This is a genomic window from Streptomyces sp. NPDC025833 (genome assembly GCF_055558055.1).
In genome coordinates, this window is sequence record NZ_JBVHNF010000009.1 from 1 (window position 1) to 55,908 (window position 55,908).

At 71.1% G+C, this 55,908-nt stretch carries 52 protein-coding genes (1 of these 52 only partly in view); 30 read left to right on the top strand and 22 right to left on the bottom strand.

The features are described 5' to 3' along the window. Positions 1-324: helix-turn-helix domain-containing protein (locus tag ACZ4K2_RS17040; protein WP_467473495.1), on the bottom strand; the 324-nt coding region annotated here is incomplete at its 3' end. 904 nt (positions 325-1,228) lie between these two features. On the opposite strand from ACZ4K2_RS17040, the gene ACZ4K2_RS17045 reads away from it, so the two are divergent. From ACZ4K2_RS17045 to ACZ4K2_RS17060, 4 genes are all read left to right on the top strand, one after another. Further along, positions 1,229-2,680: an McrB family protein gene (locus tag ACZ4K2_RS17045; RefSeq protein ID WP_467473497.1), complete on the top strand. Its 1,452-nt coding sequence runs from the start codon at positions 1,229-1,231 to the stop codon at positions 2,678-2,680. Between the two features lie 194 nt (positions 2,681-2,874). Further along, positions 2,875-3,870: a 5-methylcytosine restriction system specificity protein McrC gene (locus ACZ4K2_RS17050; RefSeq protein ID WP_467474051.1), complete on the top strand. Its 996-nt coding sequence runs from the start codon at positions 2,875-2,877 to the stop codon at positions 3,868-3,870. Positions 3,871-4,023: 153 nt separating this feature from the next. Further along, positions 4,024-5,190 (top strand): DNA cytosine methyltransferase, encoded by a 1,167-nt coding sequence (locus tag ACZ4K2_RS17055; RefSeq protein WP_467473500.1) that lies wholly within the window; start codon positions 4,024-4,026, stop codon positions 5,188-5,190. Continuing rightward, positions 5,187-6,275 (top strand): DNA cytosine methyltransferase, encoded by a 1,089-nt coding sequence (locus tag ACZ4K2_RS17060; RefSeq protein ID WP_467473502.1) that lies wholly within the window; start codon positions 5,187-5,189, stop codon positions 6,273-6,275. The genes ACZ4K2_RS17055 and ACZ4K2_RS17060 overlap by 4 nt, the downstream gene beginning before the upstream one ends. A gap of 110 nt (positions 6,276-6,385) precedes the next feature. On the opposite strand, the gene ACZ4K2_RS17065 is transcribed toward ACZ4K2_RS17060, so the two are convergent. From ACZ4K2_RS17065 to ku, 3 genes are all read right to left on the bottom strand, one after another. Further along, positions 6,386-6,793 (bottom strand): hypothetical protein, encoded by a 408-nt coding sequence (locus tag ACZ4K2_RS17065; protein WP_467473503.1) that lies wholly within the window; start codon positions 6,791-6,793, stop codon positions 6,386-6,388. A gap of 264 nt (positions 6,794-7,057) precedes the next feature. Then, the gene (locus ACZ4K2_RS17070; protein ID WP_467473505.1) at positions 7,058-8,314 is read right to left on the bottom strand and encodes a nitrate/nitrite transporter; all 1,257 of its coding nucleotides are present in this window, start codon (positions 8,312-8,314) and stop codon (positions 7,058-7,060) included. A 297-nt stretch (positions 8,315-8,611) separates the two neighbouring features. Further along, positions 8,612-9,763, bottom strand: coding sequence for a non-homologous end joining protein Ku (gene ku, locus ACZ4K2_RS17075; RefSeq protein ID WP_467473507.1), 1,152 nt, complete (start codon positions 9,761-9,763; stop codon positions 8,612-8,614). A gap of 61 nt (positions 9,764-9,824) precedes the next feature. On the opposite strand from ku, the gene ligD reads away from it, so the two are divergent. Beyond that, a complete protein-coding gene (gene ligD, locus ACZ4K2_RS17080) occupies positions 9,825-10,712 on the top strand; it encodes a non-homologous end-joining DNA ligase (RefSeq protein ID WP_467473509.1) in 888 nt (295 codons plus the stop codon). Positions 10,713-10,769: 57 nt separating this feature from the next. On the opposite strand, the gene ACZ4K2_RS17085 is transcribed toward ligD, so the two are convergent. Beyond that, complete coding sequence (locus tag ACZ4K2_RS17085) at positions 10,770-11,573, bottom strand: nuclease-related domain-containing protein (protein WP_467473511.1); 804 nt, start codon at positions 11,571-11,573, stop codon at positions 10,770-10,772. Between the two features lie 99 nt (positions 11,574-11,672). Here ACZ4K2_RS17085 and ACZ4K2_RS17090 point away from each other — a divergent pair, with 99 nt between their 5' ends. The 5 genes from ACZ4K2_RS17090 to ACZ4K2_RS17110 all read left to right on the top strand — a co-directional run bounded on the left by ACZ4K2_RS17090 (position 11,673) and on the right by ACZ4K2_RS17110 (position 17,429). After that, positions 11,673-12,179, top strand: a complete 507-nt coding sequence (locus ACZ4K2_RS17090) for a protein-tyrosine phosphatase family protein (protein ID WP_467474052.1) — start codon at positions 11,673-11,675, stop codon at positions 12,177-12,179. A gap of 156 nt (positions 12,180-12,335) precedes the next feature. Beyond that, complete coding sequence (locus tag ACZ4K2_RS17095; RefSeq protein WP_467473512.1) at positions 12,336-13,127, top strand: hypothetical protein; 792 nt, start codon at positions 12,336-12,338, stop codon at positions 13,125-13,127. Further along, complete coding sequence (locus ACZ4K2_RS17100; RefSeq protein ID WP_467473514.1) at positions 13,124-14,368, top strand: ATP-binding protein; 1,245 nt, start codon at positions 13,124-13,126, stop codon at positions 14,366-14,368. The genes ACZ4K2_RS17095 and ACZ4K2_RS17100 overlap by 4 nt, the downstream gene beginning before the upstream one ends. A 206-nt stretch (positions 14,369-14,574) precedes the next feature. After that, the gene (locus ACZ4K2_RS17105) at positions 14,575-15,936 is read left to right on the top strand and encodes an FtsW/RodA/SpoVE family cell cycle protein (protein ID WP_467473515.1); all 1,362 of its coding nucleotides are present in this window, start codon (positions 14,575-14,577) and stop codon (positions 15,934-15,936) included. Beyond that, positions 15,933-17,429: a penicillin-binding transpeptidase domain-containing protein gene (locus tag ACZ4K2_RS17110; RefSeq protein ID WP_467473517.1), complete on the top strand. Its 1,497-nt coding sequence runs from the start codon at positions 15,933-15,935 to the stop codon at positions 17,427-17,429. Before ACZ4K2_RS17105 ends, ACZ4K2_RS17110 begins: the two co-directional genes overlap by 4 nt. 24 nt (positions 17,430-17,453) lie before the next feature. Here ACZ4K2_RS17110 and ACZ4K2_RS17115 read toward each other — a convergent pair whose 3' ends face one another. Both ACZ4K2_RS17115 and ACZ4K2_RS17120 read right to left on the bottom strand, forming a co-directional pair. Continuing rightward, positions 17,454-18,305: a hypothetical protein gene (locus tag ACZ4K2_RS17115; protein WP_467474054.1), complete on the bottom strand. Its 852-nt coding sequence runs from the start codon at positions 18,303-18,305 to the stop codon at positions 17,454-17,456. Between the two features lie 56 nt (positions 18,306-18,361). After that, the gene (locus ACZ4K2_RS17120) at positions 18,362-19,486 is read right to left on the bottom strand and encodes a ferritin-like domain-containing protein (RefSeq protein ID WP_467473518.1); all 1,125 of its coding nucleotides are present in this window, start codon (positions 19,484-19,486) and stop codon (positions 18,362-18,364) included. 123 nt (positions 19,487-19,609) lie between these two features. On the opposite strand from ACZ4K2_RS17120, the gene ACZ4K2_RS17125 reads away from it, so the two are divergent. From ACZ4K2_RS17125 to ACZ4K2_RS17140, 4 genes are all read left to right on the top strand, one after another. Next, positions 19,610-20,548, top strand: coding sequence for an AurF N-oxygenase family protein (locus ACZ4K2_RS17125; protein WP_467473520.1), 939 nt, complete (start codon positions 19,610-19,612; stop codon positions 20,546-20,548). Between the two features lie 74 nt (positions 20,549-20,622). Beyond that, positions 20,623-21,276, top strand: a complete 654-nt coding sequence (locus tag ACZ4K2_RS17130; protein WP_467473522.1) for a TetR/AcrR family transcriptional regulator — start codon at positions 20,623-20,625, stop codon at positions 21,274-21,276. Beyond that, positions 21,263-21,583 (top strand): hypothetical protein, encoded by a 321-nt coding sequence (locus ACZ4K2_RS17135; RefSeq protein WP_467473524.1) that lies wholly within the window; start codon positions 21,263-21,265, stop codon positions 21,581-21,583. The genes ACZ4K2_RS17130 and ACZ4K2_RS17135 overlap by 14 nt, the downstream gene beginning before the upstream one ends. A gap of 112 nt (positions 21,584-21,695) precedes the next feature. Then, positions 21,696-22,793 carry a C40 family peptidase gene (locus ACZ4K2_RS17140; RefSeq protein WP_467473525.1) on the top strand — a complete coding sequence of 366 codons (1,098 nt, stop codon included), beginning with the start codon at positions 21,696-21,698 and terminating at the stop codon, positions 22,791-22,793. Here the strand turns inward: ACZ4K2_RS17140 and ACZ4K2_RS17145 are convergent. From ACZ4K2_RS17145 to ACZ4K2_RS17165, 5 genes are read right to left on the bottom strand one after another with little or no spacing between them, the layout of a single operon-like run. Beyond that, positions 22,766-24,019, bottom strand: coding sequence for a styrene monooxygenase/indole monooxygenase family protein (locus ACZ4K2_RS17145; RefSeq protein WP_467473527.1), 1,254 nt, complete (start codon positions 24,017-24,019; stop codon positions 22,766-22,768). The two genes, ACZ4K2_RS17140 and ACZ4K2_RS17145, sit on opposite strands and share 28 nt — an antisense overlap. Before the next feature lie 43 nt (positions 24,020-24,062). Continuing rightward, positions 24,063-24,710, bottom strand: coding sequence for a GTP-binding protein (locus ACZ4K2_RS17150; RefSeq protein WP_467473529.1), 648 nt, complete (start codon positions 24,708-24,710; stop codon positions 24,063-24,065). After that, positions 24,691-25,107, bottom strand: a complete 417-nt coding sequence (locus ACZ4K2_RS17155) for a DUF742 domain-containing protein (RefSeq protein WP_467473530.1) — start codon at positions 25,105-25,107, stop codon at positions 24,691-24,693. The genes ACZ4K2_RS17150 and ACZ4K2_RS17155 overlap by 20 nt, the downstream gene beginning before the upstream one ends. Continuing rightward, positions 25,104-25,601 carry a roadblock/LC7 domain-containing protein gene (locus ACZ4K2_RS17160; protein WP_467473533.1) on the bottom strand — a complete coding sequence of 166 codons (498 nt, stop codon included), beginning with the start codon at positions 25,599-25,601 and terminating at the stop codon, positions 25,104-25,106. Before ACZ4K2_RS17160 ends, ACZ4K2_RS17155 begins: the two co-directional genes overlap by 4 nt. After that, positions 25,598-28,516 (bottom strand): sensor histidine kinase, encoded by a 2,919-nt coding sequence (locus ACZ4K2_RS17165; protein WP_467473535.1) that lies wholly within the window; start codon positions 28,514-28,516, stop codon positions 25,598-25,600. Before ACZ4K2_RS17165 ends, ACZ4K2_RS17160 begins: the two co-directional genes overlap by 4 nt. Positions 28,517-28,916: 400 nt before the next feature. Here ACZ4K2_RS17165 and ACZ4K2_RS17170 point away from each other — a divergent pair, with 400 nt between their 5' ends. Next, positions 28,917-29,705, top strand: coding sequence for a protein phosphatase 2C domain-containing protein (locus tag ACZ4K2_RS17170; protein ID WP_467473537.1), 789 nt, complete (start codon positions 28,917-28,919; stop codon positions 29,703-29,705). 27 nt (positions 29,706-29,732) lie between these two features. Here the strand turns inward: ACZ4K2_RS17170 and ACZ4K2_RS17175 are convergent, their stop codons facing one another. Next, entirely contained in the window at positions 29,733-30,224 is a 492-nt protein-coding gene (locus ACZ4K2_RS17175) for a MarR family winged helix-turn-helix transcriptional regulator (protein WP_467473538.1), read from the bottom strand. A gap of 257 nt (positions 30,225-30,481) precedes the next feature. On the opposite strand from ACZ4K2_RS17175, the gene ACZ4K2_RS17180 reads away from it, so the two are divergent. Next, positions 30,482-31,315, top strand: a complete 834-nt coding sequence (locus tag ACZ4K2_RS17180) for a lysozyme (protein ID WP_467473540.1) — start codon at positions 30,482-30,484, stop codon at positions 31,313-31,315. 131 nt (positions 31,316-31,446) lie between these two features. Here ACZ4K2_RS17180 and lon read toward each other — a convergent pair whose 3' ends face one another. Both lon and ACZ4K2_RS17190 read right to left on the bottom strand, forming a co-directional pair. Then, positions 31,447-33,867, bottom strand: a complete 2,421-nt coding sequence (gene lon / locus ACZ4K2_RS17185) for an endopeptidase La (protein WP_467473542.1) — start codon at positions 33,865-33,867, stop codon at positions 31,447-31,449. Between the two features lie 256 nt (positions 33,868-34,123). Then, entirely contained in the window at positions 34,124-34,960 is an 837-nt protein-coding gene (locus tag ACZ4K2_RS17190; RefSeq protein ID WP_467473544.1) for a rhomboid-like protein, read from the bottom strand. Positions 34,961-35,151: 191 nt separating this feature from the next. Here ACZ4K2_RS17190 and ACZ4K2_RS17195 point away from each other — a divergent pair, with 191 nt between their 5' ends. From ACZ4K2_RS17195 to ACZ4K2_RS17210, 4 genes are all read left to right on the top strand, one after another. Continuing rightward, on the top strand, positions 35,152-35,829 hold the full coding sequence (locus tag ACZ4K2_RS17195) for a spermine/spermidine synthase domain-containing protein (RefSeq protein ID WP_467473546.1): 678 nt from the start codon (positions 35,152-35,154) through the stop codon (positions 35,827-35,829). 112 nt (positions 35,830-35,941) lie between these two features. Further along, positions 35,942-36,679, top strand: a complete 738-nt coding sequence (locus ACZ4K2_RS17200; RefSeq protein ID WP_467473547.1) for a response regulator transcription factor — start codon at positions 35,942-35,944, stop codon at positions 36,677-36,679. After that, positions 36,676-37,800 (top strand): HAMP domain-containing sensor histidine kinase, encoded by a 1,125-nt coding sequence (locus tag ACZ4K2_RS17205; RefSeq protein WP_467473549.1) that lies wholly within the window; start codon positions 36,676-36,678, stop codon positions 37,798-37,800. Before ACZ4K2_RS17200 ends, ACZ4K2_RS17205 begins: the two co-directional genes overlap by 4 nt. Positions 37,801-38,101: 301 nt before the next feature. Then, positions 38,102-41,932 carry a multifunctional oxoglutarate decarboxylase/oxoglutarate dehydrogenase thiamine pyrophosphate-binding subunit/dihydrolipoyllysine-residue succinyltransferase subunit gene (locus ACZ4K2_RS17210; RefSeq protein WP_467473550.1) on the top strand — a complete coding sequence of 1,277 codons (3,831 nt, stop codon included), beginning with the start codon at positions 38,102-38,104 and terminating at the stop codon, positions 41,930-41,932. A 91-nt stretch (positions 41,933-42,023) separates the two neighbouring features. Here the strand turns inward: ACZ4K2_RS17210 and ACZ4K2_RS17215 are convergent, their stop codons facing one another. Then, positions 42,024-42,203: a DUF6104 family protein gene (locus ACZ4K2_RS17215; RefSeq protein ID WP_003992906.1), complete on the bottom strand. Its 180-nt coding sequence runs from the start codon at positions 42,201-42,203 to the stop codon at positions 42,024-42,026. Between the two features lie 201 nt (positions 42,204-42,404). Here ACZ4K2_RS17215 and ACZ4K2_RS17220 point away from each other — a divergent pair, with 201 nt between their 5' ends. Together ACZ4K2_RS17220 and ACZ4K2_RS17225 are read left to right on the top strand one after the other, a co-directional pair. Beyond that, positions 42,405-43,388 (top strand): DUF4097 family beta strand repeat-containing protein, encoded by a 984-nt coding sequence (locus ACZ4K2_RS17220; RefSeq protein WP_467473551.1) that lies wholly within the window; start codon positions 42,405-42,407, stop codon positions 43,386-43,388. Position 43,389: 1 nt separating this feature from the next. Then, entirely contained in the window at positions 43,390-44,442 is a 1,053-nt protein-coding gene (locus tag ACZ4K2_RS17225) for a PadR family transcriptional regulator (RefSeq protein ID WP_467473553.1), read from the top strand. A 106-nt stretch (positions 44,443-44,548) separates the two neighbouring features. On the opposite strand, the gene ACZ4K2_RS17230 is transcribed toward ACZ4K2_RS17225, so the two are convergent. After that, positions 44,549-45,514, bottom strand: a complete 966-nt coding sequence (locus tag ACZ4K2_RS17230; protein ID WP_467473555.1) for a zinc-binding dehydrogenase — start codon at positions 45,512-45,514, stop codon at positions 44,549-44,551. A gap of 193 nt (positions 45,515-45,707) precedes the next feature. Continuing rightward, on the bottom strand, positions 45,708-46,928 hold the full coding sequence (locus ACZ4K2_RS17235) for an NAD(P)-dependent malic enzyme (protein ID WP_467473557.1): 1,221 nt from the start codon (positions 46,926-46,928) through the stop codon (positions 45,708-45,710). A 546-nt stretch (positions 46,929-47,474) separates the two neighbouring features. Here ACZ4K2_RS17235 and ACZ4K2_RS17240 point away from each other — a divergent pair. The 3 genes from ACZ4K2_RS17240 to ACZ4K2_RS17250 are packed head-to-tail and all read left to right on the top strand — an operon-like array spanning position 47,475 to position 50,209. Further along, positions 47,475-48,431, top strand: coding sequence for an ABC transporter substrate-binding protein (locus ACZ4K2_RS17240; RefSeq protein ID WP_467473560.1), 957 nt, complete (start codon positions 47,475-47,477; stop codon positions 48,429-48,431). Between the two features lie 39 nt (positions 48,432-48,470). Further along, on the top strand, positions 48,471-49,406 hold the full coding sequence (locus ACZ4K2_RS17245; RefSeq protein WP_467473562.1) for an amino acid ABC transporter permease: 936 nt from the start codon (positions 48,471-48,473) through the stop codon (positions 49,404-49,406). Continuing rightward, positions 49,403-50,209, top strand: coding sequence for an amino acid ABC transporter ATP-binding protein (locus ACZ4K2_RS17250; RefSeq protein WP_467473563.1), 807 nt, complete (start codon positions 49,403-49,405; stop codon positions 50,207-50,209). The genes ACZ4K2_RS17245 and ACZ4K2_RS17250 overlap by 4 nt, the downstream gene beginning before the upstream one ends. 95 nt (positions 50,210-50,304) lie before the next feature. Here ACZ4K2_RS17250 and ACZ4K2_RS17255 read toward each other — a convergent pair whose 3' ends face one another. After that, a complete protein-coding gene (locus ACZ4K2_RS17255) occupies positions 50,305-51,063 on the bottom strand; it encodes a class I SAM-dependent methyltransferase (protein ID WP_467473565.1) in 759 nt (252 codons plus the stop codon). 100 nt (positions 51,064-51,163) lie between these two features. Here ACZ4K2_RS17255 and ACZ4K2_RS17260 point away from each other — a divergent pair, with 100 nt between their 5' ends. After that, positions 51,164-51,793 (top strand): CGNR zinc finger domain-containing protein, encoded by a 630-nt coding sequence (locus ACZ4K2_RS17260; protein ID WP_467473567.1) that lies wholly within the window; start codon positions 51,164-51,166, stop codon positions 51,791-51,793. Here the strand turns inward: ACZ4K2_RS17260 and sodX are convergent. Beyond that, on the bottom strand, positions 51,697-52,131 hold the full coding sequence (gene sodX, locus ACZ4K2_RS17265; protein WP_467473569.1) for a nickel-type superoxide dismutase maturation protease: 435 nt from the start codon (positions 52,129-52,131) through the stop codon (positions 51,697-51,699). The two genes, ACZ4K2_RS17260 and sodX, sit on opposite strands and share 97 nt — an antisense overlap. A 144-nt stretch (positions 52,132-52,275) precedes the next feature. On the opposite strand from sodX, the gene sodN reads away from it, so the two are divergent. After that, a complete protein-coding gene (sodN, locus tag ACZ4K2_RS17270; protein ID WP_004983535.1) occupies positions 52,276-52,671 on the top strand; it encodes a superoxide dismutase, Ni in 396 nt (131 codons plus the stop codon). Positions 52,672-52,867: 196 nt separating this feature from the next. On the opposite strand, the gene ACZ4K2_RS17275 is transcribed toward sodN, so the two are convergent. Both ACZ4K2_RS17275 and ACZ4K2_RS17280 read right to left on the bottom strand, forming a co-directional pair. Continuing rightward, positions 52,868-53,092 (bottom strand): hypothetical protein, encoded by a 225-nt coding sequence (locus tag ACZ4K2_RS17275; RefSeq protein ID WP_467473572.1) that lies wholly within the window; start codon positions 53,090-53,092, stop codon positions 52,868-52,870. Between the two features lie 13 nt (positions 53,093-53,105). Then, positions 53,106-54,260, bottom strand: a complete 1,155-nt coding sequence (locus tag ACZ4K2_RS17280; protein WP_467473574.1) for an inorganic phosphate transporter — start codon at positions 54,258-54,260, stop codon at positions 53,106-53,108. 103 nt (positions 54,261-54,363) lie between these two features. Between ACZ4K2_RS17280 and ACZ4K2_RS17285 the strand changes: the two genes are divergently transcribed. The 3 genes from ACZ4K2_RS17285 to ACZ4K2_RS17295 all read left to right on the top strand — a co-directional run. Next, positions 54,364-54,765: a helix-turn-helix transcriptional regulator gene (locus ACZ4K2_RS17285; RefSeq protein WP_467473576.1), complete on the top strand. Its 402-nt coding sequence runs from the start codon at positions 54,364-54,366 to the stop codon at positions 54,763-54,765. Positions 54,766-54,799: 34 nt separating this feature from the next. Beyond that, complete coding sequence (locus ACZ4K2_RS17290; RefSeq protein WP_467473579.1) at positions 54,800-55,213, top strand: VOC family protein; 414 nt, start codon at positions 54,800-54,802, stop codon at positions 55,211-55,213. Between the two features lie 69 nt (positions 55,214-55,282). After that, positions 55,283-55,908, top strand: the 5' portion of a protein-coding gene (locus tag ACZ4K2_RS17295; protein WP_467473580.1) for a VOC family protein. Its footprint extends 145 nt past the window's final position; only the first 626 of its 771 coding nucleotides appear in the window; its start codon is at positions 55,283-55,285; the stop codon falls past the right edge of the window.

Genomic DNA, 55,908 nt, shown 5'->3' on the forward strand with positions numbered 1-55,908 from the left:
GTCCACGATGAGCACGGTGTCCTTGCGGAACCGTCGTCGGGGCTGGAGGGCGAGAGCCGGTCCGAGGTGGTCGACGATCCGGTCGGCCGCCGACTCGGAGACGCCGAACAGCGGGGCGAGTTGGCGCAGGGTGAGGTTGGTGCGCCAGTACGCGGCCACCAGCAGCACCCGGTCCTCCAACGGCAGCGACCACGGCCGGCCCTTGCGGACCGGATCGGCTCCCTCGCGCCGCAGCGCGGTGATCAGCTTGTTGAACTGCCGCGGGCTCAGCCCGGTGAACGGGCCTATCCAGGAGGGCTCCAACGCCGTGATCACACCAGCCACGGCAAGATCATCTCACCTCTGACCGGCAGTTACGGGACAACCTCTAGACCCGTCGAGCTCTGCTGCGATCCGAGCCGTGCACAGTGTCAGTGACCCACGCCAGCACGCGAATCACGTGGACAATCCGCCCCGTGCTCTTCCTGCCACTCATGCACCGACAAGGCGCCGAACTCCCAGCCTGCGCACAGACCTTCAAGCCCCACCCGGCAGGATGAGTTACAACCTTCTCTACAGGTTCAAGCACCCGTCGTCGCTTCACTCCTCCGGGCGGGCGCGGGCGGCCGGCGGCGCCCGCGCTCATGTCTCCGCCCCGCTCGGCACCGCCGGCCGCCCGTGCCCGCTCAAGAGGCAGGCACACAGTGCATGAGGTCAGAACACGTCGTGGCTGGGGCGGTCGGCTCCGCGACTTTAGCCAGCCACTTTGGCGCGAGCCTCGAAGATCATGGCCCCAACGTCGTGCTTTACCGGGCAGGTCCACAGACTGCCCGACGCGCCGGAAGCTTACGGGGCCATGATCACTCGCGCCAAAGCAGCTCCCGGCCAAAGTCGCTCCGCCGGCCGCGTTGTTGACGTACGGAACCCAACTACACGACAACCAACCACACGAAGATCCTTGGCGTGGCAACCTACCTCCATGCAAGAACACTGGGATCTTTCAGGACGTGACGTTGTACCGGAGCTGCGGGCCGCGGCACGGCCTGCCGACGTAGGTGCAGCTGCCCTTCACGCGATGCTCAGCTCTACTGGAACGCAGTGGGCGCCACCATACGAAGGAGTACGCAGAGCTCTACAAATCCGGAGCAAGCAGGTCGCACCTGAACTTCAGGACCAAGCTGATCAGCGCTTCAGGACATACATGGCACTGTTTCGCGGAATCGGTTTGCTGTACGAGGAAAATGGCCGCTTGCAGTCCACCGAACTCGGCGAGAGCCTGCTACTGCTGCTGAACGAGCAGTATCAGCGCATCGATGACTTCGGCCAACAGGTCTATCTCACCTATCGCACTCAACTCGCCCGGATGGTGGCTCCCGCGCTGGCCCGATATCAGCTCGCCAACCCCCTCACCCGAGACGCATACCCACCTGGAACTGACGTCAGGCCACTACTGGCAATTTGGCGCATTATGAGAAAGCTGGATAATAAACTCCACTGGGAGGAGCTGGGACGATGCGTAACGACATGCCTGAGGGAGTCCGAAATTGAACCAGCCATAGAAAAGATCGCTCAAGCACGCACACAGGCCGGTTACAACCCAAATAACCCGGATGTTATGGAGCAGATTCTCGGCCCGCGTCGCCCCGACAAAGGAAGTAATCAATCGGACAGGCTAGACACGTGGTTCTCCCGAGCCGCCTTTAAGAACCTATTCCTAGAGTATCGAGATCGACAGGACGGCTATCGCTACCTCGAATCGGAGTTTATTCCACTACTTGACGAGATAATCGAGACCTCCCCGACGCCCGAGCATTTCACGGATCGCGGGGAGTACGTACGCTGGCTCGGCGAAACACCGGAGAAACCATCACCCATTCAGGCAAACTCGGACGACCAGCTTAGAAACCTCATAGTCGCCAAATGCCGCCGTTATGGAGGGCGTCAAATCGTTGCGCTTGTCGGCCCGGCAGGAACCGGTAAGACAAGGGTAGCTCAGAACGTCGCCATGACCCTTGCAGAAGGGGACGCCACACGGATTCTAACAGTTCAATTCCATGCAGCATTCACGTATGAAGAGTTCGTCGGCGGGCTTGCCCCCAGGAACGGAGGCTTCGAGCCTTCACCCGGAGCACTTGTACAGATAAACGATGCGGCACTTGCGTCTCCCGACAAGACGCACGTACTAATCGTCGACGAGCTCAGCAGAGCTGACGTAGCCAATGTACTCGGCGAGCTCCTCACCTATATCGAGTACAGAAACCGGCCTTTCCTCGTTCCGGGGCTGGACAAACGGGTCTCCATTGCACCCAACTTGATCATCATCGCCACGATGAACCCCACTGACCGAAGCGTTGTCAATATGGATGATGCCTTGGTTAGAAGGTTGCGCCAAATCGAGATTCCTCGCAGTCGGGACGCCCTCGATGTGATACTGAGTGAGGCTGGTATGATAAACGATCTCAGGAGGCACGTCGTCCAGTGGTTCGACAGCCTGCCAGAAAACGCCCCCTTCGGGCACGGTCTATTCGTTGGCATGCGCGACGAACGCGACTTGCATGATCTCTGGCATGAATCACTTAGATACTTCTTGCGTCGAGGCGGTATCACCACCTACCCCAACCCAGAGAAGATCGAGAATGGATACATCTGGAGACACGCGAAGTATGCCTCGGCCCTCCCAGCCACCGAGGAAGAGGAGTGAGAACGACAACGTATGGACGCCTTCAGCTCACTCACCAGGAAGTTGGGTTTTCGCTGGAAGAGCTGTCGAATCTCTCCTGGGTCCAGTCGAGGGTGGCTTCCGTTCGTCCAAGTCGCTTCGGATTCGACCTTGAAGTCGGGCCATACGCCGGCACCCTCGTCGTACATAAGAATCTCGTCATCACAATCGATGAAATGGTTTCGGGAACTGTCGAAGCGTGCCTCAACCTCTCATCCAGCGGGCGACGGCAATCCGTCCAGGCAGCCGAACCCGGCACTACCCTACCGCCACTCGCAGCGATTGCTCGAACATTCTCCACGATGATCGAAAGAGAATTGGCGTCAGGGCCACAGAAGGAATATATAGCTACCTCTGCGCACAGTAGCCGTGTCAGAGGAAAGATCCATATCGGTGAAACAGTACGGACCCTTTGGAGTCGCGGTCGGCATGACCTCTTGGCGATCCGGTACCGCAATCTATCCGAAGACACAGAGGTCAATAGGTACCTACTGGCCGCTTGTAATCGCGCTGAACACCTCCTGCACGATCACCATGAAGCGAAAGTGCTAGTACAGCGATGCATGCAAATGCTTTCCGGGGCGCAAATGCTGCAGCAGCCGACCTTCCCATCGCTTCCTCCCGGTTCTCGGGCGGATCTCAGTGGTCTTCTCCGCATGGCAGAAGCCATCATTCGTGGCGTGCCGTTCAACTTTCGAAGTGCAGGCAAATCGCCATTCAGCGCTTGGGTCAATATCGATCGAATATTCGAAGAGGCCGTGCGTACCCTGTGCCGAGATACGGCTCCATCGAATTTCGCAGTGACGGAGGGGAGATCTCAGAAGGTTCCGCTATTTCACGCACTTGAAGGGGAAGCAGAGCCGATGACTAAAAGAGCAGACCCAGATATCGTGATTCATGGAAACGGTAGAATCGGCCTACTTGACGCTAAATACAGGAAGTCGGGTGAAAAGGTTACCGAAGACGAGATATACCAGTTGATCGCTCATGCAGGGGCTTTCTCTGCCGATGCCGCTGCGCTTGTGACACCGGCTCTGCACGGCCCACCCGGCATCCGGCGCCTGGGCCGAGTCAGCACAGGGTGCCCCGTAGACGTCATCGCAGTCGACCCCACGCAAGCGGACGGCATGAGTGACCTGATCGGGCACTGGACGGCGAGACTGGCGCAGTGATTTGACTCACACAGGGATGATCGGTGAGGCATGCTGTGTTCACAACACATCGTCATGTCCCCATGGCTGTAACGGCGCACGACCGCAAGGCTGATCGTCTTGGATGGTGCACTGAAGACCACGCTGTCAGTCCGAGCTTCTAGGATCTATCGCATGGACAAGGGTGAGCCCGGTTGGGCGTACGCTGATCTCTTCAGCGGTTGTGGCGGCATGTCGGCCGGCCTGGCAGCCACAGGTCAGTACGAGGCGGTCTACGCCGCCGACAACGACGTGTGGGCCAACGCCACTTACGCTGCCAACCTCGGGCACGCACCGGATGAGTTGGACCTGCTGACACTGCAAGACGCAGCCGCTCGGCAATCCTGGGCTTCCCGAATCCGTGAAGCGGTCGGGACACGTCAGTTCCTTCTTACAGGGGGACCGCCGTGCCAGGGCTTCTCTTCGCACGTCAAGACCCGCGGTGACCGCAAAGGCCGTAACCAGCTCTTCAGCGTATTCGGTGATCTGGCGGTCACACTCAAGCCAGATGTCGTTATGGTCGAGAACGTCGGAGACCTGGTGTCGGCTCGCTCGTGGGACTTGTTCGACGAGTTTCGCTCCAAGTTGCAGGACTCTGGCTACAACGTTCGCGCCCGGATCATGAATATGGCGCAGCTGGGCGTGCCACAAGAGCGCTTCCGTACCGTGGTTCTGGCGTCCTTGCATCAGATGCCCACGTTCCCCGCCGTACGCAATACGCCAGAGACTTTTGCCACCGTCAAAGAGTGGATCGGCCAACTTCCACCTATTGCCAGCGGCGAATCGAACACAGACGATCCAATGCACGTAACGTCGCGTCATCGACCTTCGACGATCGAAATCTTGAAGCAAGTGCCCCATGACGGTGGCTCGCGTCCGCCTGGGGTTGGCCCGGAGTGCTTGGACCGCACGCGTGGTTCGCACGGCGGCTATACAGATGTGTATGGGCGGCTGCCGTGGTCCGGTCCAGCCCCGACCATCACTGCTCGCTGCCGGACGCCTAGCTGCGGACGCTTTGCGCATCCTGAGCAAGACCGTGGTTTGACCGCGAGGGAAGCCGGACTTTTGCAGACTTTCCCTGCAACATGGCAGTTCAAGGGGCCATTCGATGACCGTTACAAGCAGATCGGTAATGCAGTGCCTCCGCTAGCCGCTCAAGCTTTCGGTGAGCACATTGCAGCTGGCATGCCCCCCGTGGAATCCGAAGTCGGACTCTTCGAGGTAGCTGACAAGCCTGTTGGAAGCAGCTTTTCGGTGCTGATTCCTGGAATCCGCAGGCGCGGAGGGTTGCTGGTCCCGTGACGCTCACTGCAATTGACGCGTTCGCAGGCGCCGGCGGACTGAGCCTGGGTCTCGCCCGGGCTGGGTACTCTGTCAAACTGGCCTTCGACAACAGCCAAGTTGCCGTAGATACGCATCGGAAGAATCTCTCGTGCCGTGCAGAGGTGCTTGATGCTGCCACCACGAGTGGGGACCAGCTCCTAAATCTTGCTGGGCTCAAGCGTGGCGAGGTCGACTTGCTCGCCGGCGGCCCCCCATGCCAAGGGTTTTCACTTCAGCGAAGAGGGGCACGAGAAGACTCAAGGAATCTCCTTGTTCTTCGGTATCTTGATTGGCTCGAAGAGATGCGACCTCGCGCATTCCTTATGGAAAACGTGGCCGCCATTCAAAGTGTGCGCGGGAAGCATCTTCTACGAGCCGTGGAGGAGGCAGCTCAAGATCTAGGTTTCCAGGTTCACGCAGCTATTCTTGATGCGGCCAACTATGGTGTCCCGCAAAGGCGTCGACGAGCATTCCTCGTGGGGCTTCCTGCTGGCACACATTTTTCCTGGCCATCGGCAACTGTTGAGCGCCAACGGACGGTGGGAGACGCTATTCGTGATTTGCCGTCGCCACCCGAGGATGGGTCTATCCATCCGTCTCTCGCGAACCATTACAGGGAAGCTAGATTGAGCAAGCTCAACATTGAGCGAATCAAGCATGTCCCTCAAGGGGGTGGCCGTGAATACCTTCCTAAGCACCTCCAGCTCGCATGCCATCAGGGAAACCATCGTCATCTAGACACGTATGGCCGACTCTCGTGGGATGAGCCAGCTGTGACTATTACGGCAAGGTTTGATAGTTTCACCCGAGGCAAGTTCGGCCATCCGGAGGAACATCGAACCATCACCCTTCGGGAGGGCGCACGCCTTCAGTCATTCCCGGATGATTTTGTTTTTCTCGGGAATCGGGAAGAAGGTGCCAGGCTAATCGGAAACGCGGTTCCTCCCCTGCTCGCGCAAGCGATTGGGCAAAGTATCAAGTCCGCACTCTCTGGAGCAGGCGCAACAGACAGCTCCGAACCGGTACAGATGTCTCTATGGGGAGCTGGCACTGCCGCTGTCTGAATGGGCTCGCACTCGATAGTGCCACGGCAGCCCGTCCAAACTGCAGACGACCGACGCTGGCGCCGAGGCACAGTGACCGATGCAGCGAGGTCGGTGTACCGAGGCAGGGATCACGTCACGGCAACGTCCTCAATAGCACTGTCCGCGTCTTGCTTTGCCAATAGCGCGGCATAATTCCTCAGTGTCAGCTGGGCTGCTTCCGGCAGGCCATCGAAGGGGCCTTCCCCTCGGGCAGCGGCGATGACTACGCCGATGTTGGTGCTCAGGGCGTATATGGTCACGTACTCCGTTTCTCGTGACGGCAACTGAGCCGGCTGGTGGAGGAGGCCCTGCGATCTGAACCAGGCAGCAATGGCGTCCGCTCGGGGGCGACTGAGCTTGTCCCAGCTGGGGTTGTACCGATTGCGCACCCAGGCCATGGTGACTCGGGCGAGCCCATGTTCGGCCTTGAGGTGGTCAAGGATCTCCGTCCGGCGTTCAGTTGTCACTGCTTCCCCTCCCCGGTAGGCGTTCAGCATCGCAGGAAGAGGGCGATAGGTGGAACGTGTCGTCGCGATCTACCTGAGTGGGCTGCGGACCATCTGTGGACGGCGCATCGCCCGAAGATGCCAATTGGGCCTGTGACCTGCGATGATTGTGAGCAAACAAAAGCCCTCCGGAGCCGTGTGCGCCGGTTCTGCTGAGGTGTATCGCATGCCGCTGCGGCAGGTTGAGAGGGGCTAGGCCGTCCTCATCCTGCCGCCCAGGCGGCAGCAGATCTCAGGTTCAGCCCCTCCCGTAGGTCACAGGTGCTCCTCCGGGGTCGTGCGGCCCGGCGTTTTCATAGAGATGCGGTCGACTTGGGATGAGGGCTGGGCCGGGGACGGGCCCGTTGTGCGCATGCGGGCGTAGGCGTAGACGCAGCCTGCCAGGGCCAGGTCGGACAGGAGCATGAAGCCGATGGAGTAGGAGGACTTGGCGCTGTAGACCGCGCCCATCACCAGGGGTGGGACGAAGCCGCCGAGGCCGCCCATCGCGCCGACGATGCCCGTGACGCTGCCGACCTGGGCCTGCGGGGTGACCCGGGAGACCAGGGCGAAGACCGAGCCGCTGGCCGTGCCGAGGCCCGCCGCCATCAGCAGGAGGCAGACCGTGGCCGTCGGGGCGAGGGACGGGTCGAAGGACTGGATGATCGCCAGCAGGGCGACCTCGCCCAGGGCCCACGCCGTGACGGTGGCCGGGTGGATGCGGTCGGCGAGCCAGCCGCCGACCGGGCGGAGGAGCACCGTGACCAGGGCGAAGCCGGCGGCCCTCGTGCCGGCGTCGGTCGGTGTGAGGCCGTACCAGGCCCGCAGGTAGGTGGGGAGGTAGACGCCGAAGGCGACGATGCCGCCGAAGCCGATCGCGTAGAGCGCGGACAGTTCCCACGTCACGCGCAGGCGTGCGGCCTGGGTGAGGCGGGAGGCGAGGGGCGTCTCGGGGACGGCCCGGCCGGGGCGGTCGTTGATCAGGAACGCGGCCAGGACGGCGTAGGCCGCGAGGGCGATCGCGATGACCACGAAGGGCAGGTTCTCGCCCCGGTGGTACATGCGCGGGGTGAAGAAGCCGGACAGGGCCACGCCGCCCATGCCCATGCCGAAGATGCCGAGGGCGGCGCCGCGGTGGGCCGGCGGGAACCAGGAGTTGACCAGGGGCACGCCGATCGCGAACGTCGTGCCGCCCAGGCCCAGGAAGAAGCCGACCACGAGCAGGAACGGGTACGACGCCTTCGCGGGAATCAGGAGCAGGACCGGGATGATCGTCAGGGCGCTGGTCAGCGGGAACATCAGGCGGGCGCCGTAGCGGTCGGTGAGCGCGCCGACCGGCACCCGGCCGAGCGAGCCGACCAGCACCGGTACGGCCACCAGGAGCGACTGGGCCGAGGCGCCCATGTGCAGCCGGTCGTCGAAGTCGGCCGCGAGTGGGGCGATCAGGTTCCACGCCCAGAAGGTCAGGCCGAAGCCGACGGTGGCCAGCAGCAGGTTGCGCCAAGCCGCCGCGGACGGCCTTTCACCGGTCATCGCATACTCCCAGGAGAGTCCGTCCCCACCCCCCTCGCAACGACTCCCATGATCGGGGATCGGTCAGCCCTCCGCATCCGGGGAGGTTCCCGCAGCTCTTCGGCAGCCCGCCCTCCGGTGTCCCTCCCGCGTTCCTCCGGTTTCCCTCCCGCATCCCTCCGCGAAGGCCCCGGGGAGATTCCGGGGCGCTCGGGGGCGGGGAGGGTTCCGGGGCGCTTAGGAGTCAGTCGCCGTCCGGTGAGATCGAGGCCGCAGCAGGAGCGCCGTTTCGCGCCTGCGGCCCGGTACCGGTACCCCTCAAGCCGTCCGCTTGCGTGCCGTCGGCTTCTTCGGCGTCGCCTTCTTTCCCTCGGCCGATTTTCCTGCGGTCGACTTGCCCGCAGCCGACTTCCCCGCCGTGGCTTTCGTCTCGGCCGGCTTTGCCGTCGTCGCCTTGGCCGCCTTCGTCTTTCCGCCGGTCGACGAGTCGGCGCGCTTCGTCGTCGCCGGCTTCCTGGTGGCCTCCTCTGCCTTGGTGTTCTCCCCCGCCTTGCTGGTCGACTTGTGTGCGGCGGTCTTCTTCTCCGCGGGCGGCTTCCTCGTCGACGCCGACGTGGACTTCTTGCCGCCCGTCTCCTTCGGCGTGCTCCGTCCCCGGCGCAACTGTCTGACCTCGGCCTCCTCGCCGGGGGCCGTGCGGGACTCGCGGGCCGCGCGCACGCTGTTCTCCAGGGCGGCCATCAGGTCGAGCACCTTGCCGCCGGTCTCCGGGGCCGGGGCCTCGGGCAGGGCCTCGCCGGACGCCTTCGCCGCGATGACCTCCTCCAGCGCCTCCCGGTACTCGTCGTGCAGGTCCTCCAGGTCGACCTCGCCGAGGGTGTCCATCAGGGCGTCCGCCAGGTCGAGTTCCTTGTCGCGGATGGTGACGTCGGTGTCGGGGGCGACGTCCTCGGGGGCCCGGACCTCGTCCGGCCAGAGCAGTCCGTGCAGGGCGATGGCGTCGCCGACCACGCGGAGCATGCCGAGGCGCTCCCGGCCGCGCAGCGCGAACTTCGCGACGGCGACCTTGTTGCTGCGTTTGAGGGCCTCGCGCAGCAGCGTGTACGGCTTGGCGGCGGGGGCCCCGCCGACCGCGAGGTAGTAGGCCGCGCCCATCTGGAGGGGGTCGATCCGCTCGGCCGGCACGAACGCCACGATCTCGATGGTGCGGGCGGTCGGCAGGGGCAGGTGGGAGAGGTCCTCGTCGGTGATCGGGATGATCGTGCCGTCGGCGTCCTCGTACCCCTTGCCGATCTCGGCCCCCTCGACCTCGCGGTCGTCCAGTTCGCAGACCTTGCGGTAGCGGATGCGGCCGTTGTCCTCGGTGTGGATCTGGCGGAAGGAGATCGCGTGGTTCTCCGTGGCGTTCACCAGCTTGATCGGGATGCTGACCAGGCCGAAGGAGATCGCGCCGTTCCAAATCGATCGCACGAGCCGCACCCTTCCTCTGCCGGTTCCGCTGTTTCACCGGTTTGTCTGGGATTGTCATCGTATGACGCCTATCACAGAGGTGGAGGGGCGCCGGGTCGCGCTCACCAACCTGGAGAAGGTGCTGTATCCGGAAAGCGGCTTCACCAAGGCGGAGCTGCTGCACTACTACGCGACCGCCGCCGCGGCCCTGCTGCCGCACCTGCGCGACCGGGCGGTGTCCTTCCTGCGCTATCCGGACGGCCCGGACGGGCAGCTCTTCTTCACCAAGAACGTTCCGCCGGGTACGCCCGACTGGGTCATGACCGCCGAGGTGCCGCGGTCCTCGGCGGACGCCCCGGCGCGGATGGTGGTGGTGCAGGACCTGCCGAGCCTGGTGTGGGCGGCGAACCTGGTCGCCGAGTTCCACACCCACCAGTGGCGGGTCGACAGCCCCGAGGAGGCGGACCGGCTGGTCCTCGACCTCGATCCGGGGCCGCCCGCGGACGTCGTGCACTGCTGCGAGGTCGCCCTGTGGCTGCGTGAGCGGCTCGCCGCGGACGGTGTCGAGGCGTACCCGAAGACCGCCGGCTCCAAGGGGCTGCACCTGCTGGCGGCGGTGCGCGGGAGTTCTCCCGAGCGGACGTCCGAGTACGCGAAGGAGCTGGCGGTGGCGGCCGAGCGGGCGATGCCCCGGCTGGTGGTGCACCGGATGGCCAGGAACCTGCGGCCGGGGAAGGTGTTCGTCGACTGGAGCCAGAACGCGGCCCGCAAGACCACGGCCGCCCCGTACACGGTCCGTGCGCGCCGGACCCCGCTGGTGTCCGCGCCGGTGACCTGGGACGAGGTCGCCGCCTGCCGGGACCCGGCGGAGCTGGAGTTCCGGCCCGACGACGTGGCGGCCCGCCTGCGGGACCTCGGGGACCTGATGGCCCCCCTGCTGGACCCGGCCTCGGCCGCGGCCCTGCCCTAGCGGGTCCCCGCCGCGATCGGGCCCGACAGGCGTCGACGGTGCTCGTGGTCGATGCGGCTAGAGCCGGTGCCAGGTGGTCCGGTCCCGGGCCATCCCGTGCAGGGCCTCCACGTCCGCCGGTTTGAGCACCCCGCCCAGCCGGGCCAGGTCCGCCAGCTCGCCGTCCCGCAGGATCCGTACGCCCCGCGGCTCCGCCGTCACGGTCACACCGGACGGCTCCACCGGGGCGAGCAGCGGGCGGACCTCCGCGGTCAGGGCGTAGGAGGCGCGGTCGGCGGCGGAGCGCAGCCGGCGCAGCAGCGGCTCGGCCTCGTGGCGGCCGACGGTGACCATCGGGTCGGCGACCAGGACCCGGGCCTTGCGGGCGTACAGCGCGTGGACGGCGAACAGGCCGCCGGGCCCGATCACCAGGTGGTGGATGCGGTCGCCGCCCGGCAGCGGGACGGAGTGCAGGGTGTGCCAGCCGGCGCCCTCCAGGCCGTCCAGCGCCTGGCCGACGGTCTGCTCGGCGGTGAGGGAGTGCCGGCGCGGGTCGGGGCGCAGCCGCCGGGCGGGGGCGCGGTCGAGGGCGACGAGCAGGGCCTCGCCGGGGCGGTTGGGGGCGAGGTCGTCGTCCGGGGGCAGGGTCAGCCGGGCGAGTTCCGCCGGGGTGGGGACCGGGGGCGGGCCCACGGTCACCGGGCCGGCGAGGAAGGGTTTCAGGGCGTGCAGCACGCCGTCGCGGCCGTCCGGGTCGAGCACGAGGAGGTTGACCCGGCCCGTGTCGCGGTCGTACCAGGCGACGTTGCTCCCGTCCTCGCGGCAGACGTACAGCCTCTCCCGTCCGTGCCGGAAGGCCGGCACCACGCGCAGTCCGCTCATGCGCCATCACCCCTCGACCATGGGAACAGGCGGGGCGCTGCGGGGGCAAGAGCGGTTACCGTGGATGACGGCCCGGTGCGGGGGAGTTGGGAGGCGCCGTTGCGGACCCGCGGTACGCAGCCCGACGTGCCGGTTCCGGAGAAGCCGTGGAGCGAGATCGTGCCCGGTCTGTGGATGGGCGGGCACGAGTTCCTGGGGCGTTCCGGGTGGCCGGAGCCCGCCGTCGTGCGGGACGAGTTCGATCTGGTGCAGTCCCTGCTGCGGCTGCCGGGGTGCGGGCCCGATCCGGGCGTGGAGCACCACGTGTGGCCGATCCCGGACGGGCCGCTGGACGGGACGCAGCTCGCCGGGGTGATCCGGCTGGCGCGCGCGGCGAACGAGGCGCTGGACGCCGGCCGCCGGGTGCTCGTGCGCTGCCGGCACGGCTACAACCGCTCGGGGCTGGTCGTCGGGCACGCCCTGGTCCAGCGGGGGGACACCGCGGACCAGGCGATCCAGCTCATCCGGGCCCGGCGCTCGGCGTGGGCGCTGCACAACCGGTTGTTCGTGGAGTACCTGCGAGCGGGTCTGGCGACCGTACGGCTGCTGGAGGAGCTGGCCGAGTAGCCTCTCCCCCAGGTCCGTCCCCCCGGTACGCGACGCACACGAACCCCGGTACACGAACCGCGCAAAACAGACTTCCGTCGGAATCTGAGAATATCTCCCTACGAACCCGCCATTAAGGTGTACGGGGCCCCACCGACACCAACGCCCAGGAGCACCGTGCCAGCCCGTCGTCCCGCGCGCACCGCCTTCGCCGCGGCCGCCGTCGCCCTGCTGGCGGCGACGGCCACGGCGTGCGGGGACACGGGCGGGCTGCGCGCCGCCGGGCCGACCCCGGACGCCGTGAGCCCGGCCAGGCTCTGGCCGGACCTGCGGCCGGCGGCCAGCCCGGCCTACCCGTACGACGTGGCGACGCGGGAGGTGGTCAAGGGCGTCACGGTCCCCGGTGACGACATCCGGAAGGTGGATCCGGTGGACGTCGTGGAGGCGGAGATGCGGGCGCACGCCGACGACTACGGGCCCAAGGGTGCGTACCACGGGACCGAGGTACGGATGGCGCAGTGCCGGCCCGGCGGCGACGCGGCCCGGTGCCCGCTGCTGAAGCCGTACCACCGGGACCTCACCGGGGACGGCCGGGCCGACCTGACGCTCGGCTTCCGGCTCTTCCCCACCAACCAGACGGCGGTGCGGGTCTACACGGTCGAGGGGCACCGGCTGGTGCAGGTGCTGGCCGACAACGACGCGATCATCGGGGTCGAGCTGGCCGGGCGGGCGCTGATCGAGCGCTCCCCCGCCGACACCTCCGGCTACGAGTACCGCACGACGTGGGTGTGGGACCCGGGGCAGCGGGCGATGGCCTTCTCCCGGGACGAGTACCTGCACGTCGGCGACGGCCGGTCCGGCACGTCACCGCCCCCCGGGGACCCGCCCGCCGCGGCGCCGCCGCCCGCACCGCCCGCCACGGCACCGCCCACCGCCCCCTCCGCCGCCCTCTCGCCGGGCGCCCGATGAGACTGGCGCTGCCCCCCTGGGCCGGGGCGCTCGCCGTCAAGGCCGCCGCGTTCATCACGGTGATGTGCTGCGCGCTGGCCGCGCTGCTCGGTGTCCTGGTGCACGTGTCGGTGACCGACCAGACCGTCGGGCAGGCCCGTGACCTGGCGCTGTCCCGGCTCGCGGACGCCACGGAGGCGTACGAGGCGGGGGACACGCTGCTGCCGGGTGCCGCGGTGGAACCGCCGGGGCTGCCGGACTCGCTGCGGTCGCTGGCGGCGCACGGGCAGCGCGGGACGATGGTCGCGTCGTACCGGGGGCGGCCGACCATGTGGGCGGCGGGGCCGGTGTCCGGGCACCGGGCGCTCGGGGTGGAGGTCGACTACTCGCAGCAGTCCCGCACCATAGACGGTCTCGACCAGTCGATCCTGTGGTCGTCGGTGCTGGCGATCGGCGCGACCGTGGTGGTCGGCGTGCTCGCGGTGACCCGGGTGACGCGGCGGCTGCACGGCACGGCGCGGGTGGCCCGCAGGATCACCGCCGGCGACCTGGACGCCCGGGTGGACGACCCGCGGACGAGGGATCCGGGCCGCCCGCAGGACGAGGTAGCCGTGGTGGCCGCCGCGCTGGACTCGATGGCCTCCTCGCTGCAGGGCAAGCTGCTGAGCGAGCAGCGGTTCACCGCGGACGTGGCGCACGAGCTGCGCACCCCGCTCACCGGGCTGCACGCGGCGGCGGAGCTGCTGCCGCCGGGCCGGCCGACGGAGCTGGTGCGGGACCGGGTGGCCGCGCTGCGCACGCTCACCGAGGACCTGCTGGAGATCTCCCGGCTGGACACCGGGCGGGAGCGGCTGGAGGCCGACTCGGAGGAGCTGGGCGCGCTGGCCCGGCGGGTGGTGCGGGCGTCGGGCACGGAGACGGACGTGCGGATCGTCCGGGACGCGCGGGTGGAGACCGACCGGCGGCGGCTGGAGCGGGTGCTGGGCAACCTGGTCGCCAACGCGCACAAGCACGGGGCGCCTCCGGTGGTGCTGACGGTGGACGGCCCGGTGGTGACGGTGCGGGACCACGGGGGCGGGTATCCGGAGTACCTGGTGGCGCACGGGCCGCAGCGCTTCCGCACGGAGGGCGGGGCCAAGGGGCACGGGCTGGGGCTGACCATCGCGCTGGGCCAGGCGGAGGTGCTCGGGGCGCGACTGTCGTTCGCCAACGCGCCGGACGGCGGTGCGGTCGCCCGGCTGTCGCTGCCTGCGGCCGAGTAGGCCGATCGGGCCGGGCAGGGCGGGGCGGGGAGGCCGAGCAGGGCCGGCGGCCCGCCCCTGCGCACCGTAGGTCGCGCCCGCCCCCACGCCCGGCGAGCGCCGGCCGGGCCCCGCGCACACCCGGGGGCCGCGGGCGGGGGCCCTTTCGGGGCGCCGTCTCCGGGCGGCGCCGCGCGCGAGACGTCCCCTTTGGGTAGGTTCCGGGCATGACGAGAGCCGGAACGACCGTGGCGGCGACCCCTGCTCCCGTGCGCGCCGCGCGTCTCCCCCGGCGCCGGGGCGTCGAGCTGTCCCTGCTCGTCCTGGCGGTCCTGCTGCCGGTGTACGGCTACTGCGCGGTGGGGCTGGCCCGGACCGGTACCGTGCCGCCCGGCGCCGTCGGCTACGGGGCCGGGCTCGGGGTCCTCGCCCTGTTCGCCCACGTCGTGGTGCGGATCCGGGCGCCCTACGCCGATCCGCTGCCGCTGCCCATCGGCGTGCTGCTCAACGGGCTGGGGCTGGTCCTGATCTACCGGCTGGACCTGGAGACGCCGGGCGACCGCGGGGCCCCCGCCCAGCTCGTGTGGTCCACGCTCGGGGTGGGCCTGTTCATCGGTGTCGTGCTGGTGCTGCGCGACCACCGGGTGCTCCAGCGGTACTCCTACGTCTGCGTGGTGGCGGCCCTCGTCCTGCTGGTGCTGCCGATCCTGTTCCCCGCGGTCAACGGCGCCCGGATCTGGATCCGGGCCGCCGGGTTCTCCTTCCAGCCCGGCGAGTTCGCGAAGGTGCTGCTCGCGGTGTTCTTCGCGGCCTACCTGGCCGCCAACCGCAACGCGCTCGCGTACACCGGCCGCCGGCTGTGGCGGCTGCAGTTCCCGACCGGGCGGGTGCTCGGGCCGATCCTGACGATCTGGCTGGTGAGCGTGGGCGTGCTCGTGCTGGAGCGGGACCTCGGGACCTCGCTGCTGTTCTTCGGGCTGTTCGTGGTGCTGCTGTACGTGGCCACCGGGCGCACGGGCTGGATCGCGGTCGGGCTGCTGCTCGCCGTGCTCGGCGCGGTCGCCGTCGGGCGGCTCGAACCGCACGTGGGCGCGCGGATCGAGGACTGGCTGCACCCGTTCGCCACCATCGAGGCCGGGCGGGGCCCCAACCAGCTCTCCCAGTCCCTGTTCGCCTTCGCGGGCGGCGGGGTCCTCGGCACCGGGCTCGGGCTGGGGCACTCCATCCTGATCGGCTTCGCCACCAAGTCGGACTTCATCCTGGCGACGGCCGGGGAGGAGCTGGGGCTCGCGGGGCTGGCGGCGATCGTGCTGCTGTACGCGCTGCTGGTGGAGCGCGGCTACCGGGCGGGTCTCGCGCTGCGCGAGCCGTTCGGCCGGCTCCTCGCGGTCGGGCTCGCCTCGATCGTGGCGCTCCAGGTGTTCGTGATCGCGGGCGGGGTCACCGGGCTGATCCCGCTGACCGGCATGGCGATGCCGTTCCTCGCCCAGGGCGGTTCCTCGGTCGTCACCAACTGGGCGATCGTGGCGCTGCTGGTCCGGGTGAGCGACTCCGCGCGCAGCCAGTACGACGGCCGGGAGGCGCCATGACCGAGTACGGCGGGTTCCCCGAGGGCGGCCGGCCGATGGGGAGGTACATCCGGCACGCCTGTGCCTTCTGCGCGCTGCTGCTGGCGGCGCTGCTGGCCAACGCCGCCCGGGTGCAGGTGGTGCAGTCCGGTGAGTACGGCGCCAACCCGGCCAACCGCCGTGCCGTGATCGCCCGTTACCAGCAGCCGCGCGGGAACATCCTGGTGGACGGCCGGGCGGTGACCGGGTCGGTGGACACCGGCGAGCAGCTCCGGTACGAACGCTCGTACCTGGACGGGCCGTTGTACGCGCCGGTCACCGGGTACGCCTCGCAGACGTACGGCACCGCGTTCCTGGAGCACACCGAGGACGGGGTGCTGGCCGGCACCGATCCGCTGCTCGCGCCGCTGCCGCTGTGGAGCGACGTGACGCGTGGGCGCAGCCCCGGCGGTGACGTGGTGACGACGCTGAACGGGCGGGCGCAGGAGGCCGCCTACCGGGGGCTCGCCGGGCGGAAGGGGGCGGTGGCGGCGGTCGAGCCGGCCACGGGACGGGTGCTGGCGCTGGTGACGAGTCCGTCGTACGACCCCGCGGAGCTGTCGGGCAACAACGAGGCGGTGGCGTCGGCGTGGTCCCGGCTCAACCACGACCCGGAGAAGCCGATGCTCAACCGGGCGGTGCGCCAGACCTATCCGCCGGGGTCGACGTTCAAGGTGGTCACCGCGGCGGCGGCGCTGGACGCGGGTGTGGTCACCGACCTGGACGCGCGGACCGACTCCCCGGACCCCTACCGGCTGCCCGGCACCACCACCCGGCTGACCAACGAGGGCGACGGCTGTGCGGACGCCTCGGTGTGGGACGCCTTCGTGTGGTCCTGCAACACGGTCTTCGCCAAGTTGGGCGTGGACGTGGGGGTGCGGGACATGGCGGCCACGGCCCAGGCGCTCGGGTTCAACGACAGGGGGGTGCGGATCCCCTTCCCGGTGGCGCAGAGCACCTTCGACACCCATGTGGACCGGGCGCAGCTCGCGCTGTCCTCGATCGGGCAGTACAACACGCGGGCCACCCCGTTGCAGATGGCGATGGTGGCGGCGGCGGTCGCGGACGGCGGCCTGCTGCGGCCGCCGTACCTGGTGGAGGGGGCCACCCGGCACGGCGGCGAGACGGTCTCGGGCAGCGGGGCCCGGCCGGGGCGGCAGGTGATGCGGCCCGCCACCGCGGCCCGGCTGATGGAGCTGATGGCCGGGGTGGTCGAGGAGGGCACCGGCACCAACGCGGCGATCGCGGGCGCGCTGGTCGGCGGCAAGACCGGCACGGCCCAGCACGGGCTGGGCAACTCCGGTGTGCCGTACGCCTGGTTCGTCTCCTGGGCGCGGTCCGAGGGGACCCCCGAGCCGCAGGTGGCGGTCGCGGTGGTGGTGGAGGACGCCTCGGCCGACCGGGGGGAGATCAGCGGCGGCGGGGACGCGGCCCCGATCGCCCGGGAGGTGATGCGGGCGGTGCTGCGCAAGTGAGGCCGGGGCGCGCGCCGGTGGCGGTCAGCCGATCGGCCGGACCGTCTCGGAGCGGATCTGGCGGGTGAGCCTCGCGTAGAAGCGGAGGTCCACCTCGGCGGGGTCCTGCTTGGCCGTGTCGGTCGTCATCGACGCGATCGCGGCGCCCGTGTTGCCGTCGGTCCAGGCGCACACGGGGTAGGTCATCTCGATGCCCGCGCTCTTCTGGGTGAGCACCTCGCAGCTCACCGTGGGCTGGCCGGCCTCGGTGAAGTCCTGGCGGGGCGCGGCCAGGGTGACGCCGTCCGCCTCGGCGGCGCCCTTGAGCATGTTGCGCCGGGCCTCGTCGGTGTTCTTGAACCGTCCGTACATGCCCGAGAAGACCAGGACGCCCTTGGTGTTGTCTCCCCCGACGGCGTACTGGCCGACGACGCCCACCACGTCCTTGGCGTTCCAGGCGCCCTCGGCCTCGTCCTCGATCTTCCGGCCCTGTGCCGAGGACAGGTCCTGGGCGAGCTGGAAGCGGCCGTCGACCAGCTTGGGGGGAAGGGTGAGCTTGTTCTCGGCCTCGGGGAAGCCGCTCTCGGCCACCATGCCGATCACGACGAGCAGGACGACGACGGCGGCGACGACACCGCCCGTGATGCCGAGCACCAGTCCGACCCGCCGCTTCTTCGGCGGGGGTCCCGCGGGCGGCACGCCCCAGCCGGGGTAGGGCTGCTGCTGGGGCGGGTAGGGCTGCGCGGGGTACGGCTGCTGGGGCGGGCCGTAGGGCCCCGGGGCCTGCGGTGGCTGCGCGCCGTACGGGGAGGGCTGACCGTAGGGGGCCTGCTGGTCGTACGGGGACGGCTGACCGTACGGGGGCTGCGGCTGGCCGGGGTGCGGCGGTGGAGGCATGGACACGCCAGCACGCTACTGCACCCGGGTGAACGGGGCGGCACCGCACCGGCCGGTCAGGGCTCCGCGGGACCGGACTCCACCGCCCCGGACTCGATCGCCGTCTCCACCTCGGCCACCCGGGCGCGTTCCTCGACGGCGAAGCGCTCGGCGTCCAGCCGGTCGGCTAGCTCCTCGTCCTGTGCCATCAGCCGGTCCAGGTCGGAGTCGCCCAGCTCGAAGACGCCCATGTCCGCGTAGGCCCGCCGGAGGCGGGTGCCCCACAGGCCGATGTCCTTGACACAGGGCACGATGCGGCTGAACAGCAGCCTGCGGAAGAGCTGGAGGAACTCGGAGCGTTCGCTGAGCGTCTCCGCCTCGGCCTTCGGGATGCCGAAGTTCTCCAGCACCTCCACCCCGCGCAGCCGGTCGCGCATGAGGTGGCAGCCCTCGATGACGAACTCCTCGCGCTCGCGCAGTTCGGCGTCCGTGAGCTGCTTGTAGTGGTCGCGCAGCGCCATCCGGCCGAAGGCCACGTGCCGGGCCTCGTCCTGCATGACGTACGTGAGGATCTGCCGGGGCAGGGGCTTGTCCGTGGTGTCCCGGATCATGCCGAAGGCGGCCAGCGCCAGGCCCTCGATGAGGACCTGCATGCCCAGGTAGGGCATGTCCCAGCGGCTGTCGCGCAGGGTGTCGTCGAGCAGGGACCGGAGGTTGTCGTTGATCGGGTAGAGCATCCCGATCTTCTCGTGCAGGAACCGGCCGTAGATCTCGGCGTGCCGGGCCTCGTCCATGGTCTGGGTCGCGGAGTAGAACTTGGCGTCCAGGTCGGGCACGGACTCCACGATGCGTGCCGCGCAGACCATGGCGCCCTGCTCGCCGTGCAGGAACTGGCTGAACTGCCAGGAGGCGAAGTGCCGCCGCAGTTCGCCCCTGTCGGCGGCGGTGAGCCGGTCCCAGTACGGGGTGCCGTACAGGACCATCGCCTCGTCGGGCGTGCCGAGGGGGTCGTACGGATCGACCTCCAGGTCCCAGTCGATGCGGGTCCGGCCGTCCCACTGCTTGTCCTTGCCCTTCTGGTACAGGGCCAGCAGGCGGTCGCGCCCGTCGTCGTACTCCCAGCTGAAGCGGGCCGCGCCGGCGGCGGGCACCTGCCACGGGGAGCTTCCCGGATCACCGGCGTACAGCTCGTGGGTCGCCATACTTCGCAGGCTCACACGCGGACCCCGGGTCAACAAGTCCTGCGCGGGGGATTGACGGTCTTGCTGACAAGCAGTCTCATAAGAGTCAGGACGACTACCCCCGGGTAACGAGGTGAGGGAGCCATGACGACCCTGACGGACGCGGACGCGCTGGACGGACTGCGCGACGCGCTGGGCCTGCTCAAGGACCGGGAACAGGTGGCCGAACGGCTGCTCGTCTCCTCCGCCAAGCACTCCTTCGACCCCGACAAGGAGCTGGACTGGGACGCGCCCTTCGAGGAGGGCAAGTGGTTCTGGCCGCCGGAGCTGGTCTCGCTGTACGACACCCCGATGTGGAAGCGGATGAGCGAGGAACAGCGCATCCTGCTCTCCCAGCACGAGGCCGCCGCCCTGGCCTCGCTCGGCATCTGGTTCGAGATCATCCTGATGCAGCTCCTCGTCCGGCACGTCTACGACAAGGCGGCGACGAGCGCGCACGTGCGGTACGCGCTCACCGAGATCGAGGACGAGTGCCGGCACTCGAAGATGTTCGCCCGGCTGATCTCGCGCGGCGGCACGCCCTGGTACCCGGTGAGCCGCGCCCACCAGAACCTGGGCCGGCTGTTCAAGACGATCTCCACCACCCCGGGCTCCTTCACCGCCACGCTGCTCGGCGAGGAGGTCCTGGACTGGATGCAGCGGCTGACGTTCCCCGACGAGCGGGTTCAGCCGCTCGTCCGGGGCGTGACGCGGATCCACGTGGTGGAGGAGGCGCGGCACGTGCGGTACGCCCGCGAGGAGCTGCGCCGGCAGATGGTGACCGCGCCGAAGTGGTCCCAGGAGTTCACCCGGGTGACCTCGGGCGAGTTCGCCCGCGTGTTCTCGGTCGCCTTCGTCAACCCCGACGTCTACACCAACGTCGGCCTCGACAAGCGGGCGGCGATGGCCCAGGTGAAGGCCAGCGGACACCGCCGCGAGGTGATGCAGAACGGCGCCAGGAAGCTGACCGACTTCCTGGACGACATCGGCGTGCTGCGCGGCGCCGGGCGGCGGCTGTGGCGGTCGTCGGGGCTGCTGGCCTGACCCGGCGGCCCGGCCCGCGGGTCCGCCGCGGCCGCCGGGCGACCGCGCCGCGGACGGCGATTAGGCTGGCGGGCATGACCCCGGCCACGCCCGCCTACCGCCGGCTCGGTGTCGAGGAGCGGCGCAGCCAGCTCCTCGACGCCGCGCTGTCCCTCTTCGCACACCGCGCCCCCGAGGACGTCTCGCTGGACGACGTGGCGGAGGCGGCCGGGGTGTCGCGGCCCCTGGTGTACCGGTACTTCCCGGGCGGCAAGCAGCAGTTGTACGAGGCCGCGCTGCGGTCGGCCGCCGAGGAGCTGCGGCAGTGCTTCGCCGAACCACGCGAGGGCCCGCTGCTGCCCCGGCTGTCCCGCGCCCTGGACCGCTACCTGGCCTTCGTGGACGGGCACGACACCGGTTTCAGCGCCCTCCTCCAGGGCGGCAGCGTGGTGGAGACCTCCCGCACCACCGCCATCGTGGACGGGGTGCGCCGGTCCGCCGCCGAGCACATCTGCGCGCACCTCGGCGTCAGCGATCCCGGACCCCGGCTGCGCATGACCGTCCGGATGTGGATCACGGCCGTGGAGGCCGCCTCCCTGATCTGGCTCGACGAGGACAAGCAGCCCCCGGTCGAGGAGCTGCGCGACTGGCTGGTCGAGCAGTTCGTGGCCGTTCTCACGGTCACCGCGGGCCGCGACCCGCAGACCGCGGCCCTCGTCGGCACGCTCGCCGCGGATGGCCGAGACTGAACCCGTGAAGAGCCAGGACACCCCCTTCGAGGGCGGCCCGATGGACGGGCGCGTGCTGCCCGTGCTGCTCGGCCCCACCGGGCACCCCCCGAAGACGTACCGCATCCCCGTCCCGGACCCGGCCGGCGGGCCGCCCACCGTGCTGGTCTACCACCGGGTGCCGCGCGGGCACAGCCGGCGCCTCGGGCTGATCCAGGGGTGGAAGTACCGGTTCGACCCGGACGACCGGTCCGGGGGGAGGCTCCGGTGGCCCTGGTCGAAGCCACAGCCGGGGCCGGCCGGCAAGCCGGACGGCGCGAACGGGTGACAGAACTGCGCCGAAACGCGCAGGATGGCCGCCCTTTTCGTCCGAGCATGTCTGATTATCACGGTGCGCCGGGAGACGGAGAGCCCGCCCTCCCCGCGCCGGAGGTGACGACGTGTCCGGAGCGCTCCCGCGCCTGGCCTGCGCGGCCGCGGTGGCGGCCCAGGCCGTCCTCGCGCCCGCATCCGCCGCCGCCGCGCCCGGACCGGAGCCGTCCGCGACCGGGCCCGCGGCGCGGCCCGCGCAGCCGTCCGTGGCGCGGTTGCTGACGGACCTCCAGCGGCTGTACCGGCAGGCCGAACAGGCCACCGAGGCCTACGACGCCACGACGGCCGAGCTGGCACGGCAGCGCGCCGAGGTGACCCGGCTGGACGGCGAGCTGGCCCGCGCCCGCCTCGCCCTCCTGGCCGGGCGGACCGACGCCGGCCGGCTGGCCCGGCAGCAGTACCAGAGCAGCGGCGGCCTCGGCACCTACGTCCGGCTGCTGCTGGCCCGCGACCCGCAGCGCGCGCTGGACGAGGGCCATGTCATCGGCGAGCTGGCCCGGGCCCGGGCCCGCGCGGTGGCCCGGCTGACCGCCGCGGAGAAGCGCACGGACGGGCTGGCCCGCGCGGCCCGCAAGGCCCTCGACACCGAACTCGGCCTGTCCGCCCGGCAGAAGCGGCAGCGCGACGACGTCCGGCGCCGGCTCGCCGACGTGGAACGCCTGCTGGCCGGTCTCACCCCGGAGCAGCTCGCGGCCGTGGCCGGGCTGGAGCAGCGGGGTGTCGCGGACGCCCAGCGGAGCCTGACGACCTCGGGCTCCCTCCCGGCCGCCCGCACGGCCTCCGCACGGGGCGCGCGGGCCGTCGGCTACGCCATGGCGCAGCTCGGCAAGCCGTACCGGTGGGGTGCGCAGGGCCCGGACGCGTACGACTGCTCGGGCCTGACCTCCAAGGCGTGGTCCCACGCGGGGGCCCCGATCCCGCGCACCAGCCAGGAGCAGTGGCGCCGGCTGCCCCGGGTGCCGCTGAAGGAGCTGCGCCCCGGGGACCTGGTCGTCTACTTCCCCGATGCCACGCACGTGGCGATGTACGTGGGGGACGGGAAGGTCGTACAGGCACCGCGGCCTGGCGCGCGGGTGCGGGTGTCCCCGCTGGCCGCCAACCCGGTCCTCGGCGCCGTACGGCCCGACGGCTCCCCGCCTCAGGCCCCGGCCACCGAGGCCAGGTAGGCGGACGCCTTGTCCGGGTCGAAGAAGAAGTTCTCGAAGTCGGCCGGGTCGTCGAACCCGTTGGCGAATCGGTTCGCCACCGGCTGGAGCTGCCCCGCCGCACCGAGCAGGTTCAGCACGTGCTCCGGCGGGGGCGCCAGCATGGCGTTGGTCCACTTGGTGACGTGCCGGGCGGTGTCCCAGTAGCGGTCGAAGGTCTGCCGCATCCACTCCTCGTCGAACGGCTTCTCGCCGCGCTCCAGGATGGACGCGAGGTAGGCCGCCGCGCACTTGGCGGCCGAGTTGGAGCCCTGCCCGGTGACCGGGTCGTTGGCGACGACCACGTCCGCCACGCCCAGCACCAGGCCGCCGCCGGGCAGCCGGCCGACGGGGTTGCGGACGGTGGGGGCGTACCGGCCGGCCAGGGTGCCGCCGGCGTCGGTGAGTTCGGCCTTCGTGGCCCGGGCGTACTCCCAGGGGGTGAACCGCTCCATGAGTTCCAGGGTCAGGGAGAGGTGCTCCGCGGGGTCCTTGACGCCCTTGAAGACGTCGAGCGGGCCGCCGGGTATGCCCTCCCAGAACAGGATGTCGGCGCGGCCGGACGTGGTCAGGGTCGGCATGACGAACAGCTCGCCGACACCGGGGACCACGTTGCAGCGGACCGCGTCGAACTCCGGGTGCTCCGGACGCGGGCCGAGGCCGTGCACGTACGCCACCGCCAGCGCCCGCTGCGGCTCGCTGTACGGGGAGCGCTCCGGGTCGCGGGCGAACATCGACACCAGCTCGCCCTTGCCGGCCGCGACCAGGACGAGGTCGTAGGCGCGGGAGAAGTAGTCCAGGTCGCCGACGGCCGCGCCGTGGATGACCAGTTGGCCGCCGCGCTGGGCGAAGGTCTCCATCCAGCCGGCCATCTTCACCCGCTGGTCGACCGACTGCGCGTACCCGTCGAGCCGGCCCACCCAGTCGATCGCCCGCTGCGTGGGGCCCGGGTCGTGGGAGCCGGGTGCGGCGACGGAGACGCCGAGCCCCTCGATCTTCGGGGCCTGGGACTCCCAGAAGTTCAGTTCGAGGTCCCGCTCGTGCCCGAGTGCCGTGTCGAACATGCACTGCGTCGACATGACCCGGCCGGAGCGGATCTCGTCCGCGGTCCGGTTCGACATCAGGGTGACCTCGTAGCCGTGCGACTGGAGGCCGAGGGCGAGCTGGAGTCCGGACTGGCCGGCTCCGACGACGAGTATCTTCCGCATGCGGGTGCTGTCTCCTACGAGGTGAGGACGGCTGGGGGCAGGACTACCCGGGGGTTTCGTCCAGTGCGTGGGCCACCAGGGCGAGGAGGGTCTCGATGCCCGAGATCCGCCGCCGCGCGTCCATGATCATGACAGGGATGTGCGCCGGTATCGTCAGCGCCTCCCGTACGTCCTCGGGGTCGAACCGCTCGCTGTCGTCGAAGTGGTTGACCGCGACGACGTACGGCAGTCCGCAGCTCTCGAAGTAGTCCAGGGCCGGGAAGCAGTCCTTCAGGCGGCGGGTGTCGGCCATGACGACGGCGCCTATCGCGCCGCGCACCAGGTCGTCCCACATGAACCAGAACCGCTGCTGGCCCGGCGTGCCGAACAGGTAGAGCACCAGGTCGTCGTCGAGCGTGATGCGGCCGAAGTCCATGGCCACGGTGGTGGTCAGCTTGCCCGGGGTGGCGGAGAGGTCGTCGGTGCCCTCGCTGGCCTCGGTCATCAGCGCCTCGGTCTGCAGGGGCGTGATCTCCGAGACGGAGGTGACCAGGGTGGTCTTGCCGACGCCGAAACCGCCCGCCACCACGATCTTCGTCGCGACGGGGGCGCGCGTCCGGTCCTTCTGCCAGGACCTCAGGTCCTCGTCGGGCTCGGCGAAACCGGCGACGAGGGGCGTGACGCCGGTGGCGTCAGAGACGGCGGAGTCCACTCAGCACCCTTTCCAGCAGCGCGCGGTCCGGGCGGCCGGTGCCGTGACCGGTCCCGGTGCCGTACACACGGATCTTTCCCTGGTCCGCGAGATCGCTCAGGAGGACGCGGACCACGCCGAGCGGCATCTTCAGCAGCGCGGCGATCTCGGCCACCGTGCGCATGCGGCGGCAGAGTTCGACGATGGCCCGCATCTCCGGCATCACCCGGGTCGTGAGCGGGCCGTTCGCCAGTTCCTTGCGCTCCTGCGGGGCCTCCAGCGCCGCCACGAACGTCTCCACGAGGAGGACGTGGCCGAAGCGGGTACGGCCGCCGGTGAGCGAGTAGGGGCGGACGCGGGCGGGCTTGCGGTCGCCGCCGCGGACCGGGAGCTGCTGTTTCCTGGATGTTCCGCTCACCGGGCACCCCCGGTGCCCTCGGACTCCATGGACTTGCGCAGCTCGCTGCGGAGTTCGGGGGTCAGGACGTGTCCGGCCCGGCCCACGAACAGCGCCATGTGGTATGCCACGACGCTCATGTCGCACTCGGCGGAGCCGTGCACGCCGAGCAGCGATCCGTCGCTGATCGACATGACGAACAGGCTGCCCTCCTCCATCGCGACCATCGTGTGCTTGACCCCGTCGAACTCCAGCAGCTTGGCGGCGCCCACCGTGAGGCTGCCGATGCCGGAGACGATGGTGGCGAGGTCGGCGGAGGACCCCCGCGGGCCCTTCACCGGGCGGGCCGGGCGGGACTGCCCGGTGGGCCCGGGGTCGGACGAGAGCAGGAGCAGTCCGTCCGAGGACACCACGGCGACGGACTGGATGCCGGGTACTTCCTCGACCAGGTTGGTCAGCAGCCAGTGCAGGTTGCGGGCTTCGCTGCTCAGTCCGTAGGTAGTGGGCGCGGTCAACTGCTTGCCTCCTCGGCTGTGCCCCCCGTGGATTCTTCGGCGTGTGCGTAGCCGGCCGGCCGCTGGTGGCCGCCCGTCCGTTCGGCGATCTCCGTCTCCACCTCGCGGTAGCCGGCCTGGGCTCCGCTGCGGAAGCCGCCGAGCCTGCGGCGCAGGGCGTCGGCGTCGACGCCGCCGGCGCGCTGGCGGGGCGGGGCGGCGGGGGCGGTGATCCTGGGCGTGCGCTTGGGGAGGCCCTTGCTGGTGACCGGCTCCTCCGGCTCGGCCGGCCCGGGCTCGTGCCCGGGCGCGGCCCCGGCGGCGCGTTCGGCGGCCGGGTTCCCGTCCGGGTGCCCGTCCGGGTCGCCCGCGCGGGTGTCGTGCCGGGGCGCGGGTGACGCCTGTGCGGTGTCCTCGACGTCGGCGGGTGCCGGCTCCGGCGGGGGCTCCGGAAGCAGCAGTTCCATCGTCGTCTCGGCGTAGGTCTCCACCGGGGCCTTCGGGCGGGCCTCCGTGGACCGGCCGGGGCCGTCGGCCTGCTCGTGGTCCGGGCGGCCGGCCGGGGCCTGTGGTGCGGTGTCCCCGGCGGGGTCCGCGGGCGCGGCCTCCCGCGGGGGTGCCTCGGCGGCCGGGGTCCCGGTGCCGTCCTCCGGCTCCCCCGCCGTTTCCGGCTCCTCCTCCGTCTCCTCGCCCGGGTCGTCGGAGGCGTCCCGTACGGCCTGTTCCGCGAGGGCGACCAGGGGGTCCTTGGTGCGGGCGTGCAGGACGTTGGAGTTGGCCTCGGCGTCGGCGCCCGGAAGGGTCAGGGTGCCGGGGCCCGCGGGTGCCGTCCGCGGCGGCAGCGCCGTCGCCGGGGCCTCGCCGAGGAGGGACTCCGGCAGGACCACGACCGCGGCGGTGCCGCCCTGCTTCTGCTCGCGGAGCCGGACGCGGACGCCGTGCCGGTGGGCGAGGCGTGCGACGACGTACAGGCCGAGGCCGAGTCCCTCGTCGCCCTCCTGGTCGTAGAGCGAATCGGGGTCGAATTCGGTGAGGCGGGCGTTGAGGCGGCCGAGGCGCTCCTCCGCCACGCCGATGCCCTCGTCCTGGACGGAGAGCATGACCTCGCCGGATTCGAGCAGCCAGCCGGAGACCTCCACGGGCAGGTCGGGCGGGGAGAACGAGGTGGCGTTCTCCAGCAGTTCGGCCAGCAGGTGGGAGAGGTCGTCGGCGGCGAAGCCCGCGATGTGGGCGTGCGGGGGCAGCGCGGCGATGCGGACGCGCTCGTAGCGCTCGATCTCGCTGACCGCCGCCCGGACCACGTCGACGAGCGGCACCGGGCCGGGGTGCGGCTGGACGTGCTCGGTGCCGGCGAGGACCAGGAGGTTCTCGCTGTGCCGGCGCATGACGGTGGCGAAGTGGTCCAGCTTGAAGAGCGTGGCGAGGCGCTCGGGGTCCTGCTCCCGGTCCTCCAGGCCCTCGATGACCGCGAGCTGGCGCTCGACGAGGCCCAGGGTGCGCAGGGCCAGGTTGACGAAGGTGGTGCCGATGCTGGTGCGCAGCCGCTTGAGCTGGGCGGTGGCCTCGGCGAGTTCGGTGCGCAGCTCCTCGCGGGCGTCGGCCATCTTCTGGCGCTGGCCGACCAGGTGCTTGCGGTCGGCCTCCAGGGTGCCCACGCGTTCGTGCAGGGTGAGCGCGTGCGCGTGGAGGGCGTTGACGGAGCGGACCACCTGGGCGAACTCGTCGTTGCGCCCGGTGAAGGCGATCGGCTCCTGGGCCGCGGGGTCCTCCGCCTGCGCGAGGCGGGCCGAACCCCGGCGCAGGACGGACAGCGGCCTGGTCAGGGTGCGGGCCATGGCCGTGGCGATGCCGAGCGCGGTCAGCAGCAGCGCGCCGAGGACGGCGACGCGGATCTCCAGGGCGGTGACGTCGTCGTCCCGGAGCGCGGCGAGGTCCTTGGTGCGGCGGTCGTAGAGGGCGGACTCGGCGCCGCGCATCAGGTCGACGCGGGCGGACAGGGCCGCGTCCAGCTTCTTGGTACCGGTGGTCAGCTCGCCGTCGGAGAGGACCGGCTCGTCGGTGAGCGTGGCCAGGTACTTCTCCGCGGAGTTGACCTCGGCGCCGGTGACGGTGGAGTCGAAGGAGTCCACGGCCTTGCGCGGCGCGTTCTCGCGGAAGTCGGCGAGGGCGGCGTCGGCGCGCAGCCGGGCCTGCTGGGCGGCGGCGGTGAGCGCGTCGCGCCGCTTGCGGTCCTCCTCGCCGGTGGTGTCGACCGTGCCGGGCAGGCCGGTGACGGGGTCGTTCACCGTCTCGGTGCTGCCCGGGACGTTCAGCGCGGCCAGCAGCAGGCCGCGGGCGGCGGCGGACTGCTGGACGGCGGCGTCCAGTTCGGCGAGGGCGTAGGCGCCGGAGCCGGCCCGCGGTGGCGTCCGCTCGGCCAGTCGCCCGGCGAGCCGGTGCAGCTCGGTGATGGTCGCCGAGTACGCCTGGTGGGCTTGGAGGGCACTGGACTTGCCGGTGAGGGCGGCCCGCCGGACCGCGTCGATGCCGTCGAGGCCGGTCCGCAGGCCCGCCGGGGTGCCGGTGTCGGCGCGCAGCTCCTCGACCTGGCGGTCGACGCGGGTGCCGCGGTCCTCGGAGGGCGCCTTGGACTTGGGCCGGCCGGCCGCGATGTACGAGGTGACCTCGTCGCGCTCGTCGGCGAGCGAGTGGGCGAGGGTGAGCGCGTTCTGGGTGCGCTCGGCCAGCGTCACCAGCTCCTGGGAGTCGCTGACGTCCTGGGAGGCGGTGAGCAGCGCGGGGGCGCCGGCTCCCGCGACGGCGGCCGCCACCACCGCGACGGCGACGATCAGCCGGGTGCGCACATGCGTGGGCCGACCGGCGCCCACGGGGGTCTGGGGAACGGTCCCCGCGGGGGCCGTCTGCCTGCCTGTGCGCCGAGGCCGCTTCTTCTGCACCGGTGCTCGCATTCCTGAACTCGTGTACCCAGAACTCGTGTACCCAGGTGCCCGGGTGGCACCCCGTCATCTTGGTGCCAAGTGGTGCGTGCACCCGGTTCGTATGGTTCCCGACCCTCCCAGCGCCGGTGGGCGGTGGCCGCGCATCACCTGACCCGCCACCCGAAGGAGTGAACATCGGAGGGGAGTTGGCGGGCAAATTCCTCTGGCGTGTGCCGGGGCCTTGCGCGGTGGGCCGGTTGGACGCGCGCCACAGGCTTTGACAGGATTCGCCACCACGCCTTCCCGGAGCCACTCAATACTGCCCAAAACAGGCGCCTGACCTGCGGGGCAGCGGGAATTCACCGGGTGCTCACCGGCCTTTGGCGCATCCTGTGAAGGGCTCGTGCAGACTGGCTGGATGCGTACTGATCTCGTTTCGGAACCCGGCGACGCCGACCGCCCCAACGAGGACTTCGCCGGGGTCGGACTACCCGCCTCGGGACAGGGGGGTTGTGTGATCGTCCTGGACGGGGTGACGCCGCCCGCGGGCGGGACGGGCTGTCTGCATTCCGTCCCCTGGTTCACCGCGCGCCTGGGCGGCGCGCTGACCGAACTGACCCTTTCCGGACGAGATCTGACGCTCACGGAGATTCTCTCGCTGGCCATCCGCCGTACCGCCGAGGCCCATGCGGACTCCTGTGACCTTTCTCACTCGCGGACGCCTCAGGCAACCGTGGTGCTGACCCGCTGGTCCCCGGCCGCCGTCGAGTACCTGGTGCTGTCCGACTCGGCGCTGCTGGTGCGGGGGGCCGACGGGACCGTCACCCCGGTGCTGGACGACCGGCTCGACCGGCTCCCCCGCTCCGCGCTCGCCACGGCCGCCCTGGTCGACGCGGAGCTGCGCAACAAGGAGGGCGGCTTCTTCACGGCCGCCGCCGACCCGGCCGTGGCCGCCCGGGCGGTCACCGGCTCGCTGCCGCGGCACGAGGTGCGGGCGCTGGCCGCGCTCACCGACGGCGCGACCCGCTGGACGGAGAAGTTCCGGGAGGGCGACTGGACGGCCCTGTTCGACGTGGTCGCCAAGGAGGGCGCCCGGTCGCTGGTCGAGCGGGTGCGGGAGCTGGAGGACGCGGACCGGGAGCGGCGGGCGTTCCTGGGGCGCGGCAAGACGCACGACGACGCGACGGTGGTGTACGTGGAGCTGTGACCGCCGCCCGGCCGCGGCGCCGTCCGGCTACTTGGCGATGACGCCGTTCAGCTCGTGGAGCAGCCGGGCCAGCTCGGAGACCTCCCGGCGGTCCCAGTGGGCGAGCTGGCGGACGTAGCGGCCGCGGCGGGCCTCGCGGACGGTGCCGACGCGGCGGCTGCCCTCCTCGGTGAGGGTGACGAGCCAGGCGCGGCCGTCCGCGGGGTCGGGCTCGCGGGCGATCAGGCCCAGTTCCTCCAGGGCGCGCAGCTGGCGGGACATGGTGGCCTTGCCGACGCCGATGTAGGCGGCCAGCTCCGTGGCCCGCTGGCCGCCGAGCTCGTCCAGCCGGATGAGCAGGCCGTACGCCGAGGACTCCAGGTCGGGGTGGACCTCGCGGGCCATCTCGCCCTGATTGGCCCGGGCGCGCCGGAGCAGCACGGTCAGCTCGCGCTCCAGCGCGAGGAACTCCTGGTCTGCACCACTGGGTGTCACCTGGCCGGCGGCGTGGTGTCCGCCGCCGTTTCCGTCCTCGTGCACGTCAGCACCCCTGATCGGTTTCGCAGTACTGAAAGTTTCCGTCGAACGACGTCATCGCCGCAGCTCCGTCAGTATTTCGCAGGCGTAGACCAACGGCGTCCCCCGGACCCCCTTCCAGGCCGTCATCTACGTGCGTAGCTTCTTTATCACGCCCTTAATGGCATGCCCACGACCAGTGGGCCGGGCGGTCGGCACCACCCTCCCCCACGCACCTCCCCCACGCACCACCCCCACACCCCACTCCCCGGAGGCACGTCATGACCGTGCTCAGACCCGGTTCCACTCGCCCCCTCCGCCCACGCCCGCTCGCCGTGCTGGTCACGGCCCTGCTGGCGGCGCTCTCCCTCACCCTCCCCCTCACCTCCGCCCGGGCCGCGAGCACACCCGGCCGCGGCTCGGCGTACATGGGCATGGGCGTCCTCGCCCACGACGGCCGAAACGGCACCCCGAGCACGGGCGACGCCACCCAGACCGAGGGGGTCGACGTCGCCGGCTACCAGGGCAACGTCGCCTGGTCCACGCTGTGGGGCAGCGGGGTGCGCTGGGCGTACACGAAGGCCACCGAAGGCACGTACTACACCAACCCGTACTTCGCCCAGCAGTACAACGGCTCCTACAACGTGGGCATGATCCGCGGCTCGTACCACTTCGCCACCCCGGACACCACCAGCGGCGCCACCCAGGCCAACTACTTCGTCGACCACGGCGGCGGCTGGTCCCGGGACGGCAGGACGCTGCCCGGCGCGCTCGACATCGAGTGGAACCCGTACGGGGCAGCCTGCTACGGCAAGACCGCGAGCCAGATGGTCGGCTGGATCGCCGACTTCATCAACACGTACAAGGCGCGCACCAGCCGGTACCCCGTGATCTACACGGCCACGAGCTGGTGGACCCAGTGCACGGGCGACTACGGCGGCTTCGCCGTGAACAACCCGCTGTGGATCGCCCGCTACGCCGCCGACCCGGGGACGCTGCCGGCCGGGTGGTCGTTCTACACGATGTGGCAGTACACCTCCTCCGGCCCGACCGTCGGCGACCACGACAAGTTCAACGGCGCGCTGGACCGGGTGCAGGCCCTGGCCAACGGCTGACCCACCGGCCGACGCCTCCCCGGGCGGCGCGCGCGAGTCCGTACGGGGCGTGCCGGCACGGGCGAGCACGGGCGCGGCGGAGGCCCGGCCCCCTCGGGGGAGCCGGGCCTCCACTCGTCCCGCGGCGTCCGTCACGCCGCCACGGGCACCTCCGGCGCCGCGTCCCGGGCGGCGGGCGCGAGCGCCAGCTCCAGGACCTGGCGGACGTCGGTCACGGCGTGGACGTCGAGCTTGTCCAGCACCTCGGCCGGGACGTCGTCCAGGTCCGGCTCGTTGCGCTTGGGGATGATCACGGTGGTCACCCCGGCGCGGTGGGCGGCGAGCAGCTTCTGCTTCACGCCGCCGATGGGCAGCACCCGGCCGGTCAGCGAGACCTCGCCGGTCATGGCGACGTCCGTGCGGACCAGGCGGCCGGACAGCAGCGAGGCGAGGGCCGTGGTCATCGTGATGCCCGCGCTCGGGCCGTCCTTCGGCACCGCGCCCGCCGGGAAGTGGATGTGCACGCCCCGGTCCTTCAGGTCCGCCACCGGCAGCTCCAGTTCCGCGCCGTGGCTGCGCAGGAAGCTCAGCGCGATCTGCGCCGACTCCTTCATCACGTCCCCGAGCTGACCGGTCAGGGTCAGGCCCGCCGCGCCCGTCTCCGGGTCGGCGAGGGACGCCTCCACGAAGAGCACGTCACCACCGGCGCCGGTCACCGCGAGGCCGGTCGCCACACCGGGGACGGCCGTACGGCGCTGCGCCGGGTCCTGGGCGGACTCGGGGACGTGGTGCGGGCGTCCGATCAGAGCGCGCAGGTCCTCGTCCCGGACGGTGAACGGCAGTTCCCGCCGGCCCAGTTCGTGCTGTGCCGCGACCTTGCGCAGCAGCCGCGCGACGGACCGCTCCAGGGTGCGCACGCCCGCCTCGCGGGTGTACTCGCCGGCGAGCCTGCGCAGCGCACCCTCCTCGATCATGACCTCGTCCTCGCCCAGCCCGGCCCGCTCGAGCTGGCGCGGCAGCAGGTGGTCGCGGGCGATGACGACCTTCTCGTCCTCGGTGTAGCCGTCCAGCCGGACGATCTCCATGCGGTCGGCGAGCGCCTCCGGGATGGCCTCCAGCACGTTGGCGGTGGCCAGGAAGACCACGTCCGACAGGTCGAGTTCGACCTCCAGGTAGTGGTCCCGGAAGGTGTGGTTCTGCGCCGGGTCCAGCACTTCGAGCAGGGCCGCGGCCGGGTCGCCGCGGAAGTCGGAGCCCACCTTGTCGATCTCGTCCAGCAGGACCACCGGGTTCATGGACCCGGCCTCCTTGATCGCGCGCACGATCCGCCCGGGCAGGGCGCCGACGTAGGTCCGGCGGTGGCCGCGGATCTCGGCCTCGTCGCGGACGCCGCCGAGGGCGACCCGGACGAACTCGCGGCCCATCGCGTGCGCCACCGACTGGCCGAGCGAGGTCTTGCCGACTCCCGGCGGCCCCACCAGCGCGAGGACGGCACCGCCGCGCCGGCCGCCGATGACGCCCAGGCCCCGGTCGGCACGCCGCTTGCGCACCGCCAGGTACTCGGTGATGCGCTCCTTCACGTCCTGCAGGCCCGCGTGCTCGGCGTCGAGCACCTCCTGCGCGCCCCGGATGTCGTAGGCGTCCTCGGTCCGCGCGTTCCACGGCATCTCCAGGACGGTGTCCAGCCAGGTGCGGATCCACGAGCCCTCGGGCGACTGGTCGGAGGAGCGCTCCAGCTTGTCGACCTCCTTCAGGGCGGCCTCGCGGACCTTCTCCGGGAGGTCGGCGGCCTCCACCCGGGCGCGGTAGTCGTCGGACTCCTCGCCCTCCTGCTCGCCGTTCAGCTCGCGCAGCTCCTTGCGGACGGCCTCCAGCTGCCGGCGCAGCAGGAACTCGCGCTGCTGCTTGTCGACGCCCTCCTGGACGTCCTTGGCGATGGTCTCGGCCACGTCCTGCTCGGCGAGGTGGTCGCGGAGCTGCTGGGCGGCGAGCCTCAGCCGGGCCACCGGGTCGGCGGTCTCCAGCAGTTCGACCTTCTGCTCGGTGGTCAGGAACGGCGAGTAGCCGGAGTTGTCGGCCAGCGCCGCGACGTCGTCGATGGCCTGGACGCGGTCCACGACCTGCCAGGCGCCGCGCTTCTTCAGCCAGCTGGTGGCGAGCGCCTTGTACTCCTTGACCAGCTCCGCGACCTGACCCGGCAGCGGTTCCGGCACGTCCTCCGCGACCCGGGTGCCCTCGACCCAGAGCGCTGCGCCCGGACCGGTGGTGCCGGCGCCGATGCGCACCCGGCCGCGGCCGCGGACCAGGGCGCCGGGGTCGCCGTCGGCCAGCCGGCCGACCTGTTCGACCGTGCCCAGGACGCCCGTCTTCGCGTACGTGCCGTCGACGCGCGGCACGAGCAGCACCTTGGGCTTCCCGGTCGTCGAACGGGCGGCGGCCTGTGCGGCCTCCACCGCGGCCCGTACCTCGGCGTCACTCAGGTCCAGCGGAACCACCATGCCGGGCAGGACGACCTCGTCGTCGAGCGGCAGCACGGGCAGAACGAGCGTGAACGCCGTGGACTCAGCAGCCATGATCTCCCCTTAGGCAGTCAACTTGAGCTATGCCGACTCAATGTTCTGCAGGCGAGGATTGTTCCCCCAGCCGTGTTCGCTCTCAGCGATCACCGATCCGGCGGCGGAACGGCGGCGGAACCCCGGCGTCATCGGCGCGGATTGACGAGGGGCCGCGCGGTCCGCGGTCGGCGCGCGGCCCGGTGGCTCGCGGCACGACGGGGACAACGCGCGGACGCGTGCGGAACTTCCGGGCGGCCGGTGTCCCGGCGCCGGTTCAGGGCGCGGCCGGCGGCGTCCCCGGCGCCGTCGGCCGCCGGCGCCGCAGCAGCGGCCAGCCGGCGACGCCCAGGGCGAACGCGATCAGGTGGCCCCAGTCGGTCAGCGGGTCCGTGGACGCGACGAGGCCGCTCAGCAGCGAGCCGCCCGTCAGGACCAGCAGGGGCCGGCGCAGCCAGGGGGTGAGCAGGCCGGCCAGGGCGCCGGTGCTGGCGGCGACACCGAAGCTGATGCCGTAGTCCAGGCGGTGCAGCGAGGACGCCGGCAGGTGGCCGAACAGGACCGCCACCCCCACGGTGCCCTCGGTGGCGAGGGTGGCCAGGACGTGCCCGGCCAGGAAGACACCGGCGGCCCGCACCCCGCCCGCGCGCCGCTCCAGCGCGGTGAGCACCAGCAGGAACGCGACGCTGTACGGCGAGAGGAGCCCGCCCGCGATCCACAGCGCGCTCGCCACCAGCACCGGCACCGGCGCGCCCGCCAGGTGGGCCACGTCCGTGCTGGAGCCCTGCTGGAGGGCGTGCACCAGGCCGGCGTCGGCCCGAGCCGCGAACAGGGAGGTGACGGCCAGGACGGCCGCGTAGCCGAAGGTGAACGGCGTGCCGGCCGGGGTGGGCAGCAGCCGCCGCCACCGGCGGAGCGCCCCCCGCGCCGGAGCGGGCACGCGGCGCGGGGCGCGGGCGGTGTCCGGGGCGGGCGCGAGGGCGGTGCCGCGCTGGCGGGGCATCCCTTCCAGCAGGCCGGACGGCACCGGGACGGCGGCCGTACCGCCGGGCGGGGGCGGGGACGGCACGGGCGGGGACGCGTCCGTGCCGGGGCCCGGCGTGCTCCGTTCCACCGTGGGGCGCTCCTTCCGTCGCGCCCCACCCTTCGCGTTCGGCGGGCCGCTGTCCATGACCGACGCCACGCGGGAGCGGATCGGCGGCACCCCCGCCCCCGTTCGCGGTCGCCGCCGGCGCGCACCACTCGTCCGTGGACGTCATGCGTAATTCCCGTGCCCGCCAGGCGGTGTTCGAGCAGGATGGGGGCATGACTGCCGTGTACGACACTCCCGTGGTCCTGGATCGGCGCGACGGCCCGTACGGCGAGGTGGTCCTGCGCAGGCACGGGCCGCTGCTGCAGATCATCGCCAACGGCTGCTTCCTGATGGACACCTCCGACGGCCGCTCGGAGCGGCTGCTGGTCGACGCCGCCCGGGACGCGCTGGACGGGCGCCCTGCGCCGGAGGTGCTGATCGGCGGGCTGGGCGTGGGGTTCTCGCTCGCACACGCCGCGGCCGACCCCCGGTGGGGGCGGATCACCGTGGTGGAGCGGGAACCGGCCGTCATCGACTGGCACCGGGCCGGACCGCTGGCCGAGGTGTCCGCGGCCGCGCTCGCGGACCCGCGTACCGTGCTCGTCGAATCGGATCTCGTCGCGTACGTCAATGAGACGTCGGACACGTTCGACGCGCTGTGCCTCGACATCGACAACGGCCCCGACTGGACGGTCACGGCCGGCAACGACGGCCTGTACTCCGCGGCCGGACTCGCGGCCTGCACAAGGGTGTTGAGACCCGGCGGGGTGCTCGCGGTGTGGTCGGCGCGACCCTCCGCGGATTTCGAAGGAACCTTGCGGAATGCCGGGTTCGGACAGGTGCGTACCGAAGAGGTGCCCGTTGCCCGGGGCGTTCCCGATGCCGTCCACCTCGCCGTCCGACCTGGATAGCGACAGCGCGGTGAGTCCCCGTAATGTGCTGCCCTGACGCCGATCTTTCGTGCGTCGGACGCAGACATGGGATCACCCCACGGATTCCGGAAAGCAACAACAGGGGCGGGCGATGGAGCAGACACACACCTCCCAGAGCGGCGCGACCAGCACCCAGGGCGCCCAGCGCCGGGTGCTGGTCGTCGAGGACGATCCCACGATCGTCGACGCCATCGCGGCCCGGCTCCGCGCGGAGGGATTCCTGGTGCAAACCGCGGCCGACGGTCCGGCCGCGGTCGACACGGCCGAGGCGTGGCAGCCCGACCTGCTGATCCTCGACATCATGCTGCCCGGCTTCGACGGGCTGGAGGTCTGCCGGCGCGTGCAGGCCCAGCGGCCGGTGCCGGTGCTGATGCTGACGGCGCGGGACGACGAGACGGACATGCTGGTCGGGCTCGGGGTCGGCGCGGACGACTACATGACCAAGCCGTTCTCGATGCGGGAGCTGGCGGCCCGCGTGCACGTGCTGCTGCGCCGGGTGGAGCGGGCGGCGATCGCCGCCTCCACGCCCCGCTCGGGCATCCTGCGGCTCGGCGAGCTGGAGATCGACCACGCGCAGCGCCGGGTGCGGGTGAAGGCCGAGGACGTCCACCTGACGCCCACCGAGTTCGACCTGCTGGTGTGCCTGGCGAACACCCCGCGCGCGGTGCTCTCCCGCGAGCAGCTCCTCGCCGAGGTGTGGGACTGGGCCGACGCCTCCGGCACCCGCACGGTGGACAGCCACATCAAGGCGCTGCGCCGGAAGATCGGCGCCGAGCGGATCCGCACCGTGCACGGTGTGGGTTACGCGCTGGAGACGCCGACACCGTGAGCGACGGCGGGCGCCACACCGCACGGAGGAGCCCCGGGACCCCGGGCGGGGACCCCTGGGGCGGCGTACGCCCGTTCTCGATCAAGACCAAGCTGGGCGCTCTGGTCGTCATCGCGGTGCTGATCACGACCGGACTGTCCATCGTCGCGGTGCACACCAAGACGGAACTGCGCTTCATCACGGTCTTCTCGATGATCGCCACGCTGCTGATCACCCAGTTCGTGGCCCACTCGCTCACCATGCCGCTGGACGAGATGAACACGGTGGCCCGCTCCATCGCCCAGGGCGACTACACGCGCCGGGTGCGGGAGAACCGCCGGGACGAGCTCGGCGACCTGGCCCAGACGATCAACGTCATGGCCGACGAGCTGGAGGCGCAGGACATCCAGCGCAAGGAGCTGGTGGCGAACGTCTCGCACGAGTTGCGCACCCCGATCGCGGGGCTGCGCGCGGTGCTGGAGAACATCGTCGACGGGGTCACCGAGGCCGACCCGGAGACCATGCGGACGGCCCTGAAGCAGACCGAGCGGCTCGGCCGCCTGGTGGAGACGCTGCTGGACCTGTCCCGGCTGGACAACGGCGTGGTCCCGCTGAAGATGCGGCGTTTCGAGGTGTGGCCGTACCTGTCGGGCGTGCTGAAGGAGGCGAACATGGTCGCCACCGCGCGCGCCGGCATCGCCTCCGGCTCCGGCAGCCACACGCGCGCGGACGTCCACCTGCACCTCGACGTCTCGCCGCCGGAGCTGACCGCGCACGCGGACCCCGAGCGGATCCACCAGGTCGTCGCCAACCTGATCGACAACGCGGTCAAGCACAGCCCGCCGCACGGCCGGGTCACGGTGAAGGCGCGGCGCGGGCCGCGGCCGGAGTCGCTGGCGCTGGAGGTCCTGGACGAGGGGCCCGGCATCCCCCGGTCGGAGTGGCACCGGGTGTTCGAGCGGTTCAACCGCGGTGCGGTGACCCGTCCGCACGGCCCGGGCAGCGACGGCGGCACGGGCCTCGGACTGGCCATCGCCCGGTGGGCGGTGGACCTCCACGGCGGCCGGATCGGTGTGGCCGAATCCGAGCGGGGCTGTCGGATCATCATCACTCTCCCGGGTCTGCCTTCCGGTTCAAGTTGACGTAAAGTTCCGAGCGGAAGCGCAAGATCCACGACGGCCGCCGCCCTTCGGCGCAGCTCGACACGTGTGATCAGGGCTGGCCCGCGCCACGCGTCGGACGAGGACGCGCCGGGTCGGCGCCGGTGCTTCCTTCCACGTGCGGAACCACGCTTGTTTCCCGCCATTTCAAGCCCTGAAACAAGATTTTTGATGTGACTTGCGCGACGTTGAACGGACCCGACCTGACCTTCCCGGCCCCGGAGGCGTAGCCTTTATTCCCGCTGTCCATCACCTTGTGAAGCGGAAGAGGGCGGTTGCCGCCGTGTCGCCACAGTCCCCCAGTAACTCACCGAGCATCTCCACCGACGACCAAGCCGGGAAGAACCCCGCGGCCGCGTTCGGTGCGAACGAGTGGCTCGTCGACGAGATCTATCAGCAGTACCTCCAGGACCCGAATTCGGTAGACCGTGCCTGGTGGGACTTCTTCGCCGATTACAAGCCGGGGGCTCCTGCCACCCCCGCTCCGGCGGGTACTGCGGCCGCGGGGGCCGCAGACACCACCACCGCGGCCCCGCAGGCGCAGCCCGCGGCCCCGGCCCCCCAGGCCGCCGCCCCGGCCCCCGCGGCCCCGAAGCCCGCCGCCGCTGCGGCCACCCCGGCCCCGGCTCCGGCCCCCGCGGCGAAGGCCGCCCCCGCACCCGCCACGGCCAAGCCGGCGCAACCCGCACAGGCGCCCGCTCGGCCCAAGGCGGCGGCGAAGGCCGCTCCCGCCACGGAGGCCCCCGAAGGCCCCGAGTACGTGACGCTGCGCGGTCCGTCCGCGGCCGTCGCGAAGAACATGAACGCCTCGCTGGAGCTGCCGACCGCCACCTCGGTCCGCGCGGTCCCGGTGAAGCTGCTGTTCGACAACCGCATCGTCATCAACAACCACCTCAAGCGCGCCCGGGGCGGGAAGATCTCCTTCACGCACCTGATCGGCTTCGCGATGGTGCAGGCCATCAAGGCCATGCCGGCGATGAATCACGCGTTCGGCGAGAAGGACGGCAAGCCGACCCTGGTCAAGCCGCCGCACGTCAACCTCGGCCTGGCCATCGACCTGGTCAAGCCCAACGGTGACCGCCAGCTCGTCGTGGCCGCCATCAAGAAGGCCGAGACGCTGAACTTCTTCGAGTTCTGGCAGGCCTACGAGGACATCGTCCGCCGCGCCCGCGACGGCAAGCTGACGATGGACGACTTCACCGGCGTCACGGTCTCCCTGACCAACCCCGGCGGCCTCGGCACCGTCCACTCCGTGCCGCGCCTGATGCCCGGACAGTCCGTGATCATGGGCGTCGGCGCCATGGACTACCCGGCGGAGTTCCAGGGCACCAGCCAGGACACCCTGAACAAGCTCGGCATCTCGAAGGTCATGACGCTCACGTCGACCTACGACCACCGGGTGATCCAGGGCGCCGCCTCCGGCGAGTTCCTGCGCCAGGTCGCGAACCTGCTGCTCGGCGAGAACGGCTTCTACGACGACATCTTCGAGGCCCTGCGCATCCCCTACGAGCCGGTCCGCTGGCTGCGGGACATCGACGCCTCGCACGACGACGACGTCACCAAGGCCGCCCGCGTCTTCGAGCTGATCCACTCCTACCGGGTCCGCGGCCACGTCATGGCCGACACCGACCCGCTGGAGTACCGCCAGCGCAAGCACCCCGACCTGGACATCATCGAGCACGGCCTCACCCTGTGGGACCTGGAGCGCGAGTTCGCCGTCGGCGGCTTCGCCGGCAAGTCGATGATGAAGCTGCGCGACATCCTCGGCGTGCTGCGCGACTCGTACTGCCGCACCACCGGCATCGAGTTCATGCACATCCAGGACCCCAAGCAGCGCAAGTGGATCCAGGACCGCGTGGAGCGCCCGCACTCCAAGCCGGAGCGCGAGGAGCAGCTGCGCATCCTGCGCCGGCTGAACGCGGCGGAGGCCTTCGAGACCTTCCTGCAGACGAAGTACGTCGGCCAGAAGCGGTTCTCGCTGGAGGGCGGCGAGTCCGTCATCCCGCTGCTCGACGCGGTGATCGACTCCGCCGCGGAGTCCCGCCTGGACGAGGTCGTCATCGGCATGGCCCACCGCGGCCGCCTGAACGTCCTCGCCAACATCGTCGGCAAGTCGTACGCGCAGATCTTCCGCGAGTTCGAGGGCAACCTCGACCCGAAGTCGATGCACGGCTCCGGCGACGTGAAGTACCACCTGGGCGCCGAGGGCACCTTCACCGGCCTGGACGGCGAGCAGATCAAGGTCTCGCTGGTCGCCAACCCCTCGCACCTGGAGGCGGTCGACCCGGTCCTGGAGGGCGTCGCCCGCGCCAAGCAGGACATCATCAACAAGGGCGGCACGGACTTCACGGTCCTGCCGGTGGCGATCCACGGCGACGCGGCCTTCGCGGGCCAGGGCGTGGTGGCCGAGACCCTGAACATGTCGCAGCTGCGCGGCTACCGCACCGGCGGCACGGTCCACATCGTCATCAACAACCAGGTCGGCTTCACCGCGGCCCCCGAGTCCTCGCGCTCCTCCATGTACGCGACGGACGTGGCCCGCATGATCGAGGCCCCGATCTTCCACGTGAACGGCGACGACCCGGAGGCCGTCGTGCGCGTGGCGCGGCTCGCCTTCGAGTTCCGCCAGGCGTTCAACAAGGACGTGGTGATCGACCTCATCTGCTACCGCCGCCGCGGTCACAACGAGTCGGACAACCCGGCCTTCACCCAGCCGCTGATGTACGACCTGATCGACAAGAAGCGCTCGGTGCGCAAGCTCTACACCGAGTCCCTGATCGGTCGCGGCGACATCACCCTGGAAGAGGCCGAGCAGGCGCTCCAGGACTACCAGGGCCAGCTCGAGAAGGTCTTCACCGAGGTCCGCGAGGCCACCTCGCAGCCGGCCTCCGGTGACGTCCAGGCCCCGCAGGACGGCTTCCCGGTCGCGGTCCCGACCGCGATCCCCGCCGAGGTCGTCAAGCGGATCGCCGAGTCCCAGGTCACCGTGCCCGAGCACATCACCGTCCACCCGCGCCTGCAGCCGCAGCTCCAGCGCCGCGCGGCGATGGTCGAGGACGGCACGATCGACTGGGGCATGGGCGAGACCCTCGCCGTCGGCTCCCTGCTGCTGGAGGGCACCCCGGTCCGCCTGGCGGGCCAGGACTCCCAGCGCGGCACCTTCGGCCAGCGCCACGCGGTGCTGATCGACCGGGAGACCGGCGAGGAGTACACCCCGCTCCAGTACCTCTCCGAGGACCAGGCGCGGCTGACCGTCTACAACTCCCTGCTCTCCGAGTACGCGGCGATGGGCTTCGAGTACGGCTACTCGCTGGCCCGCCCGGACGCGCTCGTGATGTGGGAGGCGCAGTTCGGCGACTTCGTCAACGGCGCCCAGACGGTCGTGGACGAGTTCATCTCCTCGGCCGAGCAGAAGTGGGGCCAGACCTCCGGCGTCACGCTGCTGCTGCCGCACGGCTACGAGGGCCAGGGCCCGGACCACTCCTCGGCCCGCCCGGAGCGGTTCCTCCAGCTCTGCGCGCAGAACAACATGACGGTCGCGATGCCGACCTCGCCGTCGAACTACTTCCACCTCCTGCGGTGGCAGGTGCACAACCCGCACCACAAGCCGCTGGTCGTCTTCACGCCGAAGTCGATGCTGCGCCTGAAGGCCGCGGCGTCGAAGGCGGAGGAGTTCACGAGCGGCGAGTTCCGCCCGGTCATCGGCGACGGCTCGGTCGACCCGGCCGCGGTCCGCAGGGTCGTCTTCTGCGCCGGCAAGGTCTACTACGACCTGGAGGCCGAGCGGCAGAAGCGCGGCGCCACGGACACGGCGATCATCCGCATCGAGCGGCTGTACCCGCTGCCGGGTGACGAGCTCCAGGCGGAGGTCAACAAGTACCCGAACGCCGAGAAGTACCTGTGGGTGCAGGAGGAGCCGGCGAACCAGGGTGCCTGGCCGTTCATCGCGCTCAACCTGATCGACCACCTCGACCTGGCGGTCGGCGCGGACATCCCGGCCGGCGAGCGGCTGCGGCGCATCTCGCGCCCGCACGGCTCGTCCCCGGCGGTGGGCTCCGCCAAGCGCCACCAGGCCGAGCAGGAGCAGCTGGTGCGTGAGGTCTTCGAAGCGTAGACCCCGGGCGGTCCGCACGGACACCAGGGCCCGGTGCCGAGTTCCCACTCGGCACCGGGCCCTCCTGCTGTCCGCCCCCGGCGGCGGTGTCCTACTCGTCGTCCTCGTCGTCGAGTCGCGCGAGCCAGGTCGCGAGCCGTTCCACGGGCACCTCGAAGTCCGGGTTCAGGTCGACGAAGGTGCGCAACTGCTCGGCAAGCCACTCGAAGGTGACCTCTTCCTCGCCGCGCCGCTTCTCCAACTCCTCGATACCGCGGTCGGTGAAGTACATAAGGGTGCGTCTCCTGCGTTCCGTCCAGCCGGGCGATGACTCCCACCAGCCTATGCGCCCCGGAACCGCCCGGCGGCCGCGGGAACCACGGCTCCGCACACCCCGCGCCCCGGCCGCCGGCCTTGACTTCCCGCGACCGCGATATATCGTGTTTACGAGAGGACGCGATATGGCGTGTCGCGGCCGTGCCGAGGAGGTTCCATGTCCGAGTGGTCCGTCACCGCACCCCAGAAGCTGACCTTCGACGCGCCCGTGCACGACCTCCAGGTCCGCATCGTCAACGGCGCGGTGAACGTCGTGGGCACGGACGAGGAGTCCGCGCGGCTGGAGGTCTCGGAGCTCGACGGCCCTCCCCTGCGGGTCACCCGGCACGACGGCACGCTCGTCGTGGGGTACGAGGACCTGCCGTGGAAGGGCTTCCTGAAGTGGCTGGACCGCAAGGCCTGGCGGCGCAGCGCCGTGGTCTCCCTGGCGGTCCCCGCCGGCACCCGCGTGGAGGTGGGGGTGGTCGGCGCGGGCGCCGTCGTCTCGGGTCTGAGCGGTCCGGTGGAGATCCGGGGCGTGACCGGTGACACCACCCTGGTCGGCGTCTCGGGCCCGGTCCGCGCGGACACCGTCTCCGGGAGCCTGGAGGCCCAGGCGGTCACCGGCGACCTGACGTTCCACTCGGTGTCGGGCGACCTGACGGTGGTGGAGGGCTCAGGACCCGCCGTGCGCGCCGACACCGTCAGCGGCTCGATGATCGTCGACCTGGACCCGGACGGCCTCACGGACGTCGGCCTGACCAGCGTCTCCGGCGAGATCGCCGTCCGCCTGCCGCACCCGGCGGACGCCGAGGTGGAGGCGAACACCGCGAGCGGCACCGTCTCCAACGCCTTCGACGGACTGCGGGTGCACGGCCAGTGGGGCGCCCACAAGATCACCGGCCGGCTCGGCGCGGGCACCGGCAGGCTCCGGGCCACCACGGTCTCCGGCTCGCTCGCCCTGCTGCGGCGCCCGCCCCGGGAGGACGGGGAGGGCGAGCCCCCACGGGCCCCGGGAGCCGGTACCCCCGGAGCCGCTGCCTCCGGAGCCGGTGCCGGCGGGCCGGGCACCCCGCCGTCCGGAGCGACCCCGCCCGCGAGCGGCCCGACCGGCGCCGACGGCGCCCCGGCCGACGGCACGACCGACAAGAAGGTGCTCTGACATGGCTCCCGTCTTCGCCCACGGCCGTCTCCGGCTCTACCTGCTCAAGCTGCTCGACGAGGCCCCGCGCCACGGCTACGAGGTGATCAGGCTCCTGGAGGAGCGCTTCCAGGGGCTGTACGCCCCCTCGGCCGGCACGGTCTACCCCCGCCTGGCCAAGCTGGAGGCGGAGGGCCTGGTCCGGCACACCACCGAGGGCGGCCGCAAGGTGTACGCCATCACGGACGCGGGCCGCGCCGAACTGGCCGACCGCAGCGGCGAGCTGGCCGACCTGGAGCTGGAGATCCGCGAGTCGGTCGCGGAACTCGCCGCCGAGATAAGGGCGGACGTGCGCGGCGCGGCCGGCGACCTGCGCCGTGAGATGCGCGCGGCCGCGTCCGAGGCCCGCCGCGGCACGGGCGCCGCCGGGGGCGAGCCGCCCTTCGGGGACGGCGAGATGGACGACAAGGAGGCGTGGAAGGCCGCCAAGGAGGAGATGCGCCGGGCCAAGCAGGAGTGGAAGGAGCAGGCCCGGCGCGCCAAGGACGAGAGCCGGCGGGCGCGCGAGGAGGCCCAGCGGGCCCGGCGCCAGGCGCAGGAGGCGCAGGCGCGGGCGCGGGCCCAGGCCCAGGAGGAGGTGCAGCGCATCGCCCGCCGGGTGCAGGACCGCGTCCAGGACCACTTCACGCGTGGCGACTGGCCGACCGGCGTCCGCGAGGGCCTGACCGAGCTGGCCAAGGAGTTCGGCGACTTCGGGAAGGACTACGGCAAGGGACTCGGCCGGGAGTGGGGTTTCGGCCGCGGCGCGGAGGACCGGCCGGAGCCGGCCGCACAGCCGCAGCACACCGCCGCCCCGGAGGACTTCCCCGTCGGGTACGAGCCCTCCTGGGCGCACGAGGCCCCCACCGGTGACCCGGCCCGCGACCTGGACCGGCTCCTGGACCGCTTCCGGGACGACATCCGTGACGCGGCCCGCGACCACGGCGTCACCCCGGACCAGCTCGGCGAGGCCCGCCACCACCTGTCCACGGCGGCGTCCCGCATCGCGGCCCTCCTCCAGACCCGGCAGCCCTGACCCCGGCAGCCCCGGCCCCGGTCCCCCACCGCCCACGGCGGAGGAAGGCGGGCCCGGTGTCGGGGCCCGCCCCTCGGTCCGGCGGCCGGGAGAGACCCGGGCGGTCTCAGGCGCCGGTGAGCACGATCTTGCCGAAGTGCTCGCCGGACGCCAGCCGCTCGAAGCCCTCGCGGGCCCGGTCCAGCGGCAGCTCCTCGTCGATGACGGGCCGTACGCCGGTCGCGGCGCAGAAGGAGAGCAGGTCCTCCAGTTCGTCCTTGGTGCCCATCGTGGAGCCGACGACCTTCAGCTCCAGGAAGAAGATGCGGGTCAGCTCGGCGTGCGAGGGCCGGTCGCCGCTGGTGGCGCCGGAGATGACGAGCGTGCCGCCGGGCCGCAGGGACTTCACCGAGTGGGACCAGGTGGCGGCGCCCACGGTCTCGATGACGGCGTCGACCCGCTGCGGCAGCCGGGCCCCGGGCTCCACGGCCTCCACCGCACCGAGCTCCACGGCCCGCTTCCGCTTGGCCTCGTCCCGGCTGGTGGCGAAGACCCGCAGCCCGGCCGCCCGGCCCAGCACGATCGCGGCCGTCGCGACACCGCCGCCCGCGCCCTGCACGAGGACCGAGTCGCCGGGCCGTACCCCGGCGTTGGTGAACAGCATCCGGTACGCCGTCAGCCAGGCGGTCGGCAGGCAGGCGGCCTCGGCGAAGGACAGCTCCTTCGGCTTCGGCAGGACGTTGAAGGCCGGGACCGCGACCTGCTCGGCGAGGGTGCCCTGGTAGCGCTCGGTGAGGATGGAGCGCGGCTCGTCGGGGCCGACGCCGTGGCCGGTCTGGCCGATGACGGAGTGCAGGACGACCTCGTTGCCGTCCGCGTCGATGCCGGCGGCGTCGCAGCCGAGGATCATCGGCAGCCGTTCCGGCGGCAGGCCGACGCCCCGCAGGGACCAGAGGTCGTGGTGGTTGAGGGAAGCGGCCCGCACGGTGACGGTGGTCCAGCCGGGACGGGCCTCGGGAGCCGGACGCTCCCCCAACTCGAGGCCGGTGAGCGGCTGGTCGCGGTCGATTCGGGCGGCGTAGACAGCGAACATGGAGCCGACGATAGGTGCGCGATGCGGCCGGCGGAACCAGTCCGCCCTGTGACACATGCCCTCTTGCGTGACGGCACCCGTGCGGCGCAGACCACCGCCGACGCCCCGGGAAGGGCCGCGCCGCGCCTCGGCCGGCGGGGGCGGACAGCACGACGGCCCCGCCCGGGTGGACGGGGCCGTGCGCGCTACGACGTCAGCGCCGGGCGACGCCCTCGGCGCGCGCGGCGGCCGCGACCGCCGCGGTGACCGCCGGGGCGACCCGCTCGTCGAACGGCGAGGGGATGACGTAGTCGGCGGCGAGGTCGTCGCCGACCACCGCGGCCAGCGCCTCCGCCGCGGCGATCTTCATGCCCTCGGTGATGCGCGTGGCCCGCACCTGGAGGGCGCCGGCGAAGATGCCGGGGAAGGCCAGCACGTTGTTGATCTGGTTCGGGAAGTCCGAGCGCCCGGTGGCGACGACGGCCGCGTACTTGTGCGCGACCTCCGGGTGCACCTCGGGGTTCGGGTTGGCCATGGCGAACACGAAGGCGCCCTCGGCCATGGAGGCGACGGCCTCCTCCGCGACCGTACCGCCGGAGACGCCGATGAAGACGTCGGCGCCCGCCAGGGCCTCCTCCAGCGAGCCGGTCAGGCCGGCCTTGTTCGTGAAACCGGCCAGCTCGCGCTTGACCGGGGTCAGGTCCTCCCGGCCGGCCGAGACGACGCCCTTGCGGTCCGCCACCGCCACGTCCCCGATGCCGGCCTCGACCAGCATCCTGGCGATGGCGACACCGGCCGCGCCGGCGCCCGAGATGACGGCCCGGAGCTGCCCGATCTCACGGCCGCTCAGCCGGGCCGCGTTGCGCAGCGCAGCGAGCGTCACGATGGCCGTGCCGTGCTGGTCGTCGTGGAAGACCGGGATGTCCAGGCTCTCCTGGAGCCGGCGCTCGATCTCGAAGCACCGGGGCGCCGAGATGTCCTCCAGGTTCACTCCGCCGAACGAGGGAGCCAGCCGGACGACGGTCTCGACGATCTCGTCCACGCCGGTGCAGTCGAGCGCGATCGGCACCGCGTCGACGCCGCCGAACTGCTTGAACAGGATCGCCTTGCCCTCCATCACGGGGAGGGAGGCCTGGGGACCGATGTCCCCGAGTCCGAGCACGGCCGTACCGTCGGTCACGACGGCGACCACCGACGACTTCCACGTGTAGTCGTTGACCAGCTCCGGCTGTTCCGCGATCGCGGTGCACACGCGCGCGACGCCGGGCGTGTACGCGAGGGAAAGGTCGTCCTTGTCGCGGACCGGCACGGTGGCCTGCACGGCCATCTTGCCGCCGCGGTGCAGCGCGAACACGGGATCGAAGGAATCGAGGGGCTCTGCCCCTTCCTGATCCGCTTTGCTGTCGCTGCGAGGATTGACGATCTCCGCTGCCACTTTGTCTTACCCCTTAGGTATGCATGGTTTGAGGGTCGACCACTCCTGGTGAGGGGTGGGCGGGCACCGCGTACGGCCTGACTGCTGATACGTGTGGGGCCGTACACGACGGGCGCGCCGCACACGCGCCCTGAGCCCCGGATGAGGGGTGTAAAGAACCTTCTTACCGGACGGACGGGGCCCGCGACGAGTCCAATAGGTCCAAGGTCACACCCCGGAACCGGCAGGCGACACCGCGGCGACGCGCGGTCGACGGTCCGGAATGGCGTGAATACACCTCTGCCCGGCTGATCACATCGTGAGACACGCCGAAGATTTTCCGGCTGGAGTGCCGGATTCCCGCAGATGGTCCGGCGGCTATGGACCGGGGTTGTACCGACCTGATGCGGTTCGGGGGCCGCCCGTTATCCGATTTTGACATGGCGAGTCCCTTGAATGGCGTAGTCCGAATGGCAAGATGCCGTAAACCCACGAGGTCGCGGCACCCGAAGGTGTGTGTTTCCGTCGACCCATCGGCAACTCTTCCCATCAGCCGGAGGAACCACGATGACCGCAAGCTCCACCCGTCGTACCACCGCCACGCGCTCCCCTCTGGCCGCGGTCGGTGCGATCGCGGTCGCAGGCGCCCTGTTGCTCACCGGCTGCGGCGACCAGACCAAGGAGAAGAACAAGGAGACCGGCGCGGGCGCGAGCAGCGCCCCGCTCGCCGACAAGCTGCCCCAGGACATCCGGAACAAGGGCAAGATCCGGGTCGGCTCGGACATCGCGTACGCGCCCGTGGAGTACAAGGACTCCGCGGGCAAGGTCGTCGGCCTCGACCCCGACCTGGCCGACGCCCTCGGCAAGCAGCTCGGCGTGACGTTCGACTTCGAGAACGGCACCTTCGACGGCCTGCTCACGGGTCTGCGCTCGGACCGCTACGACATGGCGATGTCGGCCATGACGGACAACAAGAACCGTCAGGAGGGCATCGACCCGGGCACCGGCAAGAAGGTCGGCGAGGGCGTCGACTTCGTCGACTACCTGACCGCCGGTGTCTCGATCTACACGCGCAAGGGCGACACCATGTCCATCAAGACGTGGGACGACCTGTGCGGCAAGAAGCTCGCCGTGCAGCGCGGCACCACCTCGGACGAGCTGGCCAGGCAGCAGGCCAAGAAGTGTCCCGGCGGCAAGAAGCTCGCCATCGAGGCCTTCGACGACAACGAGCAGGCCCAGACCCGGCTGCGCTCGGGCGGCGCGGACGCCGTGTCCGCCGACTTCCCCGTCGCGGCGTACGCGGTGAAGACCTCCGGCGGCGGCAAGGACTTCGAGATAGTCGGCGAGCAGGTCGAGGCGGCCCCGTACGGCATGGCCGTCGCCAAGGGGAACACCCGGCTCCGGGACGCCCTCCAAGCGGCGATGGACGCGATCATCAAGAACGGCGAGTACCAGAAGATCCTCGAGAAGTGGGGCGCGCAGGACGGCGCCGTCAAGCAGTCCGCCATCAACGGCGGCAAGTGACCCGCGACCGGCAGCAGCGGCCACCGAGAGGCACAATCCGTGACTGACATAGACAAGACGGCGGGGCCGGCGGGCACGCCCACGGCCGGCGTCGAGGCCGTCAAGGCCATCCCGGTGCGGCACTACGGGCGTTACGTCGCCGCCGTCATCGCGATCGCGGTCCTCGTCGCGATCGTCTACGCGTTCGGCCAGGGCAGGATCAACTGGCACGCGGTCCCCGACTACTTCTTCGACGACCGGATCATGACCGGTGTCGGCAAGACCCTCCTGCTGACGGTCCTGTCGATGCTGATCGGCATCGTCGGCGGCATCCTGCTCGCGGTGATGCGGCTGTCGAAGAACCCGGTGACCTCGTCGATCGCCTGGTTCTACATCTGGTTCTTCCGCGGCACCCCGGTCCTGGTCCAGCTCTTCCTCTGGTTCAACCTGGGCCTGGTCTTCGAGTACATCAACCTGATGCCGTTCTACAAGGACTACTGGTCGAGCTTCATGACGCCGCTGCTGACGGCGCTGCTCGGCCTGGGTCTGAACGAGGCGGCGTACATGGCGGAGATCTGCCGGGCCGGCCTGCTCGCGGTGGACGAGGGCCAGACCGAGGCGGCCCACGCGCTCGGCATGAGCCACGCCAAGACGCTGCGCCGGGTGGTGGTCCCGCAGGCGATGCGCGTGATCGTGCCGCCCACGGGCAACGAAGTGATCAACATGCTGAAGACGACCTCGCTGGTGGCGGCCGTCCAGTATCCCGAGCTGTTCCGCTACGCCCAGGACATCGGCCAGAACTCGGGCGCACCGGTGGAGATGTACTTCCTCGCCGCGGCCTGGTACCTGATCATGACCTCGGTGCTGAGCGTCGGCCAGTACTACATCGAGCGGTACTACGCCCGCGGCTCCAGCCGCCAGTTGCCGCCGACGCCGTGGCAGAAGGTCAGGGCCGGCATGTTCTCCCTGGGCCGGCCCAAGGGAGGCATGGCATGACCGACAAGCTGAACAAGACGCAGGACACCCCGGCCGTGGACGGCGTCCCGATGGTCAGGGCGCAGGGCGTGCACAAGTCCTTCGGCCACGTCGAGGTGCTGAAGGGCATCGACCTGGAGGTGAAGCCGGGCGAGGTGTTCTGCCTCATCGGCCCCTCCGGCTCCGGCAAGTCGACCTTCCTGCGGTGCATCAACCACCTGGAGAAGATCAACGCCGGGCGGCTGTACGTCGACGGCGAGCTGGTCGGCTACCGCCAGCAGGGCGACAAGCTGTACGAGCTGCGCGACCGCGAGGTCGCCATGAAGCGGCGCGACATCGGCATGGTCTTCCAGCGCTTCAACCTGTTCCCGCACATGACGGCCGTGGAGAACGTCATGGAGGCGCCGGTGCAGGTGAGGGGCGTGAACAGGACGCAGGCCAGGGAGCGCGCCATGCAGCTGCTGGACCGCGTCGGCCTCGGCGACCGGGCCGGCCACTACCCCTCGCAGCTCTCCGGCGGCCAGCAGCAGCGCGTGGCGATCGCCCGGGCCCTGGCGATGGACCCGAAGCTGATGCTGTTCGACGAGCCGACCTCGGCCCTGGACCCGGAGCTGGTCGGTGACGTCCTGGACGTCATGCGGGACCTCGCCGAGTCCGGCATGACCATGGTCGTCGTCACCCACGAGATGGGCTTCGCCCGCGAGGTGGGCGACAGCCTGGTGTTCATGGACGGCGGTGTGGTGGTCGAATCCGGCCACCCGCGGGACGTGCTGACGAACCCGCGGCACGAGCGGACGCAGTCGTTCCTGTCGAAGGTGCTGTAACCGGCCCCGGCCGGGACGACGAGGGGCCCCGCCGCACCGGCCGGTGCGGCGGGGCCCCTTTCCCGTCGGCCGCCCCGGGGGGGCGGGCCCCGGGCCTACTTCAGGGCCAGCAGCAGCGTGTCCGACGGCGAGCACCACACGGGCCGGGCCTCGGCGAAGCCCTGTTCGCGCAGCACGCGCGCGTGCCAGGCCGCCGAGGGCGTGTCCCCGTCGGCGTGTTCGCCGTAGATCTCGAAGCGCCGGGCGGTCGGTCCGGCGAGGACCGGGTCCTCCGCCGCCACCCGCCACCACTCGGCCCAGTCCAGCGCGCCCTCCCCCTTGGCCTGATCCATGCGGGCGTGCCGCCGGGCGCGCTCGGCCGCGTTGATCCGGGGCGTGCTCTCGTCGATCATGTGGTCCGCGTTCATGAAGACACCGCCGTCGCGGACCAGCTCCGCGACCTGACCGTAGAGGGCCGCGAGGGGTTCGGTGTGCAGCCAGTGCAGGGCGGTGGCGGTCAGGACGGCGTCGTAGGAGTCGTACGGCAGCCGGGCCCGCCAGTCGGGGTCCAAGAGGTCGGCGGTGACGAAGGAGACGCGGTCGTCGCCCTCGAAGGTGCCCTCGGCGATGGCGAGCAGCGCGGGATCGAGGTCGACGCCAGTGCTGGTGGCCCCGGGGAGGCGGCGCAGCAGCCGGGCGGTGATGCTGCCGGTGCCGCAGGCGAGGTCGAGGACCCGCGGGGCCGTGCCGACGAGCGCCTCCACCATGTCGAGCATGATCGTGAACCGCTCCTCGCGGTCCGGCATGTACCACTCCTGCTGCCGGTCCCAGCTCTCCTGCCAGGCGGCCCAGTCGGTTCCGGTGCTGGTGGTCATGGAGCACGGACTCCCTTCGCTATGCGTAATACCCTTACAGCACGACGGGCTGTTACCCGGCCGCAGGCACGACAATAAGACGCCCCCGTAAGGACTACAAGTGGAACTGGCCTATTACTCGGATTACGCGGTCCGCCTCGTGAACAGCGAGGAACCGGCCCGGGGCAAGGACGCCCTGACCACGGTCGAGGCCGTCCGCGAGCTCTTCGGCGTCAACGCGTCGGCCGCCCGCCGCGCCACGGACGCGGACGTCACCCGGTTCCGCTCGGTCCGGGCCCGGCTGCGCGCGGTCTTCGAGGCCGCCGACCAGGGCGACGAGACGCTGGCCGTGGACCTGCTGAACTCACTGCTGCTGGAGTTCCCGGTCAGCCCGCAGATCTCCGGGCACGACATCCGGGACGAGGACGGCCGGCCCCTGTGGCACATGCACCTGGCTGACCACCCGTCCAACGCGACCGCCGGCTACGCGGCCATAGCGGCGATGGGCCTCGCCTTCCACCTCACCGAGTACGGCGTCGACCGCCTCGGCCTGTGCGAGGCGCCCCCGTGCCGCAACGCCTACCTGGACACCTCCACCAACCGCTCCCGGCGCTACTGCTCGGACCGCTGCGCCACCCGCGCCAACGTGGCCGCCTACCGGGCCCGCAAGCGCCTGGAGGCGGACCGGTCCGACAGCAGCGGCCGGGCCGCCGAGAGCGCCCAGCGCAGCAGCGCGAGCGGCGAGCGCTGATCGGCCCGGACCGGGCGGAACCGGAACCACGCCCTGCCGAGGATCAGCTCCTCGGGCACCACGCCGTAGTCCGTGCTGTCCCCGCCCGCGTACGGGTTGTCCCCCAGCACCCACCAGCCGCCCTCGCGCCGCTCGACGGCACGCTTGACGACCAGCAGGTCCTGCTGGAACGGATGGCGCAGGACCACCACGTCACCGGGCCCGACCACGCCCCCGTACCGCACCACCAGCCGGTCCCCGTGGTGCAGCGTGGGCACCATGGACGGGCCCGTCACCTCGGCCAGCCCGAAGGGGGCCCCGGCCTTCCCCCGCTCGGTCTCCTGCGACAGCTCCGGCATCCCGGCACCTCCCCGGTCCGTTCCTCCACCAGTCTCAGTCTCACCCTGGACTTTTGTCCTAAGCCCTAGGGGGCGGCCGAGAAATCGCGTTCCTCAGGGAGTAATGTCGCACCTGAGAAGACGATCACGAGGAAGGAATGCTGCATGCTTTCCCGCCTGTTTGCCCCCAAGGTCAAGGTCAGCGCCCACTGCGACCTGCCCTGCGGCGTGTACGACCCGGCCCAGGCCCGCATCGAGGCGGAGTCGGTGAAGGCCGTCCAGGAGAAGATGGCCGGCAACGACGACCCCCACTTCCAGGCGCGCGCCACCGTCATCAAGGAGCAGCGCGCGGAGCTCGCGAAGCACCACGTCTCCGTCCTCTGGAGCGACTACTTCAAGCCCCCGCACTTCGAGAAGTACCCGGAGCTGCACCAGCTCGTCAACGACACCCTGAAGGCCCTCTCGGCCGCCAAGGCGTCCACCGACCCGGCGACGGGCCAGAAGGCGCTCGACTACATCGCCCAGATCGACAAGATCTTCTGGGAGACCAAGAAGGCCTGACTCCAAGGCGTTCGCGACCTGCCCGCCCGGCTTACCGGGCGGGCAGTGCGCATTCTGCCCGGAGCACACCCTTCCCGTCTCACCTGCCGTTCCTCCCGGTCGTCCTCGCCGGCCTCCAGCAGGCCCGCCGCCGCGCCGCCGACGCGGGGGTCGTCGTCAGCGGGGTCGGAGGTGTCGTCCCGTCCCTTCGTCCGGATCAGTGGAAGCGCGGCACGATCAGGTGGATCCCGTACGCCACCACCGCCGCGCAGGCCAGGAAGCACAGCCCCGCCTGGGCCCGGCCGGCGGCCGACGCGGCGCCGCGGCCGGTGCCGGCGCGGGACAGGCCGAGGACGCCGAGCGCGAAGACGGTGACCACGGCGACCGTGGCGCCGAGGCTGACCGCGGCGACGCGGCCGAGGGCGGACCAGTCGACATGCATGGGACGCTCCCGTTCAGGCGGCCGGGCCGGCGCCGGCCGGCTCGGGGGTTCGGAGGGTGACCTCGGGGTGGTCGTTGACGTTGTCGGCGCGCACCGGATTGCGCCGGGAGGCCGCCACGACGGCCGCCGCGACGGCCAGCGCCACCAGGGCGATGACGACCGTGCCGGCGTTCCCGCCGTGCTCGACCACGCTCGCCGCGAGCCCGCCGACGAGCGCGGCGGCGGGCAGCGTGACCAGCCAGGCCACGGCCATCCGTCCGGCCACGCCCCAGCGGACCTCGGCGAGCCGGCGGCCGAGGCCGGCGCCGAGGATGCTGCCCGAGGCGACCTGCGTGGTGGACAGCGCGAACCCGAGGTGGGCGGAGGTGAGGATCACGGCCGTGGACGCCGTCTCCGCGGCGAAGCCCTGCGGCGACCGGATCTCCGCCAGACCCTTGCCCATGGTGCGGATGATCCGCCAGCCGCCCAGGTAGGTGCCGAGGCCGATGGCGAGCCCGGCCGCGGCGATCACCCAGACCGGCGGGCCGGCGTCATGGCCCAGCGCGCCCGCCGAGACCAGGGTCAGCGTGATCACGCCCATGGTCTTCTGCGCGTCGTTTGTGCCGTGCGCGAGCGAGACCAGGGAGGCGGACGCGATCTGGCCCAGGCGGAAGCCCTTCGTCACCGCGTCCCGGCGGGCACGGGCGGTGATCCGGTAGGCGAGGTAGGTGGCGAGCAGGGCCGCGAGGCCGGCGACGACCGGGGAGACCACCGCAGGTATCAGCACCTTCTCGACGACCTTGCCGAAGTGCACGCCCCGGGAGCCCGCACCGGCCCAGACCGCGCCGACGAGCCCGCCGAACAGGGCGTGCGAGGAACTGGAGGGGAGCCCGGCGAGCCAGGTGACCAGGTTCCACAGGATCGCGCCGACCAGGCCCGCGAAGATCATGCCGGGAGTGACCAGCGTGTCGTCCACGATCCCGCCGGAGATGGTCCTGGCCACCTCGGTGGACAGGAACGCGCCGGCGACGTTGAGGACACCGCTGACCAGGACCGCGGTTCTGGGTGTGAGCGCGCCGGTGGCGATGGAGGTGGCCATCGCGTTCGCGGTGTCGTGGAACCCGTTCGTGAAGTCGAAGGCCAGTGCCGTGACGATGACGACCGCCACGAGGAACGTGATGTGGTCCATCCCCCCAGGCAAGCAAGGGCAGGCCAATGTCCGGATAACTGGAGGAGAACGCTCCGTCGAACTCGCGGGGCCCTGTCGTGTGCGCCTGTGCGAAGCTGGCCGGATGACCGCCCTGGAGGACCTGAGACGGCTGCGGCGCGTACGGGACCGCATGGACCGCGAGTACGCCGAACCGCTCGACATGACCGCCCTGGCCCGTGACGCCCTGATGTCCCCGGGCCACTTCCAGCGCAGCTTCCGCAAGGCGTTCGGGGAGACGCCGTACAGCTATCTGATGACCCGCCGGATCGAGCGGGCCAAGTCGCTGCTGCGCCGGGGCGACCTCAGCGTCACCGAGGTGTGCATCGCCGTCGGCTGCACCTCGCTCGGGTCCTTCAGCTCCCGGTTCACCGAGCTGGTCGGACAGACGCCGAGTGCCTACCGCGCCCGGGACCACGAGGAGAGCGCGGTGATCCCGTCCTGCGTGGCGCGCAGGCTGACCCGGCCGCGCCGCCGCCCGTACTGAGGCGGGGCACGCCCGCCGGATCTAGGGTGAGGGCATGGACGTGAAGCTCGCGCAGTGTTTCATCGCGGTGGACGACCACGACAAGGCCATCGCCTTCTACCGCGATGTGCTCGGTCTGGAAGTCCGCAACGACGTGGGGTTCGAGGGGATGCGCTGGGTGACCCTCGGTTCCCCGCTCCAGGACGTGGAGATCGTCCTGGAGCCGCCGGACGCGAGCCCGGACGCCTCCCCGGCGGACAAACAGGCGCTCAACGAACTGCTCGCCAAGGGCCTGTTGCGCGGGGTCATCTTCACCACCCCCGACTGCGACGCGCTGTACGAGCGGGTGCGGGAGTCCGGCGCCGACGTCCTCCAGGAGCCGACGGACCAGCCGTACGGGGTGCGCGACTGCGCCTTCCGCGACCCGGCGGGCAACCAGCTCCGCTTCCTGGAACGTCCCGCGGACTGAACTCCCGGCCGCCCGGTGCCCGTTCGGCGTTCCCGGCGTACTCGCGCGCGCCCGGCCTACACTCCCCGCATGCTGATCCGCTGGACGTACCTCTTCGCCGACCGGCCCGCCGACCGCCTCGCCGCCGCGTGCGACTTCTGGACGGCGGTGACCGGCACCCGGCTGTCCGCGTTCCGCGGCGAGGACGGCGAGTTCGTGACACTGCTGCCCGCGGGGGCGGACCCGGCCGTGAAGCTCCAGGGCGTCCGCGCGGGCGACGGCGGCGCCCACATCGACCTGTGCACGCGGGACGTGCCGGAGCTGACCGCACTCGCCCGCCGGCTCGGCGCCGGGCTCGTGGCGGACCACGGCGACTGGACCGTCCTGCGTTCACCCGCGGGCGTGCCGTTCTGCGCCGTCCCCTGGAGCGGGGAGTCGGTACGGCCGCCGGTGGTGTCCGGCAGCCGCCTGGACCAGGTGTGCCTGGACATCCCGCCGTCCCGGTACGACGCCGAGCGCGCCTTCTGGGGGGAGCTGACCGGGTGGCGGCAACAGGACGGCTCCCGGCCGGAGTTCGCCGTGCTGACGGCTCCCGCGGGCCTGCCGGCGCGGCTGCTGCTCCAGCGGCTGGACGAGGAGCGCCCGGCGGGTGCCCATCTCGACCTGGCCTGCGCCGACATCGCCGCCACCCGCGCGCGCCACGAGGAGCTGGGCGC

Bases quoted from the DNA above. Each gene is read 5' to 3' on its own strand.
- ACZ4K2_RS17050 (WP_467474051.1), top strand. From the start codon at position 2,875: ATGGTTTCGGGAACTGTCGAAGCGTGCCTCAACCTCTCATCCAGCGGG.
- ACZ4K2_RS17055 (WP_467473500.1), top strand. From the start codon at position 4,024: ATGGACAAGGGTGAGCCCGGTTGGGCGTACGCTGATCTCTTCAGCGGT.
- ACZ4K2_RS17065 (WP_467473503.1), bottom strand. From the start codon at position 6,793: ATGCTGAACGCCTACCGGGGAGGGGAAGCAGTGACAACTGAACGCCGG.
- ACZ4K2_RS17070 (WP_467473505.1), bottom strand. From the start codon at position 8,314: ATGACCGGTGAAAGGCCGTCCGCGGCGGCTTGGCGCAACCTGCTGCTG.
- ligD (WP_467473509.1), top strand. From the start codon at position 9,825: ATGACGCCTATCACAGAGGTGGAGGGGCGCCGGGTCGCGCTCACCAAC.
- ACZ4K2_RS17085 (WP_467473511.1), bottom strand. From the start codon at position 11,573: ATGAGCGGACTGCGCGTGGTGCCGGCCTTCCGGCACGGACGGGAGAGG.
- ACZ4K2_RS17100 (WP_467473514.1), top strand. From the start codon at position 13,124: ATGAGACTGGCGCTGCCCCCCTGGGCCGGGGCGCTCGCCGTCAAGGCC.
- ACZ4K2_RS17105 (WP_467473515.1), top strand. From the start codon at position 14,575: ATGACGAGAGCCGGAACGACCGTGGCGGCGACCCCTGCTCCCGTGCGC.
- ACZ4K2_RS17110 (WP_467473517.1), top strand. From the start codon at position 15,933: ATGACCGAGTACGGCGGGTTCCCCGAGGGCGGCCGGCCGATGGGGAGG.
- ACZ4K2_RS17115 (WP_467474054.1), bottom strand. From the start codon at position 18,305: ATGCCTCCACCGCCGCACCCCGGCCAGCCGCAGCCCCCGTACGGTCAG.
- ACZ4K2_RS17120 (WP_467473518.1), bottom strand. From the start codon at position 19,486: ATGGCGACCCACGAGCTGTACGCCGGTGATCCGGGAAGCTCCCCGTGG.
- ACZ4K2_RS17125 (WP_467473520.1), top strand. From the start codon at position 19,610: ATGACGACCCTGACGGACGCGGACGCGCTGGACGGACTGCGCGACGCG.
- ACZ4K2_RS17130 (WP_467473522.1), top strand. From the start codon at position 20,623: ATGACCCCGGCCACGCCCGCCTACCGCCGGCTCGGTGTCGAGGAGCGG.
- ACZ4K2_RS17135 (WP_467473524.1), top strand. From the start codon at position 21,263: ATGGCCGAGACTGAACCCGTGAAGAGCCAGGACACCCCCTTCGAGGGC.
- ACZ4K2_RS17145 (WP_467473527.1), bottom strand. From the start codon at position 24,019: ATGCGGAAGATACTCGTCGTCGGAGCCGGCCAGTCCGGACTCCAGCTC.
- ACZ4K2_RS17170 (WP_467473537.1), top strand. From the start codon at position 28,917: ATGCGTACTGATCTCGTTTCGGAACCCGGCGACGCCGACCGCCCCAAC.
- ACZ4K2_RS17180 (WP_467473540.1), top strand. From the start codon at position 30,482: ATGACCGTGCTCAGACCCGGTTCCACTCGCCCCCTCCGCCCACGCCCG.
- lon (WP_467473542.1), bottom strand. From the start codon at position 33,867: ATGGCTGCTGAGTCCACGGCGTTCACGCTCGTTCTGCCCGTGCTGCCG.
- ACZ4K2_RS17195 (WP_467473546.1), top strand. From the start codon at position 35,152: ATGACTGCCGTGTACGACACTCCCGTGGTCCTGGATCGGCGCGACGGC.
- ACZ4K2_RS17200 (WP_467473547.1), top strand. From the start codon at position 35,942: ATGGAGCAGACACACACCTCCCAGAGCGGCGCGACCAGCACCCAGGGC.
- ACZ4K2_RS17215 (WP_003992906.1), bottom strand. From the start codon at position 42,203: ATGTACTTCACCGACCGCGGTATCGAGGAGTTGGAGAAGCGGCGCGGC.
- ACZ4K2_RS17220 (WP_467473551.1), top strand. From the start codon at position 42,405: ATGTCCGAGTGGTCCGTCACCGCACCCCAGAAGCTGACCTTCGACGCG.
- ACZ4K2_RS17225 (WP_467473553.1), top strand. From the start codon at position 43,390: ATGGCTCCCGTCTTCGCCCACGGCCGTCTCCGGCTCTACCTGCTCAAG.
- ACZ4K2_RS17230 (WP_467473555.1), bottom strand. From the start codon at position 45,514: ATGTTCGCTGTCTACGCCGCCCGAATCGACCGCGACCAGCCGCTCACC.
- ACZ4K2_RS17240 (WP_467473560.1), top strand. From the start codon at position 47,475: ATGACCGCAAGCTCCACCCGTCGTACCACCGCCACGCGCTCCCCTCTG.
- ACZ4K2_RS17250 (WP_467473563.1), top strand. From the start codon at position 49,403: ATGACCGACAAGCTGAACAAGACGCAGGACACCCCGGCCGTGGACGGC.
- ACZ4K2_RS17255 (WP_467473565.1), bottom strand. From the start codon at position 51,063: ATGACCACCAGCACCGGAACCGACTGGGCCGCCTGGCAGGAGAGCTGG.
- sodX (WP_467473569.1), bottom strand. From the start codon at position 52,131: ATGCCGGAGCTGTCGCAGGAGACCGAGCGGGGGAAGGCCGGGGCCCCC.
- sodN (WP_004983535.1), top strand. From the start codon at position 52,276: ATGCTTTCCCGCCTGTTTGCCCCCAAGGTCAAGGTCAGCGCCCACTGC.
- ACZ4K2_RS17275 (WP_467473572.1), bottom strand. From the start codon at position 53,092: ATGCATGTCGACTGGTCCGCCCTCGGCCGCGTCGCCGCGGTCAGCCTC.
- ACZ4K2_RS17280 (WP_467473574.1), bottom strand. From the start codon at position 54,260: ATGGACCACATCACGTTCCTCGTGGCGGTCGTCATCGTCACGGCACTG.
- ACZ4K2_RS17285 (WP_467473576.1), top strand. From the start codon at position 54,364: ATGACCGCCCTGGAGGACCTGAGACGGCTGCGGCGCGTACGGGACCGC.
- ACZ4K2_RS17290 (WP_467473579.1), top strand. From the start codon at position 54,800: ATGGACGTGAAGCTCGCGCAGTGTTTCATCGCGGTGGACGACCACGAC.